This window comes from Streptomyces sp. GL_148, assembly GCF_057834205.1.
The window spans coordinates 6,928,648-6,986,318 of the sequence record NZ_CM174396.1 but is presented as its reverse complement, the minus strand read 5'-3'; the positions used below and the strand labels follow the sequence as shown (position 1 = coordinate 6,986,318).

At 73.3% G+C, this 57,671-nt stretch carries 45 protein-coding genes and 2 pseudogenes (2 of these 47 only partly in view); 27 read left to right on the top strand and 20 right to left on the bottom strand.

Annotated features, from left to right (window positions below; translation table 11 throughout):
- A protein-coding gene (locus AC3IYI_RS31635) for a cytochrome P450 (protein WP_489406886.1) crosses the window boundary here: on the top strand, positions 1-343 show its 3' end. Its footprint begins 905 nt before the window's first position; 343 of the gene's 1,248 nt are visible here — the last part of the coding sequence; its start codon lies off the left edge, out of view; the stop codon is at positions 341-343.
- Positions 340-1,179 (top strand): enoyl-CoA hydratase/isomerase family protein, encoded by an 840-nt coding sequence (locus tag AC3IYI_RS31630; protein ID WP_489406885.1) that lies wholly within the window; start codon positions 340-342, stop codon positions 1,177-1,179. Before AC3IYI_RS31635 ends, AC3IYI_RS31630 begins: the two co-directional genes overlap by 4 nt.
- Positions 1,180-1,248: 69 nt before the next feature.
- Here AC3IYI_RS31630 and AC3IYI_RS31625 read toward each other — a convergent pair whose 3' ends face one another.
- From AC3IYI_RS31625 to AC3IYI_RS31600, 6 genes are all read right to left on the bottom strand, one after another.
- Positions 1,249-6,048, bottom strand: a complete 4,800-nt coding sequence (locus AC3IYI_RS31625; RefSeq protein ID WP_489406884.1) for a HEAT repeat domain-containing protein — start codon at positions 6,046-6,048, stop codon at positions 1,249-1,251.
- Between the two features lie 133 nt (positions 6,049-6,181).
- Positions 6,182-7,144: an SGNH/GDSL hydrolase family protein gene (locus AC3IYI_RS31620; protein ID WP_489406883.1), complete on the bottom strand. Its 963-nt coding sequence runs from the start codon at positions 7,142-7,144 to the stop codon at positions 6,182-6,184.
- 194 nt (positions 7,145-7,338) lie between these two features.
- Positions 7,339-7,506: a tyrosine-protein phosphatase gene (locus tag AC3IYI_RS31615; RefSeq protein ID WP_489406882.1), complete on the bottom strand. Its 168-nt coding sequence runs from the start codon at positions 7,504-7,506 to the stop codon at positions 7,339-7,341.
- Between the two features lie 52 nt (positions 7,507-7,558).
- Complete coding sequence (locus AC3IYI_RS31610; RefSeq protein ID WP_489406881.1) at positions 7,559-8,500, bottom strand: esterase/lipase family protein; 942 nt, start codon at positions 8,498-8,500, stop codon at positions 7,559-7,561.
- A 218-nt stretch (positions 8,501-8,718) separates the two neighbouring features.
- Complete coding sequence (locus tag AC3IYI_RS31605; RefSeq protein WP_489406880.1) at positions 8,719-9,450, bottom strand: TetR/AcrR family transcriptional regulator; 732 nt, start codon at positions 9,448-9,450, stop codon at positions 8,719-8,721.
- Positions 9,451-9,522: 72 nt separating this feature from the next.
- A complete protein-coding gene (locus AC3IYI_RS31600) occupies positions 9,523-10,494 on the bottom strand; it encodes a helix-turn-helix domain-containing protein (RefSeq protein ID WP_489406879.1) in 972 nt (323 codons plus the stop codon).
- Positions 10,495-10,585: 91 nt separating this feature from the next.
- On the opposite strand from AC3IYI_RS31600, the gene AC3IYI_RS31595 reads away from it, so the two are divergent.
- Together AC3IYI_RS31595 and AC3IYI_RS31590 are read left to right on the top strand one after the other, a co-directional pair.
- Positions 10,586-14,911, top strand: a complete 4,326-nt coding sequence (locus AC3IYI_RS31595; protein ID WP_489406878.1) for a S8 family serine peptidase — start codon at positions 10,586-10,588, stop codon at positions 14,909-14,911.
- A gap of 200 nt (positions 14,912-15,111) precedes the next feature.
- Entirely contained in the window at positions 15,112-16,359 is a 1,248-nt protein-coding gene (locus tag AC3IYI_RS31590; protein WP_489406877.1) for an NAD(P)/FAD-dependent oxidoreductase, read from the top strand.
- On the opposite strand, the gene AC3IYI_RS31585 is transcribed toward AC3IYI_RS31590, so the two are convergent.
- Positions 16,340-16,654, bottom strand: a complete 315-nt coding sequence (locus tag AC3IYI_RS31585) for an ATP-binding protein (RefSeq protein ID WP_489406876.1) — start codon at positions 16,652-16,654, stop codon at positions 16,340-16,342. The genes AC3IYI_RS31590 and AC3IYI_RS31585 overlap by 20 nt on opposite strands.
- Between AC3IYI_RS31585 and AC3IYI_RS31580 the strand changes: the two genes are divergently transcribed.
- Genes AC3IYI_RS31580 through AC3IYI_RS31570 form a run of 3 tightly spaced genes read left to right on the top strand, consistent with a single transcriptional unit; the run spans position 16,653 to position 20,293 of the window.
- A complete protein-coding gene (locus AC3IYI_RS31580; RefSeq protein ID WP_489406875.1) occupies positions 16,653-19,175 on the top strand; it encodes a protein kinase domain-containing protein in 2,523 nt (840 codons plus the stop codon). The genes AC3IYI_RS31585 and AC3IYI_RS31580 overlap by 2 nt on opposite strands.
- 42 nt (positions 19,176-19,217) lie before the next feature.
- Entirely contained in the window at positions 19,218-19,550 is a 333-nt protein-coding gene (locus tag AC3IYI_RS31575) for a metalloregulator ArsR/SmtB family transcription factor (RefSeq protein WP_489406874.1), read from the top strand.
- Complete coding sequence (locus AC3IYI_RS31570) at positions 19,547-20,293, top strand: DUF2071 domain-containing protein (protein ID WP_489406873.1); 747 nt, start codon at positions 19,547-19,549, stop codon at positions 20,291-20,293. Before AC3IYI_RS31575 ends, AC3IYI_RS31570 begins: the two co-directional genes overlap by 4 nt.
- Before the next feature lie 108 nt (positions 20,294-20,401).
- On the opposite strand, the gene AC3IYI_RS31565 is transcribed toward AC3IYI_RS31570, so the two are convergent.
- Positions 20,402-21,448 (bottom strand): M4 family metallopeptidase, encoded by a 1,047-nt coding sequence (locus tag AC3IYI_RS31565; RefSeq protein WP_489406872.1) that lies wholly within the window; start codon positions 21,446-21,448, stop codon positions 20,402-20,404.
- 196 nt (positions 21,449-21,644) lie between these two features.
- Here AC3IYI_RS31565 and AC3IYI_RS31560 point away from each other — a divergent pair, with 196 nt between their 5' ends.
- The 5 genes from AC3IYI_RS31560 to AC3IYI_RS31540 all read left to right on the top strand — a co-directional run bounded on the left by AC3IYI_RS31560 (position 21,645) and on the right by AC3IYI_RS31540 (position 27,560).
- Positions 21,645-22,394: an RNA polymerase sigma factor gene (locus AC3IYI_RS31560; protein WP_489411744.1), complete on the top strand. Its 750-nt coding sequence runs from the start codon at positions 21,645-21,647 to the stop codon at positions 22,392-22,394.
- Positions 22,391-23,320 (top strand): hypothetical protein, encoded by a 930-nt coding sequence (locus AC3IYI_RS31555; RefSeq protein ID WP_489406871.1) that lies wholly within the window; start codon positions 22,391-22,393, stop codon positions 23,318-23,320. The genes AC3IYI_RS31560 and AC3IYI_RS31555 overlap by 4 nt, the downstream gene beginning before the upstream one ends.
- A 94-nt stretch (positions 23,321-23,414) precedes the next feature.
- On the top strand, positions 23,415-24,182 hold the full coding sequence (locus AC3IYI_RS31550; protein ID WP_489406870.1) for a hypothetical protein: 768 nt from the start codon (positions 23,415-23,417) through the stop codon (positions 24,180-24,182).
- A 61-nt stretch (positions 24,183-24,243) separates the two neighbouring features.
- Complete coding sequence (locus AC3IYI_RS31545; protein ID WP_489406869.1) at positions 24,244-26,421, top strand: bifunctional polysaccharide deacetylase/glycosyltransferase family 2 protein; 2,178 nt, start codon at positions 24,244-24,246, stop codon at positions 26,419-26,421.
- A gap of 23 nt (positions 26,422-26,444) precedes the next feature.
- On the top strand, positions 26,445-27,560 hold the full coding sequence (locus tag AC3IYI_RS31540) for a TDT family transporter (RefSeq protein ID WP_489406868.1): 1,116 nt from the start codon (positions 26,445-26,447) through the stop codon (positions 27,558-27,560).
- Positions 27,561-27,633: 73 nt separating this feature from the next.
- On the opposite strand, the gene AC3IYI_RS31535 is transcribed toward AC3IYI_RS31540, so the two are convergent.
- From AC3IYI_RS31535 to AC3IYI_RS31525, 3 genes are all read right to left on the bottom strand, one after another.
- Positions 27,634-28,284 (bottom strand): disulfide bond formation protein B, encoded by a 651-nt coding sequence (locus tag AC3IYI_RS31535; RefSeq protein WP_489406867.1) that lies wholly within the window; start codon positions 28,282-28,284, stop codon positions 27,634-27,636.
- A gap of 12 nt (positions 28,285-28,296) precedes the next feature.
- Positions 28,297-28,455, bottom strand: coding sequence for a hypothetical protein (locus tag AC3IYI_RS31530; RefSeq protein ID WP_489406866.1), 159 nt, complete (start codon positions 28,453-28,455; stop codon positions 28,297-28,299).
- Between the two features lie 111 nt (positions 28,456-28,566).
- Entirely contained in the window at positions 28,567-29,487 is a 921-nt protein-coding gene (locus AC3IYI_RS31525) for a LysR family transcriptional regulator (RefSeq protein WP_489406865.1), read from the bottom strand.
- A 70-nt stretch (positions 29,488-29,557) separates the two neighbouring features.
- On the opposite strand from AC3IYI_RS31525, the gene AC3IYI_RS31520 reads away from it, so the two are divergent.
- From AC3IYI_RS31520 to AC3IYI_RS31500, 5 genes are all read left to right on the top strand, one after another.
- Positions 29,558-30,787, top strand: a complete 1,230-nt coding sequence (locus tag AC3IYI_RS31520; RefSeq protein WP_489406864.1) for a TDT family transporter — start codon at positions 29,558-29,560, stop codon at positions 30,785-30,787.
- The gene (locus tag AC3IYI_RS31515; protein WP_489406863.1) at positions 30,784-32,340 is read left to right on the top strand and encodes a cytochrome ubiquinol oxidase subunit I; all 1,557 of its coding nucleotides are present in this window, start codon (positions 30,784-30,786) and stop codon (positions 32,338-32,340) included. Before AC3IYI_RS31520 ends, AC3IYI_RS31515 begins: the two co-directional genes overlap by 4 nt.
- Before the next feature lie 68 nt (positions 32,341-32,408).
- Positions 32,409-33,389, top strand: a complete 981-nt coding sequence (gene cydB / locus AC3IYI_RS31510) for a cytochrome d ubiquinol oxidase subunit II (RefSeq protein WP_489406862.1) — start codon at positions 32,409-32,411, stop codon at positions 33,387-33,389.
- A 78-nt stretch (positions 33,390-33,467) separates the two neighbouring features.
- Positions 33,468-34,730 (top strand): VWA domain-containing protein, encoded by a 1,263-nt coding sequence (locus tag AC3IYI_RS31505; protein ID WP_489406861.1) that lies wholly within the window; start codon positions 33,468-33,470, stop codon positions 34,728-34,730.
- On the top strand, positions 34,730-35,545 hold the full coding sequence (locus AC3IYI_RS31500) for a hypothetical protein (protein ID WP_489406860.1): 816 nt from the start codon (positions 34,730-34,732) through the stop codon (positions 35,543-35,545). Before AC3IYI_RS31505 ends, AC3IYI_RS31500 begins: the two co-directional genes overlap by 1 nt.
- 56 nt (positions 35,546-35,601) lie before the next feature.
- On the opposite strand, the gene AC3IYI_RS31495 is transcribed toward AC3IYI_RS31500, so the two are convergent.
- The 4 genes from AC3IYI_RS31495 to AC3IYI_RS31480 form a co-directional block, all read right to left on the bottom strand.
- Positions 35,602-39,351 (bottom strand): SAV_2336 N-terminal domain-related protein, encoded by a 3,750-nt coding sequence (locus AC3IYI_RS31495; RefSeq protein ID WP_489406859.1) that lies wholly within the window; start codon positions 39,349-39,351, stop codon positions 35,602-35,604.
- Positions 39,348-40,430, bottom strand: coding sequence for an AAA family ATPase (locus AC3IYI_RS31490; RefSeq protein ID WP_489406858.1), 1,083 nt, complete (start codon positions 40,428-40,430; stop codon positions 39,348-39,350). Before AC3IYI_RS31490 ends, AC3IYI_RS31495 begins: the two co-directional genes overlap by 4 nt.
- Before the next feature lie 246 nt (positions 40,431-40,676).
- Complete coding sequence (locus tag AC3IYI_RS31485) at positions 40,677-42,896, bottom strand: VMAP-C domain-containing protein (RefSeq protein ID WP_489406857.1); 2,220 nt, start codon at positions 42,894-42,896, stop codon at positions 40,677-40,679.
- Positions 42,893-44,182 carry a hypothetical protein gene (locus AC3IYI_RS31480; RefSeq protein ID WP_489406856.1) on the bottom strand — a complete coding sequence of 430 codons (1,290 nt, stop codon included), beginning with the start codon at positions 44,180-44,182 and terminating at the stop codon, positions 42,893-42,895. Before AC3IYI_RS31480 ends, AC3IYI_RS31485 begins: the two co-directional genes overlap by 4 nt.
- Before the next feature lie 85 nt (positions 44,183-44,267).
- Between AC3IYI_RS31480 and AC3IYI_RS31475 the strand changes: the two are divergent.
- Positions 44,268-46,763, top strand: a pseudogene (locus AC3IYI_RS31475) (immune inhibitor A domain-containing protein).
- A 39-nt stretch (positions 46,764-46,802) separates the two neighbouring features.
- On the opposite strand, the gene AC3IYI_RS31470 reads toward AC3IYI_RS31475, so the two are convergent.
- Positions 46,803-47,180, bottom strand: coding sequence for a VOC family protein (locus tag AC3IYI_RS31470; protein WP_489406855.1), 378 nt, complete (start codon positions 47,178-47,180; stop codon positions 46,803-46,805).
- Positions 47,181-47,326: 146 nt separating this feature from the next.
- On the opposite strand from AC3IYI_RS31470, the gene AC3IYI_RS31465 reads away from it, so the two are divergent.
- Genes AC3IYI_RS31465 through AC3IYI_RS31455 form a run of 3 tightly spaced genes read left to right on the top strand, consistent with a single transcriptional unit; the run spans position 47,327 to position 48,350 of the window.
- Positions 47,327-47,650: a hypothetical protein gene (locus AC3IYI_RS31465; RefSeq protein WP_489406854.1), complete on the top strand. Its 324-nt coding sequence runs from the start codon at positions 47,327-47,329 to the stop codon at positions 47,648-47,650.
- A gap of 30 nt (positions 47,651-47,680) precedes the next feature.
- Positions 47,681-48,175 (top strand): hypothetical protein, encoded by a 495-nt coding sequence (locus tag AC3IYI_RS31460; protein WP_489406853.1) that lies wholly within the window; start codon positions 47,681-47,683, stop codon positions 48,173-48,175.
- Positions 48,165-48,350 carry a hypothetical protein gene (locus tag AC3IYI_RS31455; protein ID WP_489406852.1) on the top strand — a complete coding sequence of 62 codons (186 nt, stop codon included), beginning with the start codon at positions 48,165-48,167 and terminating at the stop codon, positions 48,348-48,350. Before AC3IYI_RS31460 ends, AC3IYI_RS31455 begins: the two co-directional genes overlap by 11 nt.
- On the opposite strand, the gene AC3IYI_RS31450 is transcribed toward AC3IYI_RS31455, so the two are convergent.
- From AC3IYI_RS31450 to AC3IYI_RS31440, 3 genes are all read right to left on the bottom strand, one after another.
- The gene (locus AC3IYI_RS31450; protein ID WP_489406851.1) at positions 48,308-49,744 is read right to left on the bottom strand and encodes an FAD-dependent oxidoreductase; all 1,437 of its coding nucleotides are present in this window, start codon (positions 49,742-49,744) and stop codon (positions 48,308-48,310) included. The genes AC3IYI_RS31455 and AC3IYI_RS31450 overlap by 43 nt on opposite strands.
- Positions 49,745-49,889: 145 nt before the next feature.
- Positions 49,890-51,491, bottom strand: coding sequence for an esterase/lipase family protein (locus AC3IYI_RS31445; RefSeq protein ID WP_489406850.1), 1,602 nt, complete (start codon positions 51,489-51,491; stop codon positions 49,890-49,892).
- Between the two features lie 90 nt (positions 51,492-51,581).
- Complete coding sequence (locus AC3IYI_RS31440) at positions 51,582-52,541, bottom strand: oxidoreductase (RefSeq protein WP_489406849.1); 960 nt, start codon at positions 52,539-52,541, stop codon at positions 51,582-51,584.
- 72 nt (positions 52,542-52,613) lie between these two features.
- On the opposite strand from AC3IYI_RS31440, the pseudogene AC3IYI_RS31435 reads away from it, so the two are divergent.
- From AC3IYI_RS31435 to AC3IYI_RS31410, 6 genes and pseudogenes are all read left to right on the top strand, one after another.
- Positions 52,614-52,758: pseudogene (locus AC3IYI_RS31435) on the top strand (hypothetical protein); the annotation flags it as partial.
- A gap of 396 nt (positions 52,759-53,154) precedes the next feature.
- Positions 53,155-53,349 carry a hypothetical protein gene (locus AC3IYI_RS31430; RefSeq protein WP_489406848.1) on the top strand — a complete coding sequence of 65 codons (195 nt, stop codon included), beginning with the start codon at positions 53,155-53,157 and terminating at the stop codon, positions 53,347-53,349.
- A 285-nt stretch (positions 53,350-53,634) separates the two neighbouring features.
- Entirely contained in the window at positions 53,635-54,933 is a 1,299-nt protein-coding gene (gene cbiE, locus AC3IYI_RS31425; RefSeq protein WP_489406847.1) for a precorrin-6y C5,15-methyltransferase (decarboxylating) subunit CbiE, read from the top strand.
- Entirely contained in the window at positions 54,930-55,679 is a 750-nt protein-coding gene (cobM, locus tag AC3IYI_RS31420; RefSeq protein WP_243338795.1) for a precorrin-4 C(11)-methyltransferase, read from the top strand. Before cbiE ends, cobM begins: the two co-directional genes overlap by 4 nt.
- The gene (locus tag AC3IYI_RS31415) at positions 55,669-56,430 is read left to right on the top strand and encodes a cobalt-precorrin-6A reductase (RefSeq protein WP_489406846.1); all 762 of its coding nucleotides are present in this window, start codon (positions 55,669-55,671) and stop codon (positions 56,428-56,430) included. The genes cobM and AC3IYI_RS31415 overlap by 11 nt, the downstream gene beginning before the upstream one ends.
- A 220-nt stretch (positions 56,431-56,650) precedes the next feature.
- Positions 56,651-57,007 carry a hypothetical protein gene (locus AC3IYI_RS31410; RefSeq protein WP_489406845.1) on the top strand — a complete coding sequence of 119 codons (357 nt, stop codon included), beginning with the start codon at positions 56,651-56,653 and terminating at the stop codon, positions 57,005-57,007.
- An 88-nt stretch (positions 57,008-57,095) separates the two neighbouring features.
- On the opposite strand, the gene AC3IYI_RS31405 is transcribed toward AC3IYI_RS31410, so the two are convergent.
- Positions 57,096-57,671: the final stretch of a precorrin-2 C(20)-methyltransferase gene (locus tag AC3IYI_RS31405; protein WP_489406844.1), read on the bottom strand. The gene runs 912 nt beyond the window's last position; 576 of the gene's 1,488 nt are visible here — the last part of the coding sequence; its start codon lies beyond the right edge, outside the window; the stop codon is at positions 57,096-57,098.

Below are 57,671 nucleotides of genomic sequence, written 5' to 3'. Positions count from 1 at the left end.
GCCCACCCACGTGATCAGCAGGGTCGCATCGCAGGACTCCGTGCTGGGCGGCTTCGAGATCCGCCGCGACGAGATGGTCCACCTCATGATCGGAGCGGCGCACAGGGACCCGTCCCGGCACCGCGACCCGGACCGGTTCGACCCCGAACGCGCCCCCGACCACCTCGCGTTCAGCGGCGGCATCCACTACTGCCTCGGCGCTCCGCTGGCCCGCATCGAAGCCCAGACCCTTCTCCACCAACTGGTCCGGCGCCTCCCCCGCCTGACCCTCGTACGCCCCCCGTCGATGGCGCCCCGCGTGGCGTTCCGGCGACTCCTGAACCTGGACGTAGCACTCGCATGACCGACTCGACCCCCATCCCCACCCTCCTTTCCTCCCCCTCCCCCTCCCCCTCCGCCGTCCCCGCGCACGTCCCCGCGCACATCCGCACCGCTCCCAAGGCGATACGCATCGAACAGGACGGCCCCGTACTGCACGTCCGCCTCAACCCCTGGGGGCAGGACGACACGTTGGACACCGCGGTCCTCGACGATCTCATCACCCTGCTCGACGAGCTCCACGAGAGACCCGACGTCCGGATCCTGACGCTGTCGTCACTGGGTTCGGACTTCTGCCTGGGCGCCGACCGGGGCGAGTACCAGGAGGCCTTGGCCGCCGATCCGTCCGGCGTGGGCCTGCGGCGCATCGCCGACAAGGCACACCGCCTGTGCCAGGCCCTGGAAAACACCCACGCGGTCACCATCGCCCGGCTGCACGGGCGGGTCATCGGCGCTGGCCTCGCCCTCGCCTCCTTCTGCGATCTGCGCGCCGGCGCCGACACCAGTCGCTTTCGCATGCCGGAGGTCGGCATAGGGCTGCCGCCCGCCTGGGGCGGGGCCATGGGACGCCTGGTCTCCGAGGCCGGCACCTCCAGGATTCGCGAGCTCCTGCTCACCTGCGACGTCTTCGACGCCGACACGGCCCACCGGATCGGCCTGCTCCACAAGACCGCCCCGCTCGATCAGTTGGACAACGTCGTCGATTCCTGGATCAGGCCCCTCGTCCGGCGCTCCCCCGAAGCGCTCGTCCTGACCAAACGGATGATGGCCGGCTACGCACGGGCGGACAGGACGGCAGACGTCTCCCTGCTCGACTCCCACCTTCTGGCAGCCACCCTCCAGCAGCACGCACGCGGCTGACCAGGGAGGGGCCCCGGTATCCGTTAACGGTATCGCCGGGGCCCGCCCCCTCTGTTGCCTTCGTCGGTGTCAGCCGCCCGTGGCCGTGGCCGGGCCGTCGTGAGTCTGGTGGGGCGTGATCCGTTCGAGGATCTCCGCGTAGCGGGACCGTTTGTCGGGGCGGGCGTGGACGGTGACGTGTCTGAGTGCCGGGATCGCCGATGTGCCCATGGTGACGAGCCCCTCGGCCGCAGCCCTGCGGACGACGTGGTGCGGGTGCTCCAGCAATCCCGTCAGCGCGGGGATCGCGGGGACCCAGGTCGCGTGGCAGAGGGTACGGATGGCGGTGCGCACCAGGTCCGGCTGGGGGTCGTCCAGCAGGATCGACGTGTGGTGCAGGTGGGTCTGCCGGTCGAGCATGGCCCGCGAGGTGCGGTGGGCGTGCAGACGGACCTTGGGCTTGGGGTGACGCAGCAGCTCGCCGATCAGGTCCCGCAGGCCGGGGTCCTGGTCGGCGTCCGGGCCGGTGTGTCCCTCGGACAGCCGCGTGAGTGCGTGGCGTATCCACACCGGGTCGCCGGTCCGGGCCAGATCCAACAGCTCCTGCCGGGAGCGGAGTTGTGACGCCCCCGCCGCGGCGGCCGGGCCACGGTCGCGGAGTGCTGCCAGCGCGTCGGCATCCTGCCGTACGGTGCCCGGGCGGCGCAGCGGACCTTCTTCGAGGAGCAGGCTGTCCGCGAGGTCGTCGCGTCCTTCGGCGCGCAGCCGACGGCAGGTCTCCGTGAGCGCGGGGGTGCGCAGCAGGGGACGCCCGCCGAGCAGGTCGAGGAACCCCCAGGCACCGGCGTCGAGGCGGTCGCCGAGGCACTGCGCAAGTACGTCGGCGGGGACCCCGCGCAACGCCTGCCCGGCCGCGGAGCTGCCGGCCGGCGGGTCGTGCTCCCACCATTCCAGCAGCAGCGGGACCAGCGGCTCCAGGTCCCACGGGTCGAGTCGGCTCGCCGTGAGGGCGACCCGGTCGTGCAGGATGCCGTCCTCACGGAGTTCGCTCGCGTCGATGGCGCTCAGTGCGCGGGCCAGGTCGACACCGACGGGTACGTCGACGCGGCCGCGCAGAAACGCCCGGAGCACGGCGAGCCCGCACTCGGGCTCGGGCCATTCCAGGAGTGCGAGGGCCGCGGTGTGCCGGCGGTCCTGGGCAGGTGCCCGCAGCATGGCCAGCAGGCGGTCCCGCAGTGCGGTCGACCGGGGCTGGTCGAGGTCGTCGATGTGCACGGTCCTCGGTCGCGGCTCCGGCGCCGGCGCGTGGGCGGTTTCGGCGAGGGTCCAGGGTGGTGCGTCGAGGGGCTGGACGTCCGTCATCCAGTCGATGAGAGCTGCGCGGACCTCGGCGCCGGCCCTGGGGTAGACACCGATCAGCGCGGTCAGGCGGTCCCGGGAGGCCGGGACGGTCCCCTCGTGCTGCCGGCGAGGGCGGTCGCTCCGGCGGAATTCCTCCAGGGCGGCCGGTGTACGCACCGCGTCATCCAGCGCGGCCCGCCACGCGTCGGCTTCGGCCGACTCGGTGGCCGACGCGCTGGCTACCGCGGTGGATGCCGCGGTGGATGCCGCAGTGGATGCCGCAGTGGCCTCAGGGAACTGCGGGGCGGCGAAGGCGGCCCGCAGTGCCGCGGTCTCGGCCTGCCGGGGGTTGGTGCCCAGCCGGGCCGAGGCCAGCGCCTGGTCGAGGTCGGCGCGGACCAGTACCGCGCCGAGGCTGCGGAGCAGCGTCAGTGTGGACGGGCTGTCCGCGGGGGCGTGGGGCAGTGCGCGTACCGCCTCGGCCAGGCCCTGCCTCTCGACCTCGGGAAGAGTCGGCGCGACCGCTTCGAGTACCGCCATGAGCTCGTGCCGGTCTTCCGCGGAGGCCTCGGCGAGCCCGTCGCGCAGGACCCGTGTGTGCCGGGCGAAGGCTGTCAATTCCTCGGGCGTCCACCGGGCGGGGCAGATCCGGAGCGTCAGCCGCAGGACGCGGGCTCGGCCGGCGGGTTGTTCGCCGGCGGCCAGGCGCAGCCAGTCCGGCAGCATGGGCCGAAGCGCCCGCAGCCGGGTGGGATCCGGCAGCTCGCGCCGTGCGGCGAGGCGTAGGGCGACCGGCGTGTGCCAGCCCCGCGTCTCCAGCGAGTCGACGTCGAGGCCCGCTCCGGTGTCCACCGCCGACCGAGGTGCGGCGGGCGTGGTGATCCCGTGCTGGGCCATGGCCGTCGACAGGTCCTCGACCGTCCCGGAAGCAAGGCAGACCCGGCCGGTCGCCACGAGGGCGAGCAGGGTCGGCGCGACCCGTGATGCCTGGTCGTCCAGGGCGCGGACCGAGCGCGCCGTCAGGGTCTGGTCGAGGCCTTCGAGCAGCAGTTCGCGAGCGCGGCCGTCATCGGTGTGTTCGGCGGCGGCGAGGACGGTCGCCTGGTACGCGTCGCCGAGGATGGCGCGCAGCGCCTCGATGAGCGTGCCGCGCAGTCCCGGATTGTCGTGACGCCCGAGCCGGAAGAGCAGTGCCGGTACCACCGCAGGCGTGCCCGCGGCGACCAGGACCGCGGCGGCGGTCTTCTTGATGTTCATGTTCGGATGGCCGAGACATGCGGCGATCGCGCTGGAGGCCCAGCGGGCGCGCGCGTGGCCGAGGGCGAGCAACGCCTGCCGGACGGTCTGGATGTCCTGGGCGGCGGTCAGTGCGATCAACGTCGCCGACAACGCCTGCGCATCGTCCCCCGTGGCGTCTCGGGCGAGCAACGCGATCACGTGCTTGCGCACGTGCCGGTCGCGGTGGCGCAGCAGCCGGTGCGCCCGCGCACGGGTGCCCGCGTAGGGGGCCCGGAGCAGGAGTTCGAGCAGGATCGTCTGCTCGCCGCTCGACAGCCCGGGCCGGTCCAGCAGGTCCAGCGCCATGGTCGCGACGAGCGCGTGCCCCGCCTCCCCCGGAGTCTGCGCGTCGAGCAGGCAGGAGGGCCTGATCCGCCCCCGTTCGTGGAGCCGGCGGCCCAGGCCGTGTACGGCGTCCAGGATCTCCCCGGGTACCACGGGCTCCCCGGCCGGCTGTCCGGCCCGCAGTCCGGCCTGCTGTCCGGCCGGCTGTCCGCTGTCGGGCCGCGGTGCGGGTCCGCCCGGCTCCCGGGACGCCGCCAGCTCGGCCACGATGCGCAGGAGGAGGTCCGCGATGACCGGCAGGGTACCGGCGCCGCCGTGCGCGGCCAGTCTGCACAGGGCCGCCACGGGCTGGTCAGGGTCCAGATGGGAACTCAGGAGGGCCAGTTCCCGCTCGTCCGGCCCACCGAGGTCCGCCGCGATGCGCGCCGGCAGATCGGCGGGATCGAGGCGGACGAGGAGGGCACCGCGCTGTGACGGATCGTCGGTGAGGTGCCACAGCACCTCAAGGGCCCGGTTCCGCACCGCGCGGAGGTGCGACGCGATCTCTCCCCCGCTCTCCTGCGGCTCCTGCGGCTCCTGTGCCTCCTGCGGCTCCAGTGCGGCGAGGCCGAGCCCTTCCCTCAACGTGGTCGTCGTCCGGTGCCCGCCGATGGCCTCCAGAGCGTCCAGGGCCGCTGCGGGCGCCGACGGCAGGAGGGCGATCACCGCGTCTTCGGCATCCGCGTGGCGCACGGCGCGGATCGCGTCGAGGAACGGCCCCGGCACGGGAGCCGAGGGAAGGACCCGGGTGATCGCGTCCCCGATCGGAAGCTCTCCCGCCCCCTGTCCGGCCAGGGCGACCAGCAGCGTGAGCCGACGCGGCCAGCTCGGATCGTCGGCGGGCGCGTCCACCAGTACGCGGAGCATCTCCTGTCGGCAGGTGAACAGGATCGTGGCGACCTCGTGGGGCGCGATCGAGTGATCGGCCAGCGCCAGGCCGATGAGGGACGGGACGTGCGCACCGTCCGGGAAGTGTCCGCGCCGGTGGAGCCCGCGCAGGCAGGTCACCGCCGGGCCGCCGAACAGCAGCGGGTCGCGTGCGGCGATGGCCGTCAATGCGCCGATGTCCCCGCGGTCGGCCAGGTCACCGAGCAGTTCCATCGCGCGCCGGCGAAGACCCGGCGGCAGATCCGGATCGTCGATGACCTGCCGCAGCAGGCCGTGGTGTCCGTGGTGGGCCGCGGCCGCCAGTGCGGCTTCGGCGGCCTGCGGCCGTGTGATCACCGAATCGGCGGCGAGGAAGGGCGACAGCCGCCCCGGGGGCAGTGGCTCCAACGCCGCCCAGGGCTCGGCGAGTTCCCCCAGTGCGGCGGCGACGACGTCCGCGCTGCCGGCGCCGAGCAGGCGGATCACGTGTGCGCGTACCAGTACGGGAGCCAGCAGGCCGGCGTGCAGCCCCTGCCGGGCCAGCCGCAGCGCATCGGCCTGGAGCACCGGGTCGCCGCTGTCCACCAGCTCCTTCACGAGGTGTTCGGGCCGGTGCGCGGAGGTGGCGGTCGTCTCCCGCACGGCCTGGTAGAGCAGTTCGCCCGCAGGCTCCTTCCGGAGCAGCGCCGGATCGTTCAGGAGCTCGGCGCGCAGCCATGCGATCCGTACCCGTACCGGCAGCCCGGCCGTACGCCACGACGGCCGGCGGGGCGCCGGGAGGTACGGCCCCAGTCGTTCGTGGAGCCGCGCCAGGACGAGCGCCTCCTCCGGCGCTCCCGGCACCGACACCGGCAGCAGTTCCGCGAGCTCGGCCATCTCGTGCTCGTCGCCCGTCCGGCCCGACGTGACGCGCTCGGACAGGAGGACCAGCCCCAGATGCCGCAGGCGGGAGTCCTCGTGCCGGATGAGGAGTCCGAAGACGGCCGGCGGGCAGAACGGTGCGTCGAGCATCTCCGCCAGCCGGCCGACGTCGGCTCGGCGCACCGCATCGTGGAAGGACTTGTCTGCCGGCATCGTCATCGTCGGACTCTAACCGGGACGTTCCCGGCGCCACCATCTTGTTTTCGCGCTGACGACGAGGTCCGAGGGGACGGCGGCCCAGAGGACGGCGGCCGCCCCCTTCGGGATTGGCCCTGCTACCGGAGCGGCGGGATCACCGCAGGGCGGCGGACACCGCGTCCGCCATCACCTTCTGGCCGGTGGCGTTGGGGTGGAACGGTCCGGCCTGGGCGACCGGCTGCGCACCCTCGATCCAGGGAGTGGCCGAGCAGATGTCGTGGCCCGCGGTCGGGGTCGCCGTATCCACGTACGTGGCGCCGTTGGCTGCGGCGGTGGCCTTGAGCATGGCGTTGAGCTTGCCGAGGGTGTCGTACAGGTAGCCGACGTCGCCGGCGGTGATCGGCTGCTTGCCCGCACAGGTCGACCCGTCGGCCGGCATGACGGACGGGTAACCCATCAGCAGGACACGCGCGTTGGGCGCCTGGGTGTGGATCCGGTTCAGCGCCTCGGCGAGCTGCGGCGCGGTTGCGGCGATCCGGCCGGCCAGGTCGTCGCTGCCGTACTTCCAGGTCCCCGTGGACCAGTCCCAGTGGCCGTGGTGGAAGACGTCCTTGCAGGGCGTGCCGTCGGGGTTGACCAGCGCGCCGACGAGACAGACGCCGATCAGCTCCACGAGCCCGAGCGCGCTGGCGCCGAGGTCGTTGCCGCCCATGCCGACGGTCACCAGGTCGGTGTCGGCGGTGATGGCGTCCAGTTGGGCGGTGTCGCCCCACGGCAGACCCTCGTACTGGGGCTCCGTCAAGGCCTTCGCCTTCGCGCCCGAGCAGGTGACGTCGGTGTACGTGTCGACCTGGAGGGCGGCGGCCACCAGGTGGCCGTAGTTCTGGTCGGAGCGCATGCAGAGACCGCCCGACTGGCCGGCCAGGCCGGCGCCGGATGCGTACGAGTCGCCGAGCGCCACGTAGCGACGGGGGGCGGGGCTGACGGCCTGCGCACTGGTGGAGGTCAGCGAGAGGGCCACGCCCAGGGCGGCCGCGGCGAACAGGGCGGACCTCCCGGAGGTACGGGAGGTGCGGGAGGTACCGGAGTTGCCGGTTTTTCTTGCGGGGTGCAGCACGGGTGCTCCTGAGGGTGAGGGAGAGCCATTGAGGGCCACCGCGGCAGGGGTTCACGACCTGTGCCGCGGCGGGGTATGTGGGGGGCCGGCGGGGGGCCGGCGGGATGTGGCGGCTGTCGTCGGCTTCCGTCAGCCGACGAGCAGGTGCTGCTTGAGGTCGTTCAGCTCACCGGCGTGCACGTCCAACGCCTGGTTCAGATGGGCGCCGAAGGATCCGTAGTCGGCGCGGTGCGGTCCTTGCCGGAGGTGCAGTGGATGAGGACCGCGCCCTCGCCGTTGTTCTCGATGCCTTCGAGAACGGAGGCGTACGCGGTCTTGGCGCTGCCGCCCCCGACCATGGAGGTGTTGCTCTCCGTCATCATCTGCGCCGATGCCTCGGGCGACGTCGGAAGGGTGGTCGCGTTGCCGCCGCGATCAGCCGCCGACTACCGGCAGCACCAGCCTGCAGAGATGCCGCGCATGCGACGGGTCGAGGGCGTTGAGGGTCTGACGCAGCGCCACACTGTCCTTGGGAATTCCCAGGTGGTCCGTGAAATCCTGTGCACACACGTCCTGGAGCAGGATGTTGGTGACGTTCGGTCCCATCAGGAAGCTGCTCGCGTACGGCGTGACGGCCTGGTCGTATCTACTGGCGATCACGGTGTAATGCACGCCGTCGACGGTTTCCCCGCCGGAATTCAGGGCCGTGATGAAGTCGGAGCCGGCCATCTGCTGCACGCAGGCGGCGCACATCGACGCGACCAGATCGGCGGCGCCCGGAATCGACGCGACCAGATCCGCCAGTCCCGACATGGTGGTGCCGTGGCTGGGGGGCGCGAGACCGATCAATTCGCGAACCTTGGAGGCTCCGCCGAGGCTCTTGACGACGTACCGTGCCAGCACGCCGCCCTGCGAGTAGCCCACGAGGTCGACTTCGGCCGCTCCGGTCGCTCCGAGCACCCGGTCGATGAACCCGGCAACCTGGCGGGCGCTGGTGGGGATGTCGCCGTATCCGTGGACGGGACTGCCGGCCGCGCCACCGTAGTTCAGCGCGAAGACGCAGTACCCCTCGCCGGCGAGGGCCTGGGAGAACTTCTCCCACTCGGCCATGCTGCCCACGGTGCCGTGCACCAGGACGACGGGGTACGGGTGGGTGGCGGTGGGCTGGCAGCCGAAGTCGTTGGAGCCGGTCGGGGAGCCGTCCCCCTCAGTCGACTCCACCAGGCTGCCGGCGCTCGAGGTGAGCGCCGCGCGGGAACCCGGGACCGTGGCGGACGCTGCGCCGGGCACGAGCCCGACGAGCAGCGCGGAGGCGGCGTACCGCGGGACGCCTGCGCCTCGTGGGCGTTTTCGGGGGGAGCACAGGGGAGGCGACATCAGCGATCTCCACATCTCGACGGTGCACCAAGGCGAGGAGCAACTGCCAGTGGGCGCACGGGAGTTACGGGTAAGTTACCGAGGAGTTACCAAGTGACACGTGTCATCAGACCGTCATGCCGCCAAAACGTCAAGTGTGTTGTCATAAGACTCCCGGCGCCCGAGGCCGGACGCGGAAGTCGGCTGCGTGACGAGCGAACGACGCCGTCCCGCCGGGTTCAGCAGCCGGACGCCGACGGCGGTTCGCGGTCCGTGCCCTGCAGTCGCGCTGCCACGGCGGCGAGCAGCAGGTCGAGCGCGAAGGGGTAGCCGCTGGTCTCCATCTCGGCGGCGAGCAGCGGCAGGGTGGCTGCGATGTGGGGATGCGTGTCGGACGAGAGCCCGCCGTACGCGGCCGACCAGACTTCGCCGTCGGCCTCGCGGGCCGCGTCCGGCAGGGCGAGCGCGGCGGCGTCCAACGCGGCGAAGGCCAGGGCCTGGTCGGCGAGGGCGTGGTAGATCCGTACCGCGTCGCGATCGGGACAGCCCGCCTGGCGCAGCACGCCGAGGATCGCCTCGACCGCCGCCGTCTCGTGGGCGCGGCCGGTCGTCCGGTGCGCCGCCAAGTGGGCTGCCCGCGGTTGCTCCAGGTACGAGGCGTGCACCCGGAGACCGAGCGCACGCAGATCGGCCCGCCAGTCGCCGGTGGGTTCCCAGCCGTGCACCGCGCGGCCGATGAGCTCGTCCGCCACGGCGAGCAGCAGATCGTCGGTGGTGCGGAAGTACCGGTAGACCGAACTCGGGTCACATCCCAATGCGGCACCCAGCCGCCGCACCGAGAGGGCCTCCGCGCCGTGCTGCGAGACGAGCCTCAGAACGGTCTCCACGATCAGCCGCTGCGACAGCACGACGCCCTGCCGGGTGGGCCGGCGCCGTCGCCGCTGCCCTTCCGGAACCACCCGCTCGGCCATGGGCGCACCCTACGACAACGCCCTTGTCTGTGGAACGGAACCGGCCGGCCAGGAGGTGCGGAACTTCTCTGATCAGATCCAGCCCCGCCGGGCCGCGACGGCTCCCGCCTGGAAGCGGTTCGCCGCGCCCAGTTGGTCGTGCAGGCGGCTCATCCGCCGTCGCATGGTCCGTACCGACCAGCCCAGCTGGCGCGCTATCGCCTCGTCCTTCAACCCGCTGACCAGCAGGGCGAGGAGCAGCCGGTCCTCCTCGCCGGGCTCCGCGGACTCCTCGCCGGGGCCCGCCGGCTCCGGCGGGGCGAGCAGCGGGGTCGCCAGGGTCCAGCACAGCCGCCAGTAGTCCGTCAGCGCGTCGAGCAGTGAGGACGGGCGGATCACCGCCGCCCGTACGTCCGTCAGGTCCAGCGACAGCGGCATCAGCGCCAGCGCGTCATCCGCGATCGCCAGCTTGATGCGCAGTCCGGGCAGCACCCGGGCCTGTTCCCCCTGGGCCACCAGCCGCCGGATGTCGTCCAGCACGCCCGGCCACTCCAGCGCCTCCGGGGCGTACACCGCGCGGTACGTCAGCCCGCCGCGCATCGCCGTCTCCTCCACCGGGTTGGCGGTGGTCAGGGCGTAGGGCGGCCGGTCCAGGGTGCGGACCTGCTGCCTGGCCTCCTGCTGGAGCCGTACGAACCAGCGGCCCAACGCCTCCCGGCCGGAGACGATCTCGACCTCCTTGGCGTCGCCGCGCCGGGCGGCCTCGAAGAGCCCGGCGAGCTCGCCGGCGGCCGACCGTACCCGGCCCAGTGCCACGGTGCGCTCCTGGATCAGCGCCTCCACGGCATGCTGCGGGTCGATCGCCGCATAGCGCCGCCGGGGGCCGGACAGCCGCCCGACGAGCCCGCGGTCGTGCATCCGGTCGAGTGCCCGCGCCACCCGCTCCGAGGACGCGCCGAGCTCGCCCGCCAGCTCGGCGGGCGCCGCCGCCTGCCGGGCGAGCAGTGCGCGGTAGACCTGTTCGTCGAAGGCGTCGATACCGACGGCAGCCAGCTCCTGGGACATGCGGGCCATCGTGGCCCACTTGTGCCAGCGGCAGCAATGGGCCGCGGGGAACCGTTGCCCCATCCGGACCGGGCCGCATTAGGTACCGCCTATGGGTCACTCACACCGAAGAACTGCGCACACGGGCCTGGTGGCCGCGGTGCTCGGCGGACTGCTCGCCTCGGTCCCGCCGGCCGTCGCCGCCCCCGACTCCGCGAGCCAGGGCACACAACGGGTCATCGTCGAGTTCGAGGGCGCCGCGGCGCTCGAGGCCGCGCCCGGCTCCGTCAAGAACGCCAAGAACGCGAAGGCCGCGGAGGTGACGGCCGAGCGCGAGAAGCTGACCGGCAGACACGACGAGTTCCTGGCCAGGGCGAAGGGCGCCGGCATCGCCGCCAAGTCCGTACGCCGGCACACGCTGCTGCTCAACGCCGTGGCCATGACCGTCGGCGCCGGCGATCCGGCGAAGCTGCGGAAGCTGCCCGGCGTGAAGTCCGTCAGCCCCGCCGGCACCTCGCGCGCCCTGGATACCGACGCCAACGGGGTCGTGGGCAACCCGGCCCTGTGGGCCCAGGAGGACCCGAGCGGCGTCAAGGTCACCGGCAAGGGCGTCACCGTGGCCGTCATCGATACCGGGGTGGACTACACCCACCCCGATCTGGGCGGCGGCTTCGGCGAGGGCCGCAAGGTCGTCGGCGGCTGGGACTTCGTTGACAACGATGCCGACCCGATGGACGACAACGGCCACGGCACCCATGTCGCGGGCATCGTCGCGGGCAGGGCGGCCGCCGGGGGCGGCGTCACCGGCGCCGCGCCGGACGCCGAACTGCTGGCGTACAAGGTGCTCGGCGCGAACGGCAGCGGCGACGACTCCGGCATCATCGCGGCCATCGAGGCGGCGGTCGACCCGGCCAATCCGCACCGCGCCGACATCATCAACATGAGCCTCGGCAACAGCACGGGCACCGCGAGCGACCCGCTGTCCCGGGCGGCGTCCGCGGCCGTGGACGCCGGCGCCCTGGTCTTCGCCTCGGCCGGCAACTCCGGTCCCGGCTACTGGACCGTCGGCTCCCCGGCCGCCGCTCCCGGCGTCATCGCCGTCGGCGCCTCCACCAGCGGGATCAGGCTGCCCGTCCTCACGGTGGCGGGCGACACCCTGCAGAGCTACCGCGGCGGGCGTTCCGCGAACCCGCCGGCCACGGCGGTGACCGCCGGGGTCGTCACCATCGGCATGGGCACCGCGGAGGACTGGGCGAAGGCGGGCGACGTCAACGGCAAGGTCGTGCTCTACGCGATCCCGCCAGCCGTGAACCCGTACGACGTGTGGCCCGAGGAGCTGGAAACCTGGCGCGAGGCCGAGCGGCGCGGCGCCGCCGCCCTGGTGGGCGGCGTCGGCGGTGGAGGCGGCGGCCCGGTCGTGTTCGGCGGCAAGAGCCGTGCGAACCCGCTCCAGCCGCGGCGCGAGCAGGAGCCCACCCGCACCGGGGCAGCCGCCCGTACCGGGGCAGCCGCCCGGAGCGAGGTACTGCTCGGTGCGACGCCCGCGGAGTCCGGCGACTCCCTGCGCCTGGACCGGCTGGTCGTCACCGGCGTGGACCACGAGACGGGCGGGCAGCTCGCCTCGCTGGCCGAGTCCGGCGGCGAACTGGTGCTCGGCGGCCGCGACTCCACTGACGAGATGGCCTCGTTCTCCTCCCGCGGCCCGGACTCCGAACGGCTCGGCCTGAAGCCCGAGATCGTCGCCCCCGGCGTCGAGATCCTCTCCACGGTGCCCCGGAGCCTCGAGCCCACGGGCTACCGGCGGATGTCCGGCACCTCGATGGCCTCGCCGCTCGCCGCGGGCTCCGCGGCGCTGCTGCGCCAGCTGCACCCGGACCGCCCCGCGGACCGGCTGCGCGCCGAAGTGATCGGTTCCGCGAAGCCGCTCGACGGCCCCGACCTGCAGTCGCAGGGCAGCGGCCGGCTCGATACCGCCGCCGCGGCCCGGACCGGGCTGTACGCCTCCCCCGCCACCGTCTCCTTCGGCCTGGCGCACATGGACCAGCCGAAGGTCACCGGCAGCAGTGAGATCACCCTCCACAACACCGGCAGCGCACCCGTCTCCGGAAAGGTGACCGTCACCGGCCCCGCCACCGTCACCCCGGACCACGTCGACGTCCCGGCGGGCGGCACCGCGAAGGTCACGCTGACCGTCGAGCGCGACCGGCCCGACATCACGGACTACGCCACCAACTACCTGAGCGGCCGCGTCACCCTCACCCCCGAGGAGGGCCGGGCACTCACCGTCCCGTACCTGATGGCGGCGATCCCGCTGTACGTCGACCCGGCCGAGGACCCGTCCAACGACGGCTCCACCACCGTCTACGTCTACAGCCCGACGCCGCTCACCGCACCGCCGGTGCTGACGGTCACCCCGCCCCACGGCAAGCCCTACGCCAAGGCGACGGCGCCCACGACCGACCCGTCCTACTACCGGGCCGAGTTCACCGGTCTCGGATCGGGCGTCCACACGATGACCGCCCGCGCCACCGCGTCCGCTACGTCCGCCACGTCCACCACGGTGCGCCAGTACGGTACGGGCGCCTTCGAGGTGACCCTGACGGCGCCCAAGGCCAAGAACTGGAAGGCGGTCGGCCCGAACAGCGCCGTGGGCACCACCCAGCTGGCCCCCGGCGCCCCGGACCAGGCCGTGATGACCCAGGGCACCCGCCCGGGCGCCTGGCTCACCACGGACGGCGGCAAGAGCTGGCAGCAGCGGGGCCACACCCCGGTCAGCAACGCGCTGACCGAGCCCTCCCTGGTCATCGACTCCCGCAATCCGAACCGCTGGTGGGAGGCGGTGGTCAGCGCGCACCCGTCGGCGTTCCCGGAGGGCGGCCTGCTGATGCGCACCGAAGACAGCGGCCGCAGCTGGGAGCGGATGGCCGGTCCGCCGGCCCCGGTCACCGATCTGAGCGCCGACGCCCGGACGCGCGTCCTGCTCGCCGCGTCGGACTACACCGGTGAGCGGTTCGTCAGCCGGGACCAAGGCGCCACCTGGACGCCGGTCGACCTCACGGGGATCACCGGGTACGTCGGCAAGAGCGTGATCGGCGGCGACGACCTGTACGTCTGGGCCGGCCAGGCGATCTGGGTGATCCGCGACTTCGTCACCGGCGCCCCCCAGCCCGCGCAGAAGGTCTTCCAGGCCACGCCCCGCGTGCAGATCATCGGCGGCTTCGACGCCGACGGACCGCTGGTCGCCATCAAGGTGCAGGGCCAGAACTCGGGCCTGTACGTGAGCCGTGACGGCGGCCGCAGCGTCGAGAAGACCGGCCGCACCTTCAGCGGCCTGGTCGACGTCTCCGGCGGCGACATCTACCAGGACGACCTGAGCGGCACCGGCGCCCTGAGCCGCGACGGCGGCCGTACGTGGTCCACGGCCACGCAGCCCGTACAGGGTTCGGTGGTCTACGACTACGACCGATGGGCCGACGGTTCCCACACGATCGGGTCCGGCGCCGCCGGTCTCTTCCGGTCCACCCGGGAGGGCGGCTACCGCCGGATCGGCGTCCAGGGCGAGTCCGTGCCCGCGCTGGCGACCTTCGGGGACCAACTCCTCGCCGGTACCTCGGTCGGCACCTACCGCACCACGGTGCCCGCCGCGAGCCCCGAATGGGGTGCGGCGGAGCGCGAGGGCACCACCGGTACCGGTGTCGTCGGGTTCCAGCCGTCCACGGCGGACCCGAAGTCCGGCTGGCAGCTGGTCAATTACCTGTACGACCTGGTGCTGCAGAAGACCACGGACGCCGGCCGGACCTGGTCGGACGTCGCCAAGCGTGAGGCGAACGGGACCGCGTTCCTGGTCGACCCCGCGAACCCGGACCGGATGCTGGTCTCGTACCGGGGATCCGGCACGGCCGGTCTCTACACCACCACCGACGGCGGCGCCCACTGGAAGACCTTCGACCAGGGCCGGTACTACGACACCATCGTGGCCGACCCCGGCAAGCCGGGGCGGATCTGGTTCGGCGGCTGGTGGGGACTGTCCTACTCGGACGACTTCGGAGCCACCATGAACCAGGTGTCCGAAGCCGAGGTGCACGCCATCGAGTTCACCGACGGGGCCATGGTCACGGGCGGTCAGGCGATCCGGGTCAGCAAGGACGGCGGCAAGACCTTCACCAAGGCCGACACCGGCGCCCTGCGGATCAGCGTCTGCGACCTCCTCCGGGTCGGCAACACCCTCTACGCGGGCACCAACACCCGCTGGATGGACTTCACCCCCACCGGCGGGCGAGGCGTACTGCGCTCCACCGACGGCGGGCTGACCTGGCACAACATCTCCCGCTCGATGCCGAACAAGGACGTGCTGTCCCTGGCGGCCTCGCCCGACGGCCGGTACCTGTTCGCCGGCGTCGACCAGGGCGGCGTCCACCGCCTGGAGCTGGACGACTGAGGCGGTCCGGGCCCTCGCGGCCCGGGCCGTGACGCTCAAGGCCGGTGCGGCCGCCGTACGAGAAGGCGGCCGCACCGGTCTTCCGGGCGTCATCCGAGAGCGGCGTGATCTTGACAAGTCTTCATGGGCATGACACCTGTGGGTGCTGCACCACTCCCCACCCATCAGCGGCACCCCACCCCGAAGGGGGCGATCAGCGCATGCCCAGGCCTGAGAGCGCGGAACACGACTACGACGTCGTCATCAGCGGAGCCAGCCTCGCCGGCAGCGCCGCGGCGATCCTGCTCGCCCGACGCGGCGTCCGGGTCGCCCTGCTGGAACGCCGCTCGGACCCCGAGGCGTACAAGGTGCTGTGCACCCACTCCATTACGGCCAACGCCCATCCGGTGCTGGACGAGCTCGGCCTCGTCCCCGCCCTGAAGGAGGCGGGAGTCCCCAGCAACGAGGCTCGCTGGTACACCCGTTGGGGGTGGATCGAGCCGAAGCCAGCGCCGGGCGGGCCCGAGTTGCCGTACGGGTACAACGTCCGGCGCAGCACCCTCGACCCGTTGATCAGGTCCCGTGCGGCGCAGACCCCCGGCGTCGACCTGCTCCTCGGCCACCGTGTGACCGGGCTGGTCCGGGAAGCCGGGCGGACCGTGGGGGTCCGCGCGTCGACCCCGGACGGCGAGCGCGAGATCCGGGCCCGCCTGGTGATCGGCGCCGACGGCAAGGACTCGGCCGTGGCCGAGTTCGCCGGGATGCGCACGTGGAAGCACGAGAACACGCGCTTCGGCTACCTCGCCCACTACCGCAACCTCCCGCTGCCCGACGGGATCGGCCGCACCTGGTTCCTCGAACCCGACATGGCGTACGCGTTCCCGAACGACGACGGGGTGACGGTCCTCGCCGTGCTCCCGGACAAGAAGCGGCTCCCGGCCTTCCGGGAGGACCTGGAGGGCAGCTTCTCCGCGTTCGTCCGCGACCTGCCCGAGGCACCGCCCATCGACTCCGCCGAACGCATCTCGAAGATCATCGGCACGGTCGACTACCCGCTGCAGATCCGGAAGCCGACCTCACCGGGCGTTGCGCTCATCGGCGACGCCGCCCTCACCGGCGACCCCCTGTGGGGAGTCGGATGCGGGTGGGCCCTGCAGTCCGCGCAGTGGCTGGCCGAGGCGGTCGCCCCGGCCCTGGCCGGCCGGGGCAGCCTCGACAGGTCCCTCGGACGGTACAAGCGACGGCACCAGTGGCGACTTCGCGGTCACCAGCAGCTGGCCATCGACTTCGCCAAGGCCCGTCCGTTCAATCGCGGGGAGGCGCTGGTGTTCTCGGCGGCGGCCCGCGATGCGTCGATGGCGCGGCACATGCACCGGTTCGGGTCCCGCCTGATCGGTCCCGTGCGGTTCCTGAACCCCGTGGTGCTGGCCAAGGCAGCGATCATCAACATCAGACATCGCGAGGTCTGATGCGCCCGACCGGATCAACCCGGGCGGGTCGCGCCGCCGTTGCGGCCGGGTAGCAGGACACGGACCGTGAGCCCCCACCCGCGTGGGGCGTGGCCACGACCTCGCCGTGGTGCGTGGCGGTGATCGCCCGGACCACGGCGAGCCCCAGCCCTAACCCGCTGCCGCGCGCCCGGCCCTGGTGGAACGGCGCGAACAGGGCGGGAACCTCCTCCGGCGGCAGGACGGGGCCGGTGTGTGCGCAGGTCCGGGATAGGGTGCCGCCGACGGACGTACACGGGTGGGCGGGGCGGGACATGACACTGCGGGACGGGGATCCGCGGGCGATCGGCGGGTACGTCCTGATCGCCCGGCTGGGTTCCGGCGGGATGGGGACGGTGTACTCGGGGCGGGCCGCTTCGGGGCGGCTCGTCGCGGTGAAGCTGGTGCACCAGCAGTTCGCCGACGACCCGGAGTTCCGGACCCGGTTCCGGCAGGAGGTGGCGGCCGCCCGGCGGGTGAGCGGGGCCTTCACCGCCGCGGTGGTGGACGCCGACCCGGACGCGGAGCGGCCCTGGATGGCCACCCAACTGGTGCCGGGGCGGACCCTGGGCGCGCGGGTGAAGGCGGACGGGCCGCTGCGCGGGAGCGCGCTGCGCGTGCTCGCGCTCGGACTGGTGGAGGCGCTGCGCGAGCTGCACACCACCGGGGTGATCCACCGCGATCTGAAGCCGGACAACGTCATGCTGACGGACGACGGGCCGCGGGTCATCGACTTCGGGATCTCGCGGGCGACGGGGCAGCAGACGCTGACCTCGACCGGGCAGATCCTGGGGACGCCGCCGTACATGTCGCCGGAGCAGTTGTCGGCTCCGGCGCGGGTGCGGGCCTCGTCGGACGTGTTCTCGCTGGGGTCGGTGCTGGTGTTCGCCGCGACCGGGCGGGGGCCCTTCGACGCGGAGTCGCACTACATGACGGCCTACCGCGTGGTGTCGGAGGCGCCGGACATCGCGGGCCTGGCCGATTCGCTACGGGGCGTGGTCGGGGCGTGCCTGGCCAAGGAGGCGGCCGCCCGGCCCGGCCCGGACGAGCTGTTGGAGGCGCTGGCGCGGATCCCGGCGGCCGACTGGGAGAACCCGGCCGGCGAGGACGGGGACCCGGGCGGGGAGGCCCGTAAGCCCCTCGGAGCCGGGACCTGGACTGGTTCGCGGGCCGGCGCGGAACCGGATCCGGCGGCCGGTGGCGACGTCGGTGCCGGTGCCGGTGCGCGCGCCGACGGCGACGGCGACAGCGACGGCCCGGCGGGATCGCCGGCCCCGTCCGGGGAGGGAGCCGAGGACACCGGCGGCCCGCTCACCCACCGGTCCGGGCCGCCCACCGGCCCCGCCGGGGACGCGGCGGCGGCCCTGCGGCCCCGGCGGCCGCGCAGGCCCCGTAGGCCCATCCTCCTCGCCGGGATGCTCGTGGCTTCGCTGCTGGCCGGCGGCGGGGTCTACCTGCGGTTCTCCCCGTCGGACGGCGGCACGCGGGACAACGCGAAGGCACCCGCGTCGTCCGCCGGGCCGTCCGGGACGCCCAGCCCGTCGGGCAGCCCCGGCGGCGCCACGCGTACGCCCTCCCGGCCGGCGGTCACCGGGACCCTGGCCCCGTACGTGGCCACCGACGGCGGCAGCCCGGCCGGCAGTCGTGCCTACGCGGACCCGCCCGCCCGGCGCCCCGTCGGCTGGCGGGCCTGGGACGGTGCGAAGGACGAGGGAGCCTGCGTGTACGCGGACTCCTCACTGGTGTGTACGCAGCCCCGCCCCAGCAAGGAGCTTCCGGGCGACGGGCTCAGCCGGTTCGACGCGGCGACCGGCGAGATGCTGTGGGGACAGCTGTTGCAGGATTCCGTGGAAGGGCAGGCCCCGCTGGTGGCCCCGGGAGCGGTCGCCGGAACCCACACGGTGATCGTGCCCGGCAGCAAGGGGTTCACCGCGCTGGACCTCGACGAGGGCATCGACCGGTGGGAGTTCCCCACCAAGGAGAAGCTGAAGCGGGCGGTCCTGGACGCGGCCGGCAGCCGGGTGTTCGCGGTCTCCGAGTCCGGTACGGTCACCGCCCTGGAGACCCGGTACGGGAAGCTCCTGTGGCAGCAGGCGGTGTCCGGATCCGAGGACGGCTACCCGGCGCTGAGGGTCGACGGGGACCGGGTGTACGTACAAGGGCGGACCCAGAAGGCCGACATGGGGTTCCAGACCTTCGTGACCGCCCTCGACGGGGCCACGGGGAAGAAGCTGCCGTTCGGGACCCCCCAGGACGGCACCCGGTTCGCGATGCCCGGGACCTGCGAGACCCGCGGACTGACGCTGACCAGGGACTTGTACGAGGCGACCGTCTTCCTGTGCAGCAAGGAGAACGGGGCGGGCGTGCTGCGCGGCGAGCCGGCCATGCGCCGGAGCGCCGACCTGCCGTACGCCGGGACGACCCTGTCCGGGCCCGCCGCGGCCGGGGACAAGGTGTACCTGATGGCGACCGCGGCGGGCGGCGAGCCGGGCTTCATGGAGCTCAACCAGGAGTCCGGCGGCGCCGTGTGGCGGATCCCGCTGGCGAAGGAGTGCACCGACCCGGAGCGCCCGGAGGCCGCGAACGCGGTGGTGGTGACCGACGGGCTGGCGTACGTACGGTGCCGGACCGCAGGTGTGGTCATCGACCTGGCCTCCCGCAAGCAGACGGGCCGGTTCACCGTCCCGGGCGGCGTCCGCCCCGGGACGGACGGCCCGTCCGGCTTCCTGGTGGTGGGCGGAATCGTCTTCACCCCGACCGCCAAGGGGTGGTCGTCCGTCGAACCCTCCGCGGTCTAGCGACCCCTGTTAGACACTTAGCTAATGTGCTAAATATCTAACATGACAGACGACCAGGACGAGGCAGGGGCCTTTCGCGCGCTCGCCGATCCCACAAGGCGCCAGATCCTTGAGGACCTCCGAGGTGGCGAGCTCGCGGCAGGCGAGATCGCGAGCAGGTTCGCGATCAGCGCGCCGTCCATTTCACGGCATCTCGGCGTGCTCAGGGGAGCGGGACTGGTCACCGAGCGCCGGGACGGCAACCGGATCCTCTACACACTGGCCGAGGATCGCCTGGCGACCTCCATCGGTCGGTTTCTCAGCGCCGTCTGCCCCGAGCAGATCGTTCTGCGCCACACAAAATGGCGCCCCGGGGCGCAGAGCGAGGGATCATGAGGCAACCACGTCTGTCCAGCGTCGTTGAACGACGGCTTCTGGTGAACTACCGGGTCGCCCCGGAAGCCGCGGCACGCCTGCTCCCCGAGCCGCTGCGCCCGCAACTGGTGCACGGACACGCGGTCGCTGGCATCTGCCTCCTGCGACTGGGAAGTGTCCGGCCGACCTGGGCCCCGAGGGCGTTCGGCCTGCGGAGCGAGAACGCGGCACATCGGATCGCCGTCGAATGGGACGGACCGGACGGCGTCGAAACCGGCGTCTACATCCCACGTCGCGACACCGCCTCGCGGCTCAACGTCTGGGCCGGAGGCCGCATCTTCCCCGGCGAACACGGCCGCGCCGATTTCGAGGTGCACGAGACGCCCGGCCAGGTGCGCGTCGCCTTCGCGACCTGGAACGGGGACACCCGGGTGGACGTCACGGTCGAGCCTTGCGAGGAGCTGCGGGGCAGCGAGCTCTTCGCTGATCTCGCCGAGGCCTCCCGCTTCTTCCAAGGCGGGGCGAAGGGGTACTCGGCCACCAGGTCCGGCCGCCACCTGGACGGCATGGAACTGCACACCGACGCCTGGCACGTGGAAGCCGGCCGGGTTCGCTCCGCCGCCTCGTCCTTTTTCGACGACCCGGACCACTTCCCGCCCGGGAGCGCAACCCTGGACTGCGCCCTGGTCATGCGCGACGTTCCCGTCAGCTGGTGGCCGCTCCCGACCATGTCCACCGACCGAGTTGCCCAACGCGCCCAGTGATGCGCTCAGTCACATCTGCGGCGGGCTCCGCCGGATTCCAGGACGTGGCCGCCCCGCACCGAGAGCAGCACGGCACGAGGCGGGACACGGACCCCGATTCCGGACGGCCTAGCCGATGCCGGGGATCTGGCGGTCCCTGAACGCCGTCCGGACGGCGTCCGCGGCGCTCGTCCCGTACATGCTCCGAGCGGTGGCGATCGTGGCGAGCGCCGCGTCGCGGAAGCTGGTGTCGGGTGCGAAGTCGAACTGTGCGTTGACGATGATGCGGTCGGCCGTCCTCGCGCCCAGGGCCCCGCGGATGTCGAGGAGGGCACGGGACCAGATCTCGCCGTCCGCGTGCACCTCGCCGGTGCGGTCCGCGTAGACCTTGTCGCCGTCGATGCGGCGCAGGCAGTGCGGGGCCGCGCTGTAGCCGACCGAGTCCCAGTCGGCCACGCACGCCGGGTCCGTGCCGCGCGGCCAGCCGCGCACGGCGGCGGCGTGGTCGCCGACCGAGACGGCCAGGTAGTCGCCGAAGGCCTCGCCTATCGCCCCGGCCTCCGGGGAGGTGCCGAAGCCGGGGACCTGCGCGTGGTGCACCGCGTGCCCGTACTCGTGGACGATGACCTCCGCGTCCTCGGCGTCGTCGACGCCGCCCTTGCCGAAGCGGATCTCGGCCTTCTTGTCGGTGAAGAAGGAGTTGTCGGCGCCCCACTGGTTGAGGCGGACGGGCTGGGCGCGGTCGTTGGCTCCGCGCAGTTCGCTGCCGAAGCCGAGGCCTTGCAGGTACTCCTGCGCCTCGTTGACCCAGAAATAGGCCATGACCTGCTCGAATTGGTCGTCGGCGCGGGTGTAGCGGCCGGCGTCCAGGGCGGCCGCCGGTGCGCCGGTCTCCGACCGGATGTACGCCCACCGGCCGGAAAGGCCCCCGCTGCCGTCCAGGTTGCGGAGCGCGGCCGAGGCGTAAGCGGAGTCGGGTACGGCGCCGGCCGAATCCTTGGCGTCGACGAGCGTCTGATCACCGGTGGACTGGACGGGGTTGACCATGAAGACGCGGCCCTGGGGCAGGGCGGACGCGGGCGCCGAGGCGTCGGCCGAGGCCGGCACGGCCAGGCCGAGCAGGGTCAGCGACGCGATCACGGCAGCGGTACGGCCGCGGGAGGTACGGCGGGGCATGGACATCCTCCTGTGAGGGACGTGTGGTGCCGGAAGAACGTGCGTGGTGAGGTGCGGACGCGATCCTTGCTCAAGATCCCCGCGTTTGACCAGCCCCGGAGCGAAGCCACTGATCCGCCGGGCATCCGGGCGACGGCCGCCGGGGTGAGGGCCGGGTCGCCTGCCGAGGTGAGTCCTCGGGCCCGGGTGGCGCATGATGTCCCGCGTGCACAGTGCGGAGGAGTTCGGCGGAGCCGACAGCGGAGCGGGCATACCGGGGCCCCGGGGTGCCCCGGGAATCCAGGGCGCCCCGGGAGACATGACGGGCGCCGTCCGGGCGGCGCAGCAGGGGGACGAAGCGGCCTTCCAGGCACTGTTCCGTGCGGTGCAGCCCGTACTCCTGCGCTACCTGACCGTCCTGGTCGGCGAGGACGCGGAGGACGTGGCTTCCGAGGCCTGGCTCCAGATATCCCGGGATCTGGGCTCGTTCAGCGGGGACTTCGACGGGTTCCGCGGCTGGGTGTCGACGATCGGCCGGAACCGGGCCATGGACCTGCTGCGGCGGCGCCGCCGCAGGCCGGCCGTGAGCGTACCGGTCGAGTACCTGCACGACCGGGCGTCCACGGAGGACACCGAGGGGTCCGCGCTGGCCACGATGGGGACCGGCGCCGCGCTCGCGCTGATCTCCCTCCTGCCCCGCGATCAGGCGGAGGCCGTGCTCCTGCGGGTGGTCATGGACCTGGACGCGGACAGCGCCGCGCGGGTGCTGGGGAAACGGGCCGGGGCGGTACGGATGGCATCGCACCGCGGGCTGCGCAAGCTCGCCAAACTCCTCGACCAGCAGGGCACGGGGGCCTCGGGCAGCGGGAGCATACCGGGTGAACCGGTCAATCCGGGCCGGTCTGAAAAAACTTCTGCCCCAGGAGTGACACCGACGACGGCTCCGACGCTGAAGGGCACGAAATGAGCACCCACCGATCCCGCCGGATCGACCGCGCCACGGCCGAGCAGTTGCTCGCCGGCGCCCGGTCGCAGGCCTCGGGCACGCCGGGTGCGTCCGATATGCGTGAGTTGACGGATTCGCACGCCACCTCGGACCGTCACGAGAATCACGAGTACCACGAGTACCACGACGATCACGTGGCCCTCGCGGGACTGCTCGCCGCCGCCGCCGCTCCGGCGGGGAAGAATGAACTGTCCGGCGAGCCGGAAGCCCTCGCCATGTTCCGGGCCGCCCGCCTCGCCCTCTCGGCCGCCCCTGCACCCGTGCCCGTCCCGGCCTCCCCGAGGCGGTCGCTGCTCACCCCGGCGACGCTCCTCGGCACGAAGGTCGCCGCCGCCGTACTGGCGGCCGCCCTCGGCGGTGTGGCCGTCGCGGCCGGCACGGGGAACCTCCCCACCGTCCTCGGCGGCACCCCCGAGCACGGCCTCCCGGCCGCCTCCCCCACTCCCGGCACCCGGGTCGCGGACGCGCCGTCCCCCGGGACGTCCGGCCGCTCGTCCGCGACGGTGCCCGCAGAGCTGGCCGAGCTGTGCCGTGCCTTCACCCGCGCCCCGGGCCCGCGTCCCGAGGAGGTCCTGGCCGAGCCGCGGTTCGCCGCGCTGGTCGCCGCGGCGGGAGGCCGGTCCGGTGTTCCGGGCTACTGCGCTCCCGTCCAAGGCCTCGATCCGGAGCCGAGCGCCTCCGCGCCGGCCGCTGCTCCGACGCGCAACCCGCGGGCCGCGACCCCCACGCATCCCGGCAAACCCGAGCCGAGCCGGCGTCCCGTCACCCCGGGGCCCGGCGCCACAGAGCACGGGCCCGGCACCCGTCCTGCGGGACCCCCGAGCGCTGCCCCGTCCCCGCCCCGCAGGGACGTCCCGACCGGGCCACCCCCAAGGGCGAACCCCTGACCCCGGACGGGATCCGGTCCGGCGGAGTGCGGGTCGCCCCCGTGCCCGTACCCCCGCCCGGGTCCCGTCCACCACCTGTAGAGGCTGTCCACCGATGCACCGACCACCGGGTTCCACGGCGGAACCGGACCCGTATCCGCACGCCGCGTACGCGTACGCGCCCGTGCCCCCTGCCGCGCCCTGGCCCGCACCTTCCTCCGAAGGCGCCGCGCCCTGGCCCGCACCCGATGCCGCACCCTGGTCCGCGCCCTCCCCCGAAGCCGCCGGCGCGTCCTGGTCCGCGCCCGCGCCCTTCCTCCAAGACCCCGTCACGCCCTGGCCCGCACCCGCGCCCTCCGAAGCCCCCGCCACGCCCGTGCCCGAGCCCGAGCCCATGTCAGGACACACACGCAGGCCAGCCTCCGACCCGAGTCCCGTCTTCGTCGACTCCTCGGGCAGGCGCCAGCGCCGCGTACGACGCCTGGGGTGGCTCCTCGTCGTTCCGGCCGTCGGCTACATCGTCCTGCTGCTGAGCTCCCTCTTCGGCGGGCCCACGCTCTCCTCCCCGATCCTGCCGCTCCCCCACCCCTCGCAGGCCGCCCCGGAGACCGCGCGGAGCAAGGCGCCGACCGCATCCCCGGCGCCCGGTTCCAGCGCCGCCCCGAAGCGCACCAGCGGTGCCACCCGTGCGCCGGGCGCCCCGACCGCCACGAGCCCCGACCGCGGCGCCGCTCCGGGGAGCACGCCCGGCGCCACCGTCGCGCCCCCCGCGAACCCGGCCCCCTCCGCCACCACCGGGGCCAACCCGTCCCCCGGCCAGACCAGCCGCGGCAAGTCCACGTCCGCGCCCGGCCAGGGCGGCAAACCCACCGCTCACCCGTGACCCGCCCCCACCCCGCTCAGACACCGGCACCGGCACCAGCACCAGCAGGAAGCACCTCCCCTTGTCGAAGAACCGCCGCCTCCCCCGCGGCCGGCACAGCACCGTACGCAACGTCCCCCTGCGCACCCACTGGCTGCTGCTGACCACCCTGGTCCTGACCCTGTCGGCGGCCCTGCTGCTCCAGGGCTATGTCACGCACATGTTCGACTCCACCGCCGACGGCGCCCCCCGCGATCCGGGTCCGGCGGGCACCGTCCCGGAGCAGATCCGGACGGGCGGCCCGGTGATCGAGGGGTGGCTGGGGCGGACCGCGGAGGTCAAGCCGCGCACCATCGCCCTGACCTTCGACGACGGTCCGGACCCCCGCTGGACCCCGCAGATCCTGGACGTCCTGCGGCGCAACGACGTCCGCGCCACCTTCTTCACCGTGGGCGCCCAGGTCGCCGCCCACCCCGGCCTGGCGCGCCGGATCGTCGAGGACGGCCACCAGATCGGCGTCCACACCTTCACCCACACCGATCTCGGCGCGGCCTCCCCCTGGCGCCGCTCCCTGGAGCTGCGCGAAAGCCAGCTGGTCATCGCCGGCGCCACCGGAGTCACCACCGCCCTGCTGCGCCCGCCCTACTCCTCGACCAGCGAAGCACTGACCGACAGCGCCTGGGACTCCGTCGTCCAGGCCGGTACCGAGGAGTACCTCACCGTCCTCAGCACTCAGGACAGCCAGGACTGGCGCCGCCCCGGGGTCGACCGGATCGTGGCCAACTCGCTGCCCAAGGGCGCCGAGGGCCAGATCCTGCTCCTGCACGACGCGGGCGGCGACCGCTCGCAGACCGTCGCGGCCCTGGAACGCCTCATCCCCCGGCTGAAGGCCGCGGGCTTCCAGCTCACCACCGTCACCGAGGCGACCGGCCTGCCCACGGCCACGCACGACGCCGCCACCGTGGACGCCTGGCAGGGCACCTCCCTCATCTACGCCCTGCGCGCCAGCGACTGGGTCCTCAGCGCGCTGTCCTGGCTGCTGTGGGCGGCCGGCGCAATCAGCGTGCTGCGCGCCGTGGCCGTCTTCACCGCGGCCCGCCGCCACGTGCGCAAGCGCCGGGTGCCGTGGGGAGCCCCCGTCACCGAACCGGTCAGCATCATCGTCCCCGCCTACAACGAGAGCGCGGGCATCGAAGCGGCCGTCCGGTCCCTGCTGGCCTCGGACCATCAGGTGGAGGTCATCGTGGTCGACGACGGATCCACCGACGGCACCGCCGACATCGTCGAGTCCCTCCGGCTGCCGGGCCTGCACGTCATCCGCCAGCAGAACGCCGGGAAACCCGCCGCCCTCAACACCGGTATCGCCGCGGCCTCCTGCAACCTGCTCGTCATGGTCGACGGTGACACCGTCTTCGAACGCGACGCCGTCCGCATGATCGTCCAGCCCTTCGCCAACCGCCGCGTCGGCGCCGTCTCGGGCAACGCCAAGGTCGTCAACCGCGGCGGACTGCTGGGCCGCTGGCAGCACATCGAGTACGTGGTCGGCTTCAACCTCGACCGCCGCCTCTTCGACCTCGCCGAGTGCATGCCCACCGTGCCGGGCGCGGTGGGGGCCTTCCGCCGCGAGGCCCTCCTGCGCGTCGGCGGTGTCAGCGACACCACCCTCGCCGAGGACACCGACCTCACCATGGCCCTGTGCCGTGACGGCTGGCGCGTCGTCTACGAGGAGCGGGCCAAGGCCTGGACCGAGGCCCCGGCCACCCTCGGCGCCCTCTGGAAGCAGCGCTACCGCTGGTGTTACGGGACCCTCCAGGCCATGTGGAAGCACCGCGGCGCCCTCACCCAGCGGGGCCAGGCCGGAAAGCTCGGCCGCCGGGGCCTGCTGTACCTCCTGATGTTCCAGGTGCTGCTGCCGCTGCTCGCCCCCGTGGTCGACGTCACCGCGGTCTTCGGCCTCATCTTCCTCGACCCGCTCCGAATCCTGGGCCTGTGGAGCGCCTTCCTGCTGCTGCAGCTCCTGATGGGCCTCTACGCCTTCCACCTCGACAAGGAACACCCCGGCCCGCTGTGGAGCCTGCCGCTCCAGCAGTTCGTCTACCGCCAGCTGATGTACCTGGTCGTCATCCAGTCCGTGTTCACCGCCATCGCGGGATCACGCCTGCGCTGGCAGCGCATGGAACGCTACGGAAGCCTCCAGGTCCCCGTCGCCCCGCCGGCTCCCCGCAGCCCCGGCCGGCAGGACGCCGACTGGTCGGGGTGAGCGCGGCCGGTCACCGTTGACGTATGACCGCACCCTCCCGGACCCGCTCCGCGCTCCCTTCCGTGACCGGCTCCCGGGGCTCGCGGGTCCGCCGGCTCGGCCCGAACTGGTACGCGAGCGTCATGGGTACGGCCATCGTGGCCAACGCCGGCGTGGCCCTCCCCTGGCACGTCCCGGGCCTGCGTACGGCCTGCACGGTGGTCTGGGCCCTGTCCGCGGTGATGCTGGCGGTGCTGCTCATCACCCGGACGGTCCATTGGGCCCGCCACGGCGACCAGGCGCGCGCCCATCTGCTCGATCCGGCGGTGGCACCGTTCTACGGCTGCCTCTCCATGGCCCTGCTGGCGGTGGGAGCGGGCACGCTGCTGGTCGGGAAGGACTGGATCGGCCTGGGCGCGGCCGTCGCCGTGGACGCGGTGCTCTACGCGGCCGGCACGGCCGTCGGGCTGCTGGTGGCCGCCGCCATCCCGTATCTGATGGCGTTGCGGCACGAGCTGAAGCCGGGCAGCGCCTCACCGGTGTGGATCCTGCCCGTGGTCGCGCCCATGGTCGCCGCCGCGCTCGGACCGCTGCTGCTCCCGCACCTGCCGGCCGGCCAGTGGCGCCAGGCCCTCCTGCTCGGCTGCTACGCGATGTTCGGCATGAGCCTGCTGGCGACGCTGTGCCTGTTGCCCATCATCTTCGCGCGGCTGCTGGCGGGCCCGCGGCTGCCGCTCGCCCTGACGCCCACGCTCTTCCTGGTGCTCGGCCCGCTGGGGCAGTCCACGACGGCGGCGAACAATTTCGCCGATGCCGCGCCGCAGGTGCTCCCGGACCCCTACTCCGAGGGCTTCAGGATGCTCGCGGTGCTCTACGGGGTGCCGACGATGGGCTTCGCCCTGCTGTGGTTCGCGCTGGCGGGCGCGGTGGTGCTGCGGGCCCGGCGGCGCGGCATGGGGTTCTCCATGACCTGGTGGGCCCTCACCTTCCCCGTCGGCACCTGCGTCACCGGTGCGGAGGGGCTCGCACGGCACACCGGGCTGACCGCCTGCGCCTGGCTCGCGGGCGGGCTCTACGTGTTCCTCGTGCTGGCCTGGCTCACGGCCGGGATCCAGACGCTGCGCGGACTGTTCGCCGGGACCCTCGCCCCGGCCTCGTAGCGGATCCGGGCATGCCGATTCCCCGTACCGGCCACCTTGCCCGGTACGGGGAATCGGCGTGTGCGGGGGGGGATCAGAAGAGGTCGGTGAAGAACTGGTAGCCGGTGGGGTCTCCGGGCATCTGCCAGTGGAAGCCCTGCAGGAAGAAACAGGCCAGGAAGTTGCTGACGGCGAAGACGGCCAGGACGGCCAGGGTGAAGCCGGCGGCGCGGCGAAGGGCGGGCGAGCCGGCAGCGGCGTCCAGGGGTGCGGCCTGATCGGCCAGGACGAGGTTGACCCCGGCGGCGAGGGCGGCCAGGAAGAAGGTGATGGCGGCCCAGGTGTACAGGTGCAGGCCGAGGAGGGCGCCGGCGTACCCGGGGTCCCCGGGGGCGACGTGCATCAGTACCTGTGCGCCGGAGACGGTCCCGCCGATGAGGGCCGAGACGATGGCGATGCCCCAGCCGGAGGCGAACTCCCGGGTGGTCACCGATCCCTTGCGGGAACGGGCGATGATCATGGCGGGCCCGATGGCGCTGAGCAGCATGAACATCCGCTGCAGGAGGCACATGGGGCAGGGGTACTCCCACAGCCCGAACTGGAAGACGTAGGCGCCGCCGATGGTGGCGCACATCCCCAGTACGTAGAGGTGGGCGAACCAGAGGCCCAGGCGCTGGGTGAGCCCGGCGGTGCGGGTCCCTGCGGGGCGGGCGACGGGGGTGGCGGTGGTTTCGGTGATGGACATGTCTGCTCCTCCTCAGAAGCTCAGGTTGAAGGCGCGGTCGAGGTGGGGGAGGAACGCGAGGAGCGTGACGCTCAGGGTTCCCGCCCACAGCAGGAGCCGTGTCCTGCCTGGCCAGTCGCGGACGACCGCCAGGACGCATACGGAGATCAGGAGGAAGAGGATGGTGTACATGGTGTCCCTGCTTCATCGGAGGCTTACGAGTTCATCCTCCGGCGGGGAGTTCCGGCCCGGTAGCGGCAACGGATCAATGGATCCATAGAGCGAATCTATGACCTTTGGAATCTAGGACCCGGCGGCGAGCTGCCTGCGAGCGAGCGCGTACAGGTCCCGGGCCGGACCGGTCGGACGCCGGCCGGCGGGCCAGACGGCGCGCAGCGAGCGGCCGAGTTCCAGACCGGTGACCGTCGGGGACCGCAGGGTGCCGGCGGCCAGTTCGTCGGCGACGGCGAGCGAGCTGAGGACGGCGGGGCCGCCGCCGCCGGCCACGGCGGTCTTGATGGCGGTGGTGGAGGCCAGTTCCAGCAGGGCGGAGGGCTTCCAGTCGGGCAGGTGGGCCGTGATCGCGCGCTCGAAGGCGGTGCGCGTGCCGGATCCCGCCTCCCGCTGGATCAGGGAGGCGGCGGCGAGTTCGTCGAGCGTGATGGCGGTGCGCCGCGCCCAGGGGTGCGCCGGCGCCACCACGACGAGGAGCCGGTCCCTGGCCACGGCACGGCTCTCCAGCCCCTTCGGCGCGCGGGGGCTCTCGATGAAGCCCAGCTCGGCGCGGCCGTCCAGGACCGCCCGGGCCACGTCGGCGGAGTTGCCGGATTCGAGGGCGACGCTGGTGGCGGGATGCTGCGCCCGCAGCCCGATGAGCCACTTGGGGACGAGGTACTCGGCGACCGTCTGGCTGGCCGCGACCTTCAGGTGGGAGCTGCGCCGTTCGCGCAGGGCGCCGATGCCGGCGTCCAGCTCGTGCGCCGCGTCGATCACGGTCCGGGCCCACTCGGCGATCAGCGCCCCGGCCGGGGTGGGCTTGGAGCCGAGTGAGGAGCGTTCCAGTACGGGCAGGCCGACGAGCTTCTCCAGGTAGCGGATGCGGGAGCTGGCCGAGGGCTGGCTGATGCCGTGCGCCTCGGCGGCCCGTCCCAGACTGCCGAGCTCGATGACGCTGAGCAGCAGGTCGAGGGCGGGCAGGTCGGGGACGCGGGGAGAGATGGGCATAGAGCCATTCTATGGATGCATCGATCCGGTGCCGCTACCGCGACGCGTGGCACCCGCCGATGGTGGATCCATGAGCACCAGGACCGCACCTTCCGCCCCCTCCGGCCTCTCTGGCCTCTCCGGCCCCGCAGGCCCCTCGCAGCGCCGACTGCTGCGAGATCTCGAGCGCCCCAGTGACGCCTTCCGGTACCTCGGGCCGAACTGGTTCGCCTCGGTCATGGGCACCGGGATCGTCGCCAACGCGGCGGCCTCCCTGCCCCTGCGGTTCCCGGGCCTGCGCACCGCTGCCACGGTGGTGTGGGCGGGCGCGGCCCTGCTCCTGCTCGCGATGTGCGCCGCCTGGGCCGTGCACTGGGTGCGGCACCGCGACAACGCCCGCGCCCACGGCGCCAACCCCGTGATGTCGCAGTTCTACGGCGCTCCCCCCATGGCCCTGATGACCGTCGGCGCCGGCACCCTGCTGCTGGGCAAGGACGTCATCGGTCTGGACGCGGCCGTCGCCGTCGACTGGGCGCTCTGGCTGACCGGCACTGCCCTCGGCCTGCTGGCCGCCTTCACCGTCCCCTACCGGATGATCACCCGGCACGCGGCGGCTCCCGACGCGGCCTTCGGCGGCTGGCTCATGCCCGTGGTTCCCCCCATGGTCTCCGCCGCGATGGGCGCCTTCCTCATCCCCCACACCGGATCCGGCCAGCTGCGGCTGACCATGATCCTGGCCTGCCTCGCGATGTTCGGCATCAGCCTGATCGCCGCGTTCCTGATCGTCACCATGATCTACTCCCGGCTGGTGCACCACCCCGTGCCCGCCGCGGGCACCGTCCCCACCCTCTGGATCGTGCTCGGCCCCCTCGGCCAGTCGGTCACCGCCGCCGGGCTGCTCGCCAACGCCGCCCCCTCGGCCCTGCCCGCGCCCTACGCCCAGGGCCTCCAGGTGTTCGCGCTGATCTTCGGGGTGGTGACCTGGGGATTCGCCATGCTGTGGCTGGCCATAGCGGCCGCCGTCACCGTACGGGCCGCCCGCGCCGGCGGACTGCCCTTCAACCTGACCTGGTGGGGGTTCACCTTCCCCGTGGGCACCTGCGTGACCGGGAGCACCGTCCTGGCCGCCCGTACCGGCGCCGACCTGTTCATCTGGGCCGCCGTCGCCCTGTACGTACTCCTGGTCACCGCCTGGGCCGTGGTGGGGATCCGTACCGCGCGCGGCGCCCTGCGCGGCACCCTCTTCCTCCCTCCCGCCGCCCCTGCTGCCGCCACCGCTCCCGCTCCCGCCCACCTCGCCTCCGTACGGGCCGCCTCGTGAACCTCGCACTGGCACCGGAGACCATGGCCCGATGGCAGTTCGGCATCACCACCGTCTACCACTTCCTCTTCGTCCCGCTCACCATCAGCCTGGCCGCCGTCACCGCGGGGCTGGAGACGGCCTGGGTGCGGACCGGCAAGGAGAAGTACCTTCACGCCACGAAGTTCTGGGGCAAGCTCTTCCTGATCAACATCGCGCTGGGCGTGGTGACCGGCATCGTCCAGGAGTTCCAGTTCGGCATGAACTGGTCCGACTACTCCCGGTTCGTCGGCGATGTCTTCGGGGCTCCGCTGGCCTTCGAGGCGCTCATCGCCTTCTTCCTGGAGTCCACGTTCATCGGCCTGTGGATCTTCGGATGGGACAAGCTGCCGAAGAAGGTCCACTACGCGTGCATCTGGATGGTCTCGATCGGCACCGTCCTCTCCTCCTATTTCATCCTCGCGGCCAACTCCTGGATGCAGCATCCCGTCGGCTACGCCGTCGACCGGGCCACGGGCCGGGCCCGGCTCACCGACGTCCTCGCGGTACTGACCCAGCACACCACCCTCGTCCAGGCCTGGCACACGCTGTCCGCCTCCTTCCTGACCGGCGCCGCCTTCGTCGTCGGCATCGCCTCCTTCCACCTGTGGCGGGCCAAGCGGAACCGGAGCGGGCCCGGCAAGCGGACCGCCGTGATGCGTACGTCGCTGCGCCTGGGGCTCACCCTCGCGGTCGCCGCCGGCCTGGCCACCGCGCTGAGCGGCGACAGCCTCGGCCAAGTCATGTTCGAGCAGCAGCCGATGAAGATGGCGGCCGCCGAAGCCCTGTGGGACACCCGGGCGCCGGCGCCCTTCTCCGTCTTCGCGGTCGGGGACGTGGGCCGGGGACGCAACGACGTCGCCGTCGAGGTGCCCGGGGTCCTGTCCTTCCTCGCCCACCACGACTTCACCGGCTCCGTACCCGGCATCAACGACACCGCCCGCCAGGAGGCGGCCCGCTTCGGCGGGAAGCCCGAGGACTACATCCCCAGCATCTTCATGACCTTCTGGGGCTTCCGGCTGATGATCGGCTTCGGCATGGTCTCCTTCGCGGCCGGAGCGGCCGGCCTGTGGCTGACCCGTACGAGATGGCGGCTCGACCCGCGCCTGCGCACCGCCCCGGACGAAGTGCCCCGACTGATGCTCACCCGGCGCCGCGAGCTCGGCCCCCGGCTCACCCAGTGGGCCTGGCGGACCGGGACCCTGACCATGGGCTTCCCGCTGATCGCGAACTCCTTCGGCTGGATCTTCACCGAGATGGGCCGCCAGCCGTGGGCCGTCTACGGGCTGCTGAAGACCAAGGACGCGGTCTCACCCGGGGTCTCCACCACCTCGGCCGTCATCTCCCTGACCGTCTTCACCCTGCTCTACGCGGCACTCGCGATCGTCGAGGTCAGGCTCCTGGCCAGGTACGCGAAGGCCGGCCCGCAGACCGACGGGACGACGGACCCCCCGGCCGGATCCGCGTCCGGCGACCCCACGTCCGATCCCGCATGCGATCCCGCCTCCGGATCCGCCCGGGCGTTCACCTACTGACCTTCACCTACTCACCTTCGCCTACGGACCTTCGCCTACCGGCCCAACCACCCCACGAGGACCACCCCGTGCAACTCCACGACCTCTGGTTCGTGCTCATCGCCTTCTTGTGGACCGGCTACTTCTTCCTGGAGGGCTTCGACTTCGGCATCGGCGTCCTCACCGGGCTCCTCGCCCGCGACCCCGAAGAACGCGGCGTGCTCCTCGCCACCATCGGGCCGGTCTGGGACGGCAACGAGGTCTGGATGCTGACCGCCGTGGGCGCGACCTTCGCCGCCTTCCCCGACTGGTACGCCACCTTCTGCAGCGGCTTCTACCTGCCCGTGCTCGCCGTCCTGGTGTGCCTGATCGTGCGCGGCGTCGCCCTGGAGTACCGGCACAAGCGCGAGGACGAGCGGTGGCGGCGCACCTGCGACCGCTGCGTGTTCTGGACCTCGCTGGTCTGTTCCGCCCTGTGGGGGCTGATCTTCGCCAACATGGTGCGGGGCGTGCCCATCGGCGCGGACAAGAACGTCACGGGCAGCCTCCTCGACCTCCTCCACCCGTACGCGCTGCTCGGCGCGTTGGCCACCCTGTGCCTCTTCACCCTGCACGGCACCCTCTTCGCCGCGCTGAAGACGAAGGGGGTCGTACGGAGCCGGGCCCGGGCCAGGGTCCGCCCCCTCGCGAACATCACCACCGTGGTCGTCGGCGCCTTCCTCTTCTGGACGCAGGTCCACCACGGCCGCCAGGTCTACGGGCTCATCGTCCTGGGCGTGGCCGTCGTGGCGCTCGTCGCCACCGTGGAACAGAGCGCGACGCACCACGACGGCCGGGCATTCGCCCTGTCCGCCACGGCCGTCGCCGCCACCGTCGCCGTTCTCTTCCTCTCCCTGTTCCCCGACGTCATGCCCTCCTCCACCAACCCCGCCTGGAGCCTGACCGTCGCGGGATCGGCGGCAAGCCCGTACGCGCTGAAGATCCTGACCTGGGTCGCCGCGTTCATGACCCCGGTCGTCCTCGCCTACCAGACGTGGACGTACTGGGTCTTCCGCAAGCGCGTCGGCTGACCCCGGCGGTCTTGGCTTCCACACCGGCGCCGAGGTGCTCGGTTTGGCGGGTGCGGGGAATCTCAATACGATCCGGCGATGATCACTAGAAGATGGGTGAGGGCCAGTGCGTGCGGCCTGTTCGTCACCCTAGCTGTCGGGTTGTTCCCGTCAGGTGCCGTCGCCGGTGAGCCGGTGGCGAAGGAAGCGCCCAAGGTCGAGTTGGTGCTGGACGTCAGCGGCTCGATGCGGGCGCGGGACATCGACGGGCAGACGCGCATGTCCGCCGCGAAACAGGCCTTCAACGAGGTACTGGACGCCGTACCCGACGAAGTGCAGCTCGGCATACGGACCTTGGGCGCCAACTACCCCGGCCCCGACAAGAACCTCGGCTGCAAGGACACCAAGCAGCTCTACCCCGTCGGCCCCCTGGACCGCACCGAGGCCAAGACGGCGGTGGCCACGCTGGCCCCCACCGGGTGGACGCCCATCGGACCGGCGCTGCTCGGAGCCGCCGAGGACCTGAAGGGCGGCGACGCCACCCGGCGGATCGTGCTCATCACCGACGGCGAGGACACCTGCGCCCCGCTCGACCCCTGCGAGGTGGCCCGGGACATCGCGGCCAAGGGGATCCACCTGGTCATCGACACGCTCGGGCTCGTTCCCGACGCCAAGACCCGCGACCAGCTGATCTGCATCGCCGAGGCCACCGGCGGCACTTACACCTCCGTGCAGCACACGGCCGAACTCTCGGGCAGGGTCCGGCAGTTGGTGGGCCGGGCGGCCACGCCGGTGGTCAATCCGGTGGCCACCGAGGGCACCGAACAGTGCGCGGGAGCACCGGAGTTGAAGCCCGGTCTCTACAGCGACCGCGAGAGCTTCGGGGAGCACCGCTGGTACCGGGTCTCCGTGGCACCGGGCCGGGAACTGCGGGCCGCGGTCAGCATCGGGGCCGACCGCGCCGTGAACAACGACTACGGCGTGCTGCTGCGCGCGACGACGGCGAGCGGCCGGGAGATCGTACGCGGCCAGGAGGCCGGTGACGGGCGGACCGACCTGATCTCGTCCGGACTGCGCTACCCCAAGGCCGGGGACGCGGACGACGAGGAGCCTGCCGAGACCGTGTGTCTCCAGGTCAGCAACTCCTTCTCGGCGCCCGCCTCGGTCAAGACCACCCCGGGCATGCCGATCGAACTGACCATCGACGTGGTGGACGGCCCGGACGGGGCCTCCGACGTGGCCTCCTTCGGCCTCGGACGCGGCTGGTGGCTCCTCGGCGCACTGGCGCTCACCGGCCTCCTCGCCGGACTGGTGTGGGGCTGGGTCTCCCGCTGGCGCATCGCGGTCTGGAGGACCAACTGATGAGTACTGCTGCCCTGAGACGTGAACGAAACGACGGCCCCGCGCCCACCGGACGGCGCGTGCGACGCGCGCTGACCGCCGCCCTCCTCGTGGGCGGCGGCCTCCTCGGGGTGGCGGCCTCGCCGTCGCCGAGCCCGAGCGGCTCCGGGGAAGGTCCGACCGAGGCCGGTACGGCCTTCCGTACCGCCACCCCGCTCCAGTTGGGCCAGGAGGCCACGGCCGACGCCTCCACCGGCGACTACCTCTACTGGGTGCTCCCCCTGGACTCGGGGCAGCGCGCCACCGTGCGGGCCTCGGTCACCCTGCCCGCCGCGGCCGGCCGGCACTCCGCCTCCACCTGGCAGCTCGACGTGTACGACGGCCTGCGCCGCCGCCAGCCCTGCATGTACGGCACGCAGACCGGTACGGCCGCCAAGGACGCCACGACCGTCGACCTGTCCTGCACCCTGCGCCCGGTCCGCTCGGGCGCCGACCAGTGGGCCAACGACCCGCTGCCGGGGGCCTATTACCTCCGGCTCACGGTCATCGACCTCGCGCAGGAGGACCTCGGCCAGCCGGTACGGGCACGCCTGCGGGCCGAGGCCAAGAACGTCGGCGGTGCCTACGCCGCCGACAGCGCCCTGGCCGTACCGCTCGTCCCCGGCGCCGGCACGGCGTACGGCGTCGCACCGGCCGACGGCTGGTCGGGCACCTGGTGGTCGGACCGCTGGCTCTGGACGGCGGCCGGCGGCCTGCTCGCCGCCCTCGCGGGCATCGGCGGCTACCGCCTGACCCGCGGCGCGGGCCGCCCGGGCCGGGTACCGCCCACCGCCTGACCCGGCTCGCCCGGGTGCGGGACCGGCAGGCCCCGCACCCGGACGATCCACCGGAGTCACGGTCCGGTCCGGCGGGTACCCCCCTCGGCGCCGCCCAGACGGAACGTCATCGGGCCCGGCAGGAGCGGCCGCCACGCAGGGGGAAGTGCGGCGGGATCGTCGAAGGTCACGTCTTCGAACGCCCCGTAGTCCGAGAAGTCGGCCCCCGCGAAGGTCACCTTGTCCGCGAAGACCGCGTTCTTGAAGACCACCGAAGCGCCGAACACCGCCTGATCGAAGACGGTATGGCCCTCGAAACGGACCGCGTCGAACACCACGGGGTGTCCCCACAGGGTGTGGGCGAAGGAGGCCGTTCGGAGGAAGACCGCACGGGCCCACATGTCCCCGCCGTAGAAGACCGTGTGCGAGAAGTCGGCCAGCCCCCGCACCCTCATCCCATTCATGCCCGCCTGGTTCGACAGATCCGCCCAGGTCATGTCCAGGTCCTGGACGAACATCGCGTCCGTGAAGACCGCGCTGCCCCCGAAGTCCGCCATGACGAACCGTGCGTCACGGTCGAAGGTGCTCCCGTCGAAGGTGCCCCCATGGCGGAACACGGTCCGCCCGAAGGAGGCGGTCCCTTTGAAGTGGGAGCCCATGAAGCCCGCGACCTGGGTGAATCTGGCCCGGTCGAAGGAGACACGGCCCTCGAACTCGGCGCCCGACGAGCTCCAGGCGTCGACGAAGTCGGCGCGGTCGAAAGCCGCGTTCCCCATCCGGACGTGCCCGGTCAGCCCGTCATTCAGCGCGATCAGCACGGCGCGGAGCAGACCGCCGGTGAACGTGGTGCCCCGCAGGTCGATGTCATGGCCCGGCCGGAGCTCCCTCAGGTACGCGTCCCGTTCGGAGAGCGTCACATGGGCCAGACAGCGCTCCCGGCCCGGCAGACGGATCCCGATGCAGCCGGTCGGATTCGCCGTCCTGGGCCTGAAACCGCAGTGCGCCCAGTCGAGTACCGGGTCGTCGACCCTCAGGTCGGCGCTGATCAGCAACCGGGCCAGCCCGCCGGGACCGTTCTCGACGACCCACCCTTCCGGTCGTACGGGCTCCGGCCCGGTCTGCGGACCCGTCACGTCCGGCGGGTCGCCCGGTCCCCCGGCCCTCGGCTCCGGGCCCAACCGCCGAACCGTCAGCATCTCGAATTCGTCCACATCACCGAGCGACTCGCCCGCCACCACGAGGATGCCCCACCGAGTGTCCGACCGGTCCAGCCTCGCGGTGACATCGGGGTGGCGCACCAGCCACAGTGCCTCGTCCGGCCCCGGCCCGTTCGCGCTTTGCCCCTCGCTCGTGAACGGGCTCCTGGCCAGGGCCACCGCCAGACTGAGCTCGTGATCGCCGGAGCTCGCGCGCAGCCGGGTCAGGGCGTCGGGGAGTGCGGACAGCAGCAGCCCCGTCTTCCCGAGAGCTCCCGGATCCGCCACCACCATGACGCGCAGGCCCCCCTCGTGGGTCGCCACCGACCCGCTCACCCCGGAGTCCGCCATCGCCTCAACGAGGAGCTCGTCGATCGCACGCCCCGCCCGTGCGTTCAAGCCCGAGGACACCCGGGCCGTTACCGCCAGGCAGATCGCGGACCGCTCGTTCAGCCCGCGCGCGTGCGTCGCCACGACCTCGCGGAACCCCGGCTGCTCCAGCAGCGTCTGCCCCGTGAGGAAGACCATCCGGTCCCGCATCACCGTGTGCACGATGCCCACCAGCAGGCCGTCCCGGGAGACCGGGGAGCCCGCGTAGTGGGTCCAGGGCTCCGGCTCGGCGGAGAGCCGGACGAGCTCCCCGTTGCGCTCCCCTTCGTACGGGAGGACCTCGGCGGCCAGCGCCACCGACTCGCTCTGGTCGGTCGCACCGTCCACGACCAGGCGCTCCCCCGGACCCGCGAACCCCTCCGCCCAGGCCGGCTCCGTCCAGTCCGCCGGGTCCACGAGGTCGACGTCGGAGACGAACAGGAGCACTTGGGGCGCCGCCCCGTCTCCCCAGGCGCGCTGACAGAGCACCTCCTGCCCGTCGGCCCGGACCCAGACCGAGGTGTGCGGCGGCCCGGTCTGCGCATCGCCGACCGTCAGGACCAGTCGGGGCGACAGCAGCACGCCCACCGCCAGCGGCTCCCGCTGCGACTCGAAGCGGACCCGCACCACCCGGTCGGCCAGTCCCGACACCGGCCCGGCGGCGAGGGCGAACGGCATGGCCCCCGGCGCCAGTTCGCGCCGTCCCCCGCCCCGGGGCCCCCGGCGGATGGCCGTGAAGTCCCGGCCGGTGCCGCGTTTGTGGGACATGTACTCCCACACGCGCCGCCGCACCAGTTCCCGTACGGCGGCCACGTCGCCGCGCAGCTGCGATCCGAGCAGGGCCTCCCGTACGCCCGGCAGGAACTCGAACTGAGCGGTGTCGGCGTCCTGTTCGCCGTCCCAGGGGGCGAGCAGCCCGCCCAGGGCCACTTCCGCGAGGTGGCCGTGCTCGGACTCCCGCAGCAGGGACCGGCGTACGAGGGTCATCACGGGCAGGGTGAGCGGTACGGCGGCCAGGTGGTCGGCGAGGCGCTGGGCCGTCGGCGAGGCGCTCGCACGGAAGCGCTCCACCGCCTCCAGGGGGTCCGGGAAGAGCTTCGGAGCCCAGGGTGCCTCGTACGGGCCACCACGCGCGGGTTCCGCGTCGAGGCGCAGGCACGCGAGCCGCCGCCAGCGGCCGTCGCCGGACACCACCCGCACCAGCCGGGCCAGGCTCCCGGAGGCGATGCCGACGACCGGGACCACCGGCCCGCCGCCGCGGGCCCGCCGGGCGACCGGGACCCGCTGCCAGGAGCGGGTGGCCGCCGCGGGCCGGTCCGCGCGGACGGCGAAGGGGACCGGCTGGACCGCCCCGCGCGTCCAGAGCCGCTCGGGCAGGACGTTCAGTACGGCCACCGCGTTGTGCGTGGACCACTGCCGGAGCAGACCGCGCAGGGGGGCTTCGCGCCAGCCGGCGGCCACCGTGTCGGAGAGCACCAGGATCAGCCGCCGGGCCGCCGGGTCGACCAGCTCCAGGGGGTTGCGGGGCGGGCTGTCGCGATGGTGCGCGACCATCGGGGCGCCGCCGGGGCCGGTGCCCGTGAGCCGCCAGGTCCGTACGTCGCGGAAGACTCCGCTGCGGATGAGGACCCCGCGCACCTCCTCCACCAGATCGGACCAGAGCAGCATCGAGTGGTGGGAGTCCACGACCAGGGCCACGTCCAGCCAGCGGCTCTCGGCGGGGCGCAGGACCGGGGTGAGCACCATCCGCTCGATGCTGCGCTCGACGGTGAGCTGTTCGTCCAGCTCCTCCCCCGGGCCGCCGATGTTGCGGCGGCCGATCGGGCGCAGGGCGCGCATCAGGGCGAGCGGGTCGTCGAGGGTAGCGGCCCGCGGCAGCCGCACCGCCGTGCCCCGGCGTGCGGGCGGCGCGGGCGCGCCGCCGGGGGTGCCGCCCGCGGTCCGGCCGGCGGAGGCGTCCGCGGGGCCGTCGGGTGCGGAGGTGGGGGTGGGGGCGCGGGCAGCCGCGGTCGCGGTCGCGGGAAAGTACTCGACTCCCGGTTCGACGGCGCCGCCGCGCGCCTTGGGGGGTGACTCCGCTGCGTCGGCGGCGGGTTCGGGTCCGGCCGCCGGGGGTGTCCCGCGAGGCTCCGTGCGGAGGGCGGCCGCGTCCACCCGGGTCGCGAGCCACAGGATGTCGGCGATCTCCTCCGCTCCGACTCCGGGGCGCGGGCCGTTGTCCTCGGCGCCTTCGGCCAGGGCGGCGAGGAGCCTCTCGATCACGCGGAGGGTCCGGTGAGGTGGTGCATGACGGTGGCGAGGAAGCGTTCGCGGTCGCCGGGGGCGGACCAGGCGCCGGCCAGCCGGAGCTGGATGGCGTTGAGGAGCTGGTCGGTGGCGAGGTCGCCGTCCTCGGCGCGTTCCAGGAAGCTCTGGACGAGATCGCGGTACTCGTCACTGTTCTCGATGTCGACGCCGAGCCGGCCGCGCACGATGCGGGCGAGCTTGTCGGGCCCCGGCGGCTCCAGGTGGAGCCGGACGCAGCGGCGCAGGAAGGCGGGCGGAAAGTCGCGTTCGCCGTTGCTGGTGAGGACGACGATGGGGAAGTACCGGCACTGGACGCGGCCTTGGGAGATCCGGACGGCCTCCTCCGTGTCGTCGTCGGTGCCGATGGAGACGGTGGGGGCCTCCTTGACGAGCCGGGCGAGCTCGGGGATCACGAAGCCGCCGTCCTCGAAGACGGTGAGGAGGTCGCCGGGGAGGTCGATGTCGCTCTTGTCGATCTCGTCCACGAGCAGGACGCGGGGGCGGTCCTGGGGCAGGAGGGCCGTACCGAGGGGGCCGAGGCGCAGGTAGCGGGCGATGGACGGTCCGCCCCCGGCGGGGGCCGGGCTCTGGGCGCGGGCCGCGGGCGGCTCGGCTCCGGGTGTGCGCAACTGCTCCAGCCCGGCCTCCTGGAGCCGGCCGATCGCGTCGTACAGGTACAGGCCGTCGCGCAGGACGGTGCGGCTGGTGACCGGCCAGTGCAGTACGGGTCCCAGACCGAGGTCGGCTGCGATGCTGGAGGCGAGCGTGGACTTGCCGACCCCCGGCTTGCCGGTGATCAGCAGCGGCCGGCGCAGGTGCAGCGCCGTGTTGACCACGTCCTTCTCCAACTCGTCGGGCACGTAGCCCTCGCCGCGCCGCCAGGTGCGCTCCCAGGCCTCTCCCTCGCAGCCGGGGGGTGTGTACCCCGGGTCGGGGACGCCCTTGAAGTCGCGCCAGGGCGGTGGCGGTCCGGCCTCCAGCCTGGCCCGGCGCTCGGCGGCCTCGCCGGGCCCTTGGTACAGCCACCAGTCCTTCACCACAGCCTCTGCCTCCATCGTCGGTGTCGCGGGCCGTCGCCGCGAACGGTCATCGGGATCGGTGCGGATGCGAAGTCGGGGTCGGGCACGGGGTCGGGACCGGCCGAGGCCCGGGGTCCGACCCGAGCCCGGGACTCGGACCCGAGACCGGGGATCGGGCCCGGAGTCCGGATCCCGGGCCCGGGCCGGCCCGGGGCCCGGGATCCGGGATTGAGGGCCGGCTCGGCGGCGGCATCGGGAGCGGCGTCGGGAGCGGGAGCGGGTTCACGCCAGGGACCGGAGGGTGAGGGTGTCGTCGGGATCGTCCCACAGGAGGACCAACCGGTCTCCCCCCGGCGGCTGTCGGCGATCGCCGCCGGGGGCGCCCGCGCCCGCGACGGCGGCCGCCCGGCGCACCGCGCGCACGCGGGCGGGCAGGGCGAGAACGTCGAGTGCGCCGGGGTCGGGCGGCCGCCCGTCCTCGCCGGCCGGCGCCAGCAGATCGAGCAGGTCGCCCGCGGACCCGCCCGGACCGGCGCCCCCGGTACCCCCGGTACCCTCAGCGGCGTACGCGAAGCCGCCCCGAGCCGCCTGCGCCGCCCCCGGTTCTCCGGCCCGGCCGGAGCCGGCCTGCGCCGGCCGGGTCCCGTCCGCCCCGGCCCGGTGCGTGCCCGCCGGAGCTGGGCCGCGGTGCCAGAGGGCCACCGGGACACCGCCCTCCAGGACCGCCTCCACCACCGCGGCCGTCCGCGCCCCCGCCCGCGTGTGTGCCAGTACGCACGCGGGAGCCGGTCCCGCGCCCAGTTCCATGCCGAGCCCGTCGTCCGCGTCCGCGTCGGCCACCACCCGGACCGCCTCCGGATGCCGGCCGCCCTGGGCCCACAGCCAGCGCCACTTGCCGCGCCATTCGGTGCCGGTGTACTCGCGCTCCTGCGGGCAGCGCACCACCACCTGGTAGAGCACGCCGAGCGCCCGGGTCCGCCCGCCCGGGCCGCGCGGGACCGGCCACTGGTCGAAGTCCAGGTCCAGCAGCTCGTACGGCACTGAGAACTCGATCCGCTCCACCGCGCCGGAGAGCCGCCCCGCATCCGCGTCGGCGCCCAACACCTTTGCCGTCGCCACGAGTTGCCGTACGAGTGCGTCCCGTACCGCGTCCAGCCGTACCGGCGCCCCCTCCGATTCCCAGATGTGCTCGGTCGTCTCCCGCCGCAGCCACATCCGGGCGAGGAACCCCTCCTCCCCGCCCGGCGGCGTCTCCAGCCGCACGTACAGGGCCGTCCTGCGCGGCGGCGGGGGCGGGGGCGGCAGCGCGGGCAGGGCGAGGCGTTCGCGGGTGGCGCGCACCCAGTCGCGCAGCCGGGCCGCCCACGGCCCGTCGCCCATCGCGCCCTGTTCCGCGAGGAACCGTACGAAGGGCACCGGGAGCGGCATCCCGCCCGGCCCGCCGTGGCGTTCGTCGAGGTCCTGGACCACCTCCAGCAGGGTGTCGCCGGGCAGCCCGCCCTGGACGGGGGCCGCGCAGCCGGCCGCCCTGAACGCCCACAGGTACGCCTCGTGGGCGCAGCGCGGTAGGTCGCGGTCCTCGAAGAGTTCGCCGAGCCCGTCCCAGGCGGCCTGGTCGAGGCGGCCGGCGCGCGGCGGCGCCATCCCGGGCAGATCGTCATCGAGGAAGGAGGAGGCGTCCCAGTCGCGGTCCACGACGAACTGCGGGAGCTGCCAGCCCTCGCCGCGTTCGCGCAGGCCCATGAAGGTGCGGTGAATGGAGCGGGCGGTGTCTGCGAGACCGGAGACGGCCTCGCGCACCGGGCGTTCCCCGAGTTCGGCGAGGAGCTCCTCGGTGAAGCGGCCCGCGCCGCGCTCGGCGTCGTTCTTCGCGGCCTCGCCCTCGCGGGAGGCGTACAGCCGGAACTGGCGCCGCCCCGGGACGGTGGCGCCGCCGCCGTAGTCGCTGGTGCCGAAGTTCCACCGGGCGTCGCGGGGTGCGTCGACCCGGCAGGCGTCCACCAGGGCGGCCTGGTAGCGGAAGAGCTCGCGCTTGACGAGGCTGGTGCGCCACCAGCGCAGCGCGGAGTCGAGGTTGAGGTGGCGGATCTGGCCGGGCCGGGCGTCCGCGGAGGGCAGCATCAGTTCACCGCGGCGCGGTTCCGTGTAGCCGTGCCCGGCCCAGAAGATCAGGAGCAAATCGCCTTCGCACGCGGGGAGTTCGTCGAACAGCACCGATTTCACGTTCGCCTCGGTCGCCGGGCGGTGCGTGGTGCGCAGGGCCTGCAGGGCGGCGGAGGCCGACCAGTCGAGCGAGTCCGGATCATCGAGCGGGGAAAGCAACAGCCGTACGTGGCCGGGCGGCACCTCTCCCGGTCCGGTGAGCCAGCGGGCGAAGCGCAGGGCGTCGCGGGCCGGGCCGCGCAGGTTCCAGTGGCGGCTGATGTCGTAGCTCTCGACCCCGGCGACGAGCGCGAAGGTGCGCGGCCCCAGCTCGGAGGGCAGCAGGTCGAGGGGGTTCACCCGATCTCCGCTTCGGCCACCGCCTGTTCGATGCGTGCGTAGAGGGAGTCCTGTTTCCAGTAGGCGCTGTGGCAGGCCGGGAAGGGCTGGCGGCTGCCGATCTCCTGGTCGCTGACCCGCGGGTCGCCGGGGAAGACGGGCTCGGCGAGGTAGGAGAGCACGTCCTGGCGGTCGTAGACGTTGAGCCAGCGCGGGAAGGCGTACGGGAGCCTGCTGCCCGGCACGATCCCGGCCAGCGCGCCGAGTTCGTAGAGGAAGGGTGCCTGTGAGCCGACGGTGACGAGCAGTTCGACGCCGGGCACCGGCTCGCCGCGGGCGGCCGCCAGGGCGAGGAGGTCCACCAGGGCGATGCCGCCGAGGCTGTGGCCGATGAGGACGGTCGGCCCGGGCTCGGCGGTGATCCGCTCGAGCAGGAACGCGCGGAGGTCGGCGCCCCGGGCCTGGTAGCGCAGGATGTCGCCGAGGGCGGGGGTGGCCCCGACGGTGAGGGAGCCGCGCCAGGCGTTGAGCAGCGGCTGGGTGGTGACGCGCAGCGCGAGCCGGCCGAGGACGGCGGCGACGCGGGCGCCGGGGACCCGGGCGTCGCCGCCGAGGCGGGTGGTGATGAGCTCGACGAGGCGGTCGCGTTCGGCTCCGGTGCAGTCGGCCTCGGCTCCGGCCGAGGCGAGTGCGGCGGCGGTCACCGCGCGGGCCAGGGCCTTGGCCAGCTCCCGGGCCTGCGTCTCGCCGGCGGCCCGGGCCCCGGCGCGGGCGGCCTCGTCGGAACGGGAGACGGTCTTCAGGGCGGCGGGGAATCCGGCGGCGAGGCCGGTGCCGAGCAGTAACGCGGCCTGTTCGCCGCCGTCGGGGACGCCGGAGACCTCGGCGAGCAGTTCCAGTACGCGGTCGCCCGCGGACTGTACGCCGGGCATCGCGAAGGCGTCGTCATCGAACGCGCCGTCGGGGCTGCCGTCCGGGTCGCCGTCGGGGTGGCCGTCCGAGTGGCCGTCGGCTCCGGTGTCCCAGCCGGCCTCCGCCAGTACCCGCAGCTCGCAGAGCGGGTCGGCGACCAGCAGCCCCCACTCGGCGGTCTCCTCGTCGTCCGGGCCGATGGCCGCGCCGGGGGCGCTCAGTCCGGGCACGGAACGGCCCTGGGCGCTCAGGGTGGCCCCGTACCGCTCCCCCCAGAAGCAGGAGTCGACGCTCGCCCCGGGGAACCGGGCGGTCAGCCGGTCCCGGACCAGGGCGAAGAGCAGGTCGTGCCGCTCGCGCCGCACCCCCGTGCCGTGCACAAACAGAAATCGCATCGCGGCTCCGCCCCCTCGCACAGTCGTCCCCGCTCGGCACGATAGCGCCGCGCGGCGAACGGGGCCCCTGGAACGTCGAGTTCGGATGGCCAGCGCAAACGCCCGGCCTCACCCGAGCGCACGCCCGGCCGCGCCGGACGTCCACCTCCCCCGCACCTATCAATCACCTGTCACATGTGAAATATTACTCGCGCTCCGACCAACCCGACCGACCGGAACTCCAGAAAGGTCAGCTACGTTGCGCAGACTCGCTGCGGTGGGAGCGGCGATATCCCTCGCCCTCCTCGCCGCCCCCGCGCTCGCCGCCACCGCATCCCCGGCCCCGCCGACCACGCCGACGCCCGCCGGGCAGCAGCAGGCCGAGCAACAGCACGCCGCCGCCCCGCCACCCGCACCCCTGGAGCTCCAGCGCCAGGCCCTGCGCCGCCAGGCCCTCGAAGAGGTGGCCGCCGGCCGTCCCGGCGGTCTGCGCGCCGAGGCCGACGGCACGCTGCCGCGCCTGGCCAAGGTCGGCAAGCGGTACGTCGAACTGGCCCGGGAGCGCAAGGACAAGGTCTTCGTGATCCTCGCCGAGTTCGGCGACCAGGTGGACAACACCACCGAGTTCGAGGGCAAGCCGCGCTTCGGCGGCACCCCGGGCCCGGCGCACAACACGATCGGCAAGCCGGCCGCGGACGACAACCACACCCTGTGGCGCAAGGACTTCGACCGGTCCTTCTACGAGAAGCAGTTCTTCTCCACCGACCCGCAGTCGGCCTCCCTGCGCGCCTACTACCGGCTCCAGTCCTCCGGCCGGTACGACATGGACGGCACGGTGACCGACTGGGTCAAGCTGCCCTGGAACGAAGCCCGTTACGGCACCGACAACTGCTCCGAGTCCGGCCAGTGCCGGACCAACTGGGACATGATCCGGGACGCCACGGACTCCTGGTACAAGTCCGAGCGAGCGAAGGGCCGTACGCCCGAGCAGATCAAGGCGCAGCTCGCCGAGTATGACGTGTGGGACCGCTACGACGCCGACCACGACGGCAACTTCGACGAGCCGGACGGCTACCTCGACCACCTCGTCGTCGTCCACGCGGGCAAGGACCAGACCTGGGGCGGCGGCACGCAGGGCAAGGACGCCGTGTGGGCGCACCGCTGGTTCGCCTACTGGAACCAGGCCGGCAGCGCGGGCCCGGAGGGCAACAAGGCGGGCGGCACCCCGGTCGGCGACACCGGCATCTGGGCCGGGGACTACCTGACCGGCGGGGAGAACAGCGGCGCGGGCCTCTTCGCGCACGAGTTCGGGCACGATCTGGGCCTGCCGGACCTGTACAGCTCGGACGGGGACAACAGCGTCAACTTCTGGTCGCTGATGTCCTCGGCGTCCTACCTGGGCAAGGGCCGCAATTCCACGGGCGAGTTCCCGGGCGACCTCGACCCCTGGAGCAAGCTCCAGCTGGGCTGGCTCCAGTACACGGAGGCCGACGCGGGCCGCACGACGCGGGCCACTCTCGGGGTGTCCGGCTACAACACCGAGGATCCGCAAGCCCTGTTGGTGCACCTGCCGCCGTCTTCGACCACGACCGAGCTGGTCGACCCGTACGAGGGCGCCAGCCAGTGGTGGAGCGGCACGGGCGACTTCATGGACAACACGCTGTCGCGCACGGTCGACCTCTCGGGGATCGCGGCCGCCGCGGCGGCCCGCCTGGACGCCCGGGTCTGGTACGACATCGAGCAGGACTTCGACTACCTGACGGTGGAGGCCTCCACGGACGGCGGGGCCGCCTGGACGGCACTGCCGGGCACGGTGGACGGCGCGCCGATCGGGGCGAAGGGGATCTCGGGCACCTCGGCGGGCTGGACGCAGCTTTCGGTCCCGCTGACCCAGTTCGCCGATACTTCCGTCCAGTTGAGGCTGCGCGTCACCTCGGACAGCAACACCCACGGCAAGGGCGTCACCTTCGACGACATCCGCGTCACGGCGGGCGCCGACGGCCGGGAGCTGCTGCGCGACGGGGCGGAGCAGGGCGCGAACGGCTGGACGGCGGTCAAGTGGTCGCGCACGCAGGGCCGTACGGGCAGCGAGCAGCACCCGCGCGCGTACTTCGTGGAGAACCGCCGCTACACCGGCTACGGCAGCCTGCTGAGGACGGGGCCGTACAACTTCGGCTTCACGGGCGACAAGGTCGAGTTCTATCCGTACCAGCAGGGCGTGCTGGTCTGGCTCTGGGACACGGCGTACAGCGACAACACCACCAATGCGCACCCCGGCGGCGGCATGCTGCTGCCCGTCGACGCGCGCCCCGAGCCGCTGACCCACGCGGACGGCACGCTCCTCAACGCGCGTGCGTAGACCTTCGACGCCCCCTTCTCCCTCGGGAAGAGCGACCGGATCGTCCTGCACAAGGCGGGCGCGGCGACCGTGATCCCGGCCCGCAGCGGCGTACCGGTCTTCGACGACCGCCACGGGTCGTACTGGAACGCGGCACTGCCGCAGCTCGGCGTCAAGGTGCCGGACACCGGGACCCGGCTCACGGTGGTGAAGGAGGCCGCGGGCGGGGCGCTGACGACGGTGCAGCTCAGCCCGTCGAAGTGACCTTCCCGGGCTGAAAGCGGGGCCGGCGGGACCCGCCGGTCAGTGGCGCACCAGACAGAAGGGGTGCCCGGCCGGATCGGCGTAGACCCGCCAGCCCTCGCCCGCCCGGTCCCCGTCGAGCAGGGTCGCGCCGCAGGCCAGGACCTCCGCATGAGCCCCCTCCAGGTCCGCGACGGCGAAGTCCAGGTGCAGCTGCTGGGGCCGGGCCGGGTCCGGCCAGCGGGGCGGCCGGTGGTCCTCGGCGTACTGGAAGGCGAGGACCTGGCCGGCCGGAAGGTGCAGGGTCGCCCAGGTCGCGTCGGTCGCCCAGCGCCGGTCGGGACGGTTGACCTCACCGCCGGTCAGGCACTGGTAGAACGCGGCCAGCGCCGCCGGGTCGGGACAGTCCAGCACCACGCACTGCATCTCGGCGATCACGCAATCGATCCTAGGCCGTCCGGTGGACCATGGGGTGGATGACATACGCCGCCGACGGGGGGCTCCGTGATCCGCACGGCGGGCCAAGGGGCGGACGGTACGGGATTCGATGGCACACCGAGGAGACACCGGCCCGCCGGGGACCCTTGACGGCGGGACGGCGCGGTTCCCGTTCCGGCGGCGGCTGGGACTCGGCCCTGTCGGTAGAGGAGTTCGCGGCGGTCCAGGGCGTCGGGTTCGAGCCGGTCGGACAGGTTCTCGGCACCGCCGTCTTCAACATCGGCTACACCGGCCTCTGGGGCTGCCCGGGCACCTGGTCGGTCACGGACGGCGTGAAGACTCCCTCCTCCGCATGGACCGCCTCCTACTCCCAGTTGACGCGGACCCTGTACACGGGCCGTCGGCTGGCACTCGCCCGGGCGGTGGCCGAGTGCCGCGCGCTCGGTGGCGACGGAGTCGTCGGGGTGTAACTGCGGGTCGAGGAGTTCACCGCGCAGACCGTGGAGTTCACGGCTCTCGGCACCGCGGTCCGGGCCCGCTCCCGCGTCCGCCCGCACGAGCCCTTCACCTCGCACCTCGACGGGCAGGACTTCGCCGCGCTCGTGCGCTCCGGATGGATTCCCAACGCACTGGCCTTCGGCATCGCCCTCGACACCCGCCACGACGACTGGCGCGCCTCGCGCCCGTCCCGCTGGGCCGCCGGGAACCAGGAGGTCGACGGGTACACCCAACTGGTCGGCCACGTCCGCCGGAAGGCCCTCGAACACCTCGCAGACGACGCCGCCGGGCACGGCGGTGACGGGGTGCTGGTGGACGCAATCGCACTCCGGCTGCGCGAGAACGAGTGCCCCTCCCTCAGGTACGGGCGCGACTTCGTGGCGGAGGCGGCCCTCGTCCGCACCGCCGTCGCGCGAGGGCACGGTCACCGCGCTGGACGTCGCACTCGGCGAGCAACGGCTTTCACTGCGGACGGATCGGGGCCGGGTGACCGGTGAGATCTGCCACGAGGTACGGGGCGTCGTGCTCTCCCGCCGCCAGGTGGGCCTGGACGAGTGGATCGAGGCCCTGGCCCGGTCCCTGGCCGACGCGGCGGCCTCCAGCGCCCGTGCCCGCGAGGCCGTCGAGCGCTACCTGACGCGCCCCGCCGGCGCGCCGTGGTGGGTCGGGTAGGCGGTGGTGCGGGGGTTCGCCGGGAGCCGCGGCTTGGACAGGACGCGGACCATCGTGACGGGGTCCAGGAGCGTGCCCGGCGGGCTGGTCAGCGACAGCACTCCGAAGAAGCGGGCGGCGATCGCCGGGTCGGTGTTGGCTCCCGCCATCACCCGGGACATGTAGCGCTGCAGGATCCGGGTGGCCCGGTCCGGCGGCGGCCCCTCCGTCACCGGGTACCGCATGTCCTCGCTGGTGGCGATCTGCCAGGGCACGGCGGCCGCCGCGAGGGTCCGGCGCTGGATCCGGCGGGAGGCCGCCGCGATCTGCTCCGGGGACAGGGCGCGGATCTCCTTGGCCAGGGCCTCCGCGGCGAGCGCGGCGACCGTCATGCCGTGCCCGTACACGGGGTTGAAACGGCAGGCGGCGTCACCGAGGACAACGAACCCGGCCGGCCAGCGCTCCAGGCGCTCGTAGTGGCGCCATTCGTTCGCCGTGTTCCGGAAGGCGGTGGGCGAGGACAGCGGGACCGCGTCCCGGATGGCGTCGTACAGGGCCGGGCTGCGCAGGCTCCGGGCGAACGGGAGGAACTCCTCCTCCCGTACGGGCGGCGCGTGTTCGCCGTTCCCGACGAGGGTGACCAGCCAGCGGTTCCCGTCCAGCGGCATCAGCACTCCGCCGCGCGGAAGGTCCGGACGGCCCTGGACGTACAGGCCCTTCCACCGCCGTCCCGGATCCTCCGGGATCTCGAAGTAGCGGCTGGAGTACCCGAGATGGGAGTCGTACCGGGTGACCTCCGGGGCCGGGTGGCCGAGCGCGGCGAGCCAGGCGGGGGCCTTGGAGGTGCGACCGGTCGCGTCGACGACGAGGCGTGCGGCCAGCCGCTCGCCGTCGCGCAGTTCCACCCCCGTCACCGTGCGGCCGCCCTGCCCGGCGACCAGTCCGGTGGCTGCCCGGCCGGCCCGGATCCGCACGCGCGGGTTGCGGAGCACTTCCCGGCGCACCGCCGAGTCGAGCAGCTCCCGGCTCGCGAGCAGGACCCTGGCCCCGGCCACCGGCCCGAACCAGTCGGCCGGGCTCAGCCAGAGGAAGTCGCGCGGCGAGTCGGCGAGGACGGCCCCCGCGGCCAGCAGCTTGTCGGTGATGCCCGGCAGCATCAGCTCGATCAGGTCCACGCCCCGCGCCCACAGGACGTGCGTGTGCCGGGTCTGGGGTATCCCCGACCGGAACACCGGCTCGCCGTCGGGTAGTTCGTCCCGCTCGATCACGGTGACCCGGGAGAACCGCATCGCGAGCACCCGCGCGGCCAGCAGCCCGGCGACGCCCGCGCCGAGGACCACGGCATGGTCCTCGGCATGGTCCTCGGCGTGCGGTCCGGTGGTACGTAGGTGGTTGTCCGTCGTGTCGTCGTCCATGCCGCCGAGTGTGACTGGAGGCGGGGCTCCCAGGTCAGGGCCCGTACGGGGCGCCCGGAGGCTCGACGGGGGCGGACGGGCTCATACCGGGGCGCGCCCCCGTCCGGACCCCTCGCCCGGACCCCCGCCCGGACCCCCGTCCGGATCAGGGGCAGAGGGCGGTCCAGGTGACCTTCACGTGCCCTCCGTCGTCCCCGCGGAACTCGCTGGTACGGGTCCCCGGCTGATCGGTGTACGGATCCCAGGCCACCGTGCCGCGGGCGACCAGGTCGTCGGCCGAGGAGGCGTCGTAGTCCCAGAGGAAGACGCCGATCTCGAACGGGCCGGGCCCGTACGTGGTCCCCGAGCCGACGCGTTGGTAGAAGTACGGGTCGGGGTTGGTGCGGCTGCCCTGGTTGGGGAAGGTCGACGGGTCCGAGCCGGAACGCGACCACACGGCGGTGCGCGCACGGTCACCGGTCCGGACCGCGATGTCCCCGTAGAGCGCGGGGCGGGTCGTGCCGTCGTCGAAGTAGGTCAGCTCCGCCTGGTCCACGCGGACCCGGCAGGCGGGGACGCCCTGCACCGGGGTCACGGTGTAGGTGACGGAGGCCTCGCCGCCGTCCACACCGGCCATCTTCGCGGTGAACCGGCCGAAGCCGAGCGCCGGGTCCCAGTGGACGCGGCCGGCGGCCATCACGTCGTCGTTGTTCCCGGCGCTGTAGTCGGCGTCGACGAGGTAGGCGGTGACGGTCGCCCGGCCGCTGAAGACCTGACTCCGGGTGGAGTCGTCGAGCCCGAACCACGGGTCGTGGTCGGGAAAGGCGGTGGCGCCGGACCGGTCGCGGTGCCAGAGGGAGCGGGCGGTCCCGTCGGTGGTCAGGGTGAGCCCGTCGTAGAGCTCGGGTCCGCTCTCGCCACTGGAGGTGAACCGCGCCGAGTCGACCGTGATCCGGAACGGGCCTGCCTTCAGGTCGACTTGACTCACCGGGTCCTTGGAGAACTCGGCGACGATCTGCCGGCGGACCCAGTCGTTGCCGAGCAGTCCGTAGTGCGAGGGGCAGCCGCTGTCGTCCACCGGCAGGACGTGGTTCACGGCTCCGGCCAGTTCGGTGGAGCGCGGGGCGCGGCTGTCGCCGGGCGGGATCTGCTGGTCGCAGGTGGAGCTGAAGGTGGTGTAGCGGGTGGCGCCCGGGGTTTCGTCGCCCGCGTTGAGGGAGGTCAGGAAGGGGCTGCCGGGGGTCATGTCGGCGAGCGAGGCGGCATGGATGTCGCAGAAGGTGGCGAAGGGTCCGCATGGCGCGGCGTCCCCCGCCCCGTGGTTGGGTCCGCCGAGCGAGACCCAGGAGCGGACCCGGGAACTCCCGCCGTCCTTGAGGTACTTGCGTGTCAGCAGCGAGCCCATGCTGTGGGCGACCACGTCGACGGGGCGGCTGCCGAACCGTTCGGTGAGGAAGGCGCCGAAGCGGGCGGCGTTGGAGTCGTTGGTGGCGGCCCAGTCGTAGCCGAATTCGGCGAGGTCGCTGGAGAGCCATCCCTGGGCGTGCAGGTGGTCCTCCAGCCCGTCGAGGGAGGCCGCGGTGTCCCCGAAGCCGTGGACGAGGACGACCGGCGTACGCCGCTCCGCGCGAGCGGCGGCCTCCACCGCCTCCGCGGCCCCAGCCGTCGGGGCGGTGAGCAGAGTAGCGACGAGCGCCGCGGCGAGGGCCGTGGCGAGGGCGACGAGCATCGGGAACAACAGGGGCACGGGCAGGGCGGATCTGCGCATGGCTCTCCCAGGGGATGCGGCGTGATGCGACGCGCGCTCGGACTCGGCAGCCTGAAGTGACTGGCGAGTAGCAAGCTAGCCCCCGGGGATTCAGCGCGATAGAGACGTGTACGAGACTCCGGTGAGCTTTTCGGAGGCACCCCAGAGCCGTTCGCCGGACTTGTCGTCCAGGGTCCATTTCGCCCGCCAGGAGCGGTGCGGCGCGCCGCGGATGCTGAACCGCGGTCCGATGAACTCGTCCGGCCGGACCCCGGGGGCGGTGGCCGCGTACAGGGTGGGCAGCGCGCCGGAGGCCGCGGACTGGGCGATGACCCCGTTGCCGATGGTGATGCCGAGGCCGTTGGCGGCGACCGCGAGCCGCGAGGTGAGGGTGGTGCCCGCCTGCGGGGCCGCCGCCACGTGCAGGTTCGTGGAGGAGTAGCCGGGGTGGGCGGCGGCCGCGACGATCCCGGATCCGGCGGTCGCGAGGCGCCGGGCGAGCTCGTGGGTGAAGAGCAGGTTCGCGGTCTTGGAACGACCATAGGCGATCCAACGCCGGTAGTTCCGCTCACCGTTGAGGTCCTCGTGGTCCACGTCGCCGAGGGCGTGGAAGCCGCTGGAGAGGTTCACGATCCGGGCCCCGGGCGGGGCGTCGAGGAGCCGGGGCAGCAGGAGCCCGGTGAGGGCGAAGTGGCCGAGGTGGTTGACCCCGAACTGCGTCTCGAACCCGTCGGCGGTCCGTCCGTAGGGCAGCGCCATCACGCCGGCGTTGTTCACCAGCAGATCGAGGGTCCCGCTCCGCCGCCGCCCGTACGCGGCCGCGAACTCCCGTACGGAGGCCAGATCGGCGAGGTCCAGTGCCATGAACTCCACGTCTGCGCCCGGCACTTCACCCCGCAAAGCGACCTCGGCGGCCCGCCCCCGCGCCGCGCTCCGGCAGGCCAGCACCACCGAGGCGCCGCGGCGTGCGAGCTCCCGGGCGGCGGCGTAGCCGATCCCGCTGTTGCCTCCGGTGACGACGGCCGTACGCCCGCTCTGATCCGGCATCCGGGTGGCCTTCCAGCCCGCCATGGCAGCTCCTCCCGTCCCGGCAGCCCCCACGGCCCACCGGCCCCCGCACCCTACTCCCGGAGCCCTGCGAGGCGCGGCTGGACCTCCAGCCACTCCGTCGTCGAGGTGGTCACCGACGACATGCCGTTCCTCGTGGACTCCGTGACGAACGAGCTGTCCCGCCACGGGCGCGGCATCCACGTCGTGATCCACCCGCAGGTCGTCGTCCGCGACGACCTGCTCAGCGCGATAGTCCGGAGACGCACCGAAGCCCCTTTCCCGCCGAACACATCCGGCGCGTCGCCCCCTTCGACCGCCCCGTGCCGAGTGCACACCGCGGCAGGTCGGGGCAGCAGCGCGCCACGCTGGCCAGAGTGTCAAATGGGAGTCCCCGGTCCTCAGGTCGATACGTCGCGGGGCATACCGCCCGTTGACGTGTGGTTGGACAGGCTCCGTGCCCAGGCGACTGCTGTTCAGCGCGCCTCCAACCCCTTCGGCAGCATCCGGGTGGCTGATTTCGCCCCCGCTCGTCTCTCACCACCGCATGGCGTCGATGGCGACAGGCCCACGTCGTCGCGTTGTGCCACTTCCTTCACCGACGTCACGCAACGGCGCGCGACAGGAGCCAGAAGCCATGCAGACCAAGCAGGACAAGGCCCGGAAAGAGGACGCCGACATGAGTGTCAGAGCGGACAACCACACGCCGCCTCCAGCCCTGGAACTGCGCTGCGGCGGACTCCATTTGACCGTTCAGCGCGTGCCCACATGGCTCGTCTCGCTGGTCACGACCGTCGGCGGAGTCGGGGCCGCGTGGTGGGCTCACCAATGAGTCGGGCGGACGGATTCCAACGGCCCACCCCAGCCCCCGCCGGTCGCTCCGGCCCACCCCAGCCCCGTCGGCGTTTGAGGCGCCCGGGGGCCGGCCCCCGGCGGCGGCGCCGCACGGCCGACCCGGCACGGCACGGCACGACACGGCTATCCGGCCCCGCCAGTGCATGCGGCGCGGCCCCCGCGCCAGGGGCCGGGACCGGCCCTGGGGCCCGCCCGCCGGGGGGCCGGGGCGGGCCCAGTAGGCTGCTGGTCCACCCGCTTCCCGTACCCCGAGGTCCACCCAGTGAGCTCCGCACCGCCCCCCGTACCCGTATCGGTCGTCGGCCTCGGCGCCGACGGCTGGGACGGGCTGACCGCCCCCGCCCGGGCCGCGCTGGCCGGCGCCGAGGTGCTGATCGGCGGGCCCCGGCAGCTGGACCTGCTCCCCCTCGGGGAATGCGGCGGCGCCCGGGTCGCGTGGCCCAGCCCGCTGCGCCCGGCCGTGCCGAAGCTGATGGCGGAGCACGCGGGCCGCCGCATCGCGGTGCTGGCCAGCGGCGACCCGATGTTCTACGGGATCGGCCGCGCCCTGTCCGAGGAGCTCGGCCCCGGCGCCCTGCACGTCCTGCCGCACCCCTCCTCCGTCTCCTACGCCTGCGCCCGCCTGGGCTGGCCGGTGGAGGACACCGAGGTGGTCACCGTGGTCGGCCGCCCGGTGGCCCGGCTCGCGGCCGCGCTGTACGAGGGCCGCCGGGTCCTGGTGCTGAGCGCCGGAGCACTGACCGCAAACGAGATCGCCGCTCTGCTTCGAGAGCGGGGCTTCGGCCCCAGCCGGATGCGCGTCCTGGAACAGCTCGGCTCCGAGCACGAGGACACGTACGAGGGTCTCGCCCAGACCTGGCAACACCCGCCCGGCGACCCCCTGAACGTGATCGCCGTCGACTGCCGCCGCGACCCCCGTGCCCAGGCCCCCCGGCTCGGCGCGACCCCCGGCCTGCCCGACGCCGCCTACGAGCACGACGGCCAGCTCACCAAGCGCCACGTCCGCGCCGCCACCCTGTGCGCCCTCGCCCCCGCCCCCGGCGAACTGCTGTGGGACATCGGCGGCGGCTCCGGCTCCATCGGCATCGAGTGGATGCGCACGCACCCCTCCTGCCGGGCGGTGACCGTGGAGCGGGTGACGGAACGGGCCGCGCGGATCACCCGTAACGCGGCCGCCCTCGGCGTGCCCGCCCTGCGCGTGGTCACCGGCTCCGCACCCGACGCGCTCGCCGGGCTGCCCGCTCCCGACGCGGTGTTCATCGGCGGCGGCCTGACCGCGCCGGGCCTGCTCGACGCGGCCTGGGAGGCGCTGGCCCCCGGCGGCCGGCTCGTGGTCAACACGGTGACCCTGGAGTCGGAGGCGGTCCTCACCGACCGCTACCGGCGCCACGGCGGCGAGCTGGTGAAACTGGCCGTCGCGCACGCCGTACCGGTAGGCGGTTTCACGGGCTGGCGCCAGGCGATGCCCGTCACCCAGTGGACGATCACCAAGCCGTACCCGCCCCACTCGCCAGTCCAGCCGGACCAGCCCGACCCCGAAATGGTGGATCAGACGAGATGACCGTGTACTTCATCGGTGCGGGCCCCGGCGCCGCCGACCTGATCACGGTGCGCGGCGCCCGGACGCTGGCCGCCGCCCCCGTCTGCCTCTACGCGGGCAGCCTGGTCCCGCGCGAGCTCCTCGCCGAATGCCCGCCGGACGCCCGCCTGATCGACACCGCGCAGCTGAACCTCGACGAGATCATCGCCGAGTGCGTCCGCGCGCACGCGGCCGGCCAGGACGTGGCCCGGCTCCACTCCGGCGACCCCTCCGTCTTCAGCGCCGTCGCGGAGCAGATGCGCCGGCTCGACGCGGCCGGCATCCCCTACGAAGTGGTCCCCGGCGTCCCCGCCTTCGCCGCGGCGGCCGCCGCGCTGAAGCGGGAGCTGACCGTCCCCACCGTCGGCCAGACCGTGATCCTGACCCGGATCTCCCAGCAGGCCACGCCGATGCCGCCCGGCGAGGACCTCGCCACCCTGGGCCGCAGCGGGGCGCTCCTGGTGCTGCACCTGGCCACCCGCTACGTGGACCGGGTCGTGGACGAACTCCTGCCGCACTACGGGGCCGAGTGCCCGGCGGCGGTGGTCGCGATGGCCAGCCGCCCCGACGAGCTGATCCTGCGCGGGACGCTGGCCGACATCGCCGCCCAGGTGAAGGAGGCCGGGCTGGTCCGCACGGCCGTCATCCTGGTGGGCCGCACCCTGGGCGCCGAGCAGTTCCGCGACAGCCACCTGTACTCCGCCGAGCGCGACCGGCATGTCTGCTGATCCGGCCGGCCCAGGTCCGCACGTCCTGATCCTCGGCGGCACCACGGAGGCCCGCCGCCTCGCGGAGGCACTGGCCGCCGCCCCGGACTCCCCCCGGGTGACCACCTCACTGGCCGGCCGGGTCGCGTCCCCGGTACTCCCGCCCGGCGAGACCCGGATCGGCGGCTTCGGCGGGCCCGACGGGCTGGCGGCCTGGATCGCCGCCCACGGGGTCACGCACCTGGTCGACGCCACGCACCCCTTCGCGGAGCGGATGAGCTTCAACGCGGCCGGGGCCGCGGCCCTTTCGGGCGTACCCCTCCTCGCGCTGCGCCGCCCCGGCTGGACCCCGGGCCCCGGAGACGACTGGCACTTCGCGGACTCCCTCACCGAGGCTGCCGCGCTGCTCCCCGGGCTCGGCACCCGCTTCTTCCTGACGACCGGCCGGATGGGACTGCATAGCTTCGCGCACCTCACCGAGCCCTGGTTCCTGGTGCGTTCGGTGGATCCCCCGGACGCGCCCGCTCCGCCGCGCCTCGAAGTGCTGCTCGCCCGCGGCCCGTTCACCCTCGCCGACGAGCGGGCCCTCCTGGCCCGCCACCGCATCGACCTCCTGGTCACCAAGGACAGCGGCGGCTCGGCCACCGCACCCAAGCTCACCGCCGCCCGCGAGGCCGGCATCCCGGTCCTCGTCGTCCGCCGCCCGCCGATACCGCGGGGCGTCCCGCAGACCGGCTCGGTGGACGAAGTCCGGACCTGGCTGTCCGGCTGAGAGCCGAGAGGCGAGGGCTGCGGGCTGAGTGCTGCGGGCTAAGTGCTGCGGGCTGAGTGCTGCGGGCTGAGTGCTTCGGGCCGCCGCCCGGGATCCGGGTCCGGCCCCGCCGAGCTCGCCACGCCGAGGGATCGCGGAGGATCGATTCGCCGTTCGGAGCCCTCCTAGGGTCGTGCCCGCACTGCCCGACCCGCCCCCACGGAAAGGGATCCACTCCCTCATGAAGCTCCGTACCACCGCCGCCGCTGCCATGGCGGCCTTCGCCCTGGTCCTGTCGCTGCCCGGCTCGGCCCTCGCCGCCGAAGGCTACTTCCACTACAAGTACGTCGACGGATACGGGCAGGAGCAGCACGTCACCCTGCACGACCCGCACAGCGGCAAGTGCATCAACCTCCACGCCGTCGGCGACGACGAGGTACAGCCCGGCTACGGCCCGCACAACGACACGGACTCCGCCGTCGTCGTCTACGCGGATGCCAACTGCCAGGGCGCCGAGTGGAGGCTGCGGGCGCACGGAAACCCGGCGCGCGACGACCTCCTGGTCCGCTCCGTGAGCTTCGAGGCGAACCCCGGCTAGCGGCCGGAGCCTCCTGGAACCGGCAGGAGCCCCGGGGCGGTCAACCGCCCCGGGGCTCCTGCCGGTTCACCCGAACCGCCGGCAGCGGTCAGCCGTAGCGGCGCGGGGTCCAGGTCACCCGCGACCCGTCGGGCCGCTCGGTCACCTGGGTCTGCGAGGAGCCGATCAGCAGGATCGTCCGCATGTCCACCTCGGACGGCTCCAGTTCGGCCAGCGTGACGATCCGGACCGACTGCTCCGGCCCGCCCACGTCGCGCGCCACGACCACCGGGGTCTGCGGTGCCCGTAGCTCCAGGAGCAGTTCGCGGGCGCGGGCCACCTGCCAGTTCCGGCTGCGCGAGCCCGGGTTGTACAGGGCCAGTACGAGATCGGCCGCGGCGGCCGCGCGCAGCCGCTCCGCGATGACCTCCCAGGGCTTGAGCCGGTCCGAGAGGGAGATGGTGGCGTAGTCGTGGCCGAGCGGGGCTCCGGCCGCGGCGGCCGCCGCGTTGGCGGCCGTCACCCCGGGCAGCACCCGTACGGGCACGTCCTTGTACTCGGGCTGCCCCGCGACCTCCAGGACGGCGGTGGCCATGGCGAAGACCCCGGGGTCGCCGCCGGAGACCACGGCCACCCGCTTGCCGCGCCGGGCGAGGTCGAGGGCGAACTCGGCGCGCTCCGACTC

Bases quoted from the DNA above. Each gene is read 5' to 3' on its own strand.
- AC3IYI_RS31630 (WP_489406885.1), top strand. From the start codon at position 340: ATGACCGACTCGACCCCCATCCCCACCCTCCTTTCCTCCCCCTCCCCC.
- AC3IYI_RS31625 (WP_489406884.1), bottom strand. From the start codon at position 6,048: ATGACGATGCCGGCAGACAAGTCCTTCCACGATGCGGTGCGCCGAGCC.
- AC3IYI_RS31615 (WP_489406882.1), bottom strand. From the start codon at position 7,506: ATGATGACGGAGAGCAACACCTCCATGGTCGGGGGCGGCAGCGCCAAG.
- AC3IYI_RS31610 (WP_489406881.1), bottom strand. From the start codon at position 8,500: ATGTCGCCTCCCCTGTGCTCCCCCCGAAAACGCCCACGAGGCGCAGGC.
- AC3IYI_RS31605 (WP_489406880.1), bottom strand. From the start codon at position 9,450: ATGGCCGAGCGGGTGGTTCCGGAAGGGCAGCGGCGACGGCGCCGGCCC.
- AC3IYI_RS31600 (WP_489406879.1), bottom strand. From the start codon at position 10,494: ATGTCCCAGGAGCTGGCTGCCGTCGGTATCGACGCCTTCGACGAACAG.
- AC3IYI_RS31595 (WP_489406878.1), top strand. From the start codon at position 10,586: ATGGGTCACTCACACCGAAGAACTGCGCACACGGGCCTGGTGGCCGCG.
- AC3IYI_RS31590 (WP_489406877.1), top strand. From the start codon at position 15,112: ATGCCCAGGCCTGAGAGCGCGGAACACGACTACGACGTCGTCATCAGC.
- AC3IYI_RS31580 (WP_489406875.1), top strand. From the start codon at position 16,653: ATGACACTGCGGGACGGGGATCCGCGGGCGATCGGCGGGTACGTCCTG.
- AC3IYI_RS31585 (WP_489406876.1), bottom strand. From the start codon at position 16,654: ATGTCCCGCCCCGCCCACCCGTGTACGTCCGTCGGCGGCACCCTATCC.
- AC3IYI_RS31575 (WP_489406874.1), top strand. From the start codon at position 19,218: ATGACAGACGACCAGGACGAGGCAGGGGCCTTTCGCGCGCTCGCCGAT.
- AC3IYI_RS31570 (WP_489406873.1), top strand. From the start codon at position 19,547: ATGAGGCAACCACGTCTGTCCAGCGTCGTTGAACGACGGCTTCTGGTG.
- AC3IYI_RS31565 (WP_489406872.1), bottom strand. From the start codon at position 21,448: ATGCCCCGCCGTACCTCCCGCGGCCGTACCGCTGCCGTGATCGCGTCG.
- AC3IYI_RS31560 (WP_489411744.1), top strand. From the start codon at position 21,645: ATGTCCCGCGTGCACAGTGCGGAGGAGTTCGGCGGAGCCGACAGCGGA.
- AC3IYI_RS31555 (WP_489406871.1), top strand. From the start codon at position 22,391: ATGAGCACCCACCGATCCCGCCGGATCGACCGCGCCACGGCCGAGCAG.
- AC3IYI_RS31550 (WP_489406870.1), top strand. From the start codon at position 23,415: ATGCACCGACCACCGGGTTCCACGGCGGAACCGGACCCGTATCCGCAC.
- AC3IYI_RS31540 (WP_489406868.1), top strand. From the start codon at position 26,445: ATGACCGCACCCTCCCGGACCCGCTCCGCGCTCCCTTCCGTGACCGGC.
- AC3IYI_RS31535 (WP_489406867.1), bottom strand. From the start codon at position 28,284: ATGTCCATCACCGAAACCACCGCCACCCCCGTCGCCCGCCCCGCAGGG.
- AC3IYI_RS31530 (WP_489406866.1), bottom strand. From the start codon at position 28,455: ATGTACACCATCCTCTTCCTCCTGATCTCCGTATGCGTCCTGGCGGTC.
- AC3IYI_RS31525 (WP_489406865.1), bottom strand. From the start codon at position 29,487: ATGCCCATCTCTCCCCGCGTCCCCGACCTGCCCGCCCTCGACCTGCTG.
- AC3IYI_RS31520 (WP_489406864.1), top strand. From the start codon at position 29,558: ATGAGCACCAGGACCGCACCTTCCGCCCCCTCCGGCCTCTCTGGCCTC.
- AC3IYI_RS31505 (WP_489406861.1), top strand. From the start codon at position 33,468: ATGATCACTAGAAGATGGGTGAGGGCCAGTGCGTGCGGCCTGTTCGTC.
- AC3IYI_RS31500 (WP_489406860.1), top strand. From the start codon at position 34,730: ATGAGTACTGCTGCCCTGAGACGTGAACGAAACGACGGCCCCGCGCCC.
- AC3IYI_RS31490 (WP_489406858.1), bottom strand. From the start codon at position 40,430: ATGGAGGCAGAGGCTGTGGTGAAGGACTGGTGGCTGTACCAAGGGCCC.
- AC3IYI_RS31480 (WP_489406856.1), bottom strand. From the start codon at position 44,182: ATGCGATTTCTGTTTGTGCACGGCACGGGGGTGCGGCGCGAGCGGCAC.
- AC3IYI_RS31450 (WP_489406851.1), bottom strand. From the start codon at position 49,744: ATGGACGACGACACGACGGACAACCACCTACGTACCACCGGACCGCAC.
- AC3IYI_RS31445 (WP_489406850.1), bottom strand. From the start codon at position 51,491: ATGCGCAGATCCGCCCTGCCCGTGCCCCTGTTGTTCCCGATGCTCGTC.
- AC3IYI_RS31440 (WP_489406849.1), bottom strand. From the start codon at position 52,541: ATGGCGGGCTGGAAGGCCACCCGGATGCCGGATCAGAGCGGGCGTACG.
- AC3IYI_RS31430 (WP_489406848.1), top strand. From the start codon at position 53,155: ATGCAGACCAAGCAGGACAAGGCCCGGAAAGAGGACGCCGACATGAGT.
- cobM (WP_243338795.1), top strand. From the start codon at position 54,930: ATGACCGTGTACTTCATCGGTGCGGGCCCCGGCGCCGCCGACCTGATC.
- AC3IYI_RS31415 (WP_489406846.1), top strand. From the start codon at position 55,669: ATGTCTGCTGATCCGGCCGGCCCAGGTCCGCACGTCCTGATCCTCGGC.
- AC3IYI_RS31410 (WP_489406845.1), top strand. From the start codon at position 56,651: ATGAAGCTCCGTACCACCGCCGCCGCTGCCATGGCGGCCTTCGCCCTG.